Source organism: Methylocaldum sp. MU1018 (genome assembly GCF_053646775.1).
The window spans coordinates 3,538,794-3,596,464 of record NZ_CM132195.1 but is presented as its reverse complement, the minus strand read 5'-3'; the positions used below and the strand labels follow the sequence as shown (position 1 = coordinate 3,596,464).

Genomic DNA, 57,671 nt, shown 5'->3' with positions numbered 1-57,671 from the left:
TGATCGAGGCGCAAAACGAACAGGGAGAATTTTTCGGGGTCTCGCGATTGTGTAACCTCTTCTCCGCCGACCGTTCGGAATCGCCGGCAGCGACCATTCGAAAATTGTCGGACGAACTGCGAACCTTCTGCGGCAAGAGCGAGTTCGCCGACGACATTACCCTGGTGGTTTTGCAGATTCGCTGAGGCGGCCGATTTCGAGGGACATGTCCGGTCCGCTCGTTCGAGCGCAGCGGCGTCGAAACGCACAAATTCCGCCATTTCGCGCTATGCTCGGCGCGAACGGAATTTTCCGGCCTTCCTTAATCCAGCTTTTCTTTGTCGATTTCTTATGTTCATGGTGATAACTCGTTCGATTATTCCGTTTTTTTTCGTCCTGATCCTGGCCGGCTGCGCGGAATCCGAGACGAAAACTTCGATGCAGACGGCATCCCGGCCGCCGGATTACGTCCGCGGCAAGCATGTCTACAACGCTTTCTGCGCCGAATGCCACGATTCCGGCAGAGACGGGGCGCCCACGCTGGATGATCCCGATGTCTGGGAGGCGCGGGCTCTGGAATTGCCGTCGTTGCTGACGGATCATGCGACGAAGGGATTTTTGGGCATGCCGGAAAAAGGCGCCCATTCCGATCTGAGCGACGAAGCCGTTAGCGATGCGGTCCGCTACATGATCAGGCAGGTTGTCAGCGGCGAGTAGCGGCCAGATTCCGCGCCGGTTTTTCGGCGGCGGCGCGGCCGAATCGCCGGCCTGTTTATTCGAACGATGCGGGTTCGGCCGCTCGGGAATTCTTTCCTGACGCAAATCTGCCGGCGCGATGAAACTTCTCGCCTGCCTTTGCAGTCTTAGCGAAGTTTGTTGATTTAAGTAATTCTACCGACCGGGCAGGGATCGCTTTCAATAAGGGGTGTGCCCACATCGACAGATTCTTGTTGAACGGCTATGTCGTAGCGATACTCGGCACATCGGCCGTATCGCTCGTTCTGGCGTTTTTCGGTCCGGTTTTCGCGGGATCGCCGCCGCTGCTGCTGTTCCTGGTGGCGGTGATACCGTCGGCCTGGCGGGGAGGGCTCGGCGCAGGATTGTTTGCCACCGCATCGAGCACCTTGATCGGGATGTACTTCCTGGTCGAACCCGATCGTTCGCTATATGTGGCGGAAACCGCCGAAAGGCTGAGACTGCTTCTTCTTTTCAGCGTCGGGATACTGCTCAGCCTGGTCATCGGTCGGTCGAGAAAGGCGGAAGCCGATGCGCTGAGAGCGGCTCTCGACCGTGACAGGCAACTGAAGACGGAGATCATCGAGCATTGGGAGACCGAGCAAAAGCTCAAGGATGAAGAAACCTTCGCCCGCAAAGTGCTCATGTCCTCCCTGAACGGTCTTTACATCTACGACATAAAGGCCGGCACCGATACCTTCATCAATGCCCAGTACACGAGGCTGACCGGACATACCCTCGACGATCTCGCCGCCATGAGAGGGCCGGAGTTTTTCGCCTTGTTCCACCCGGAGGATCGGGCGCGGGTCGCCGCGCACATGGAACGTCTCACGCGCGCCGCGGACGGCGACGTGTCGGAGATCGAATACCGTTTCAGGACGGCGGACGGCCGCTGGATCTGGTGCCTGTCGCGCGACTCGATTTTTTCGCGGGACCCGGACGGGAACGTCAGCCAGTGCATCGGGGCGTTCCTGGATATCACCGAGCGCAAGCAAGCCGAAGAATCGCTTCGCGAATCCGACCGCCGCAAGGACGAATTTCTGGCGATGCTGGGGCACGAACTCCGCAATCCCTTGGCGCCGATCCGAAACGCCGTAAAGGTGATGAAGAAGGTCGGCCTGCCCGATTCCAGGCTGAAATGGGCGGGCGATGTGATCGACCGGCAGGTCAATCAACTGGCGCATTTGGTGGACGATCTTCTCGATGTGTCGCGCATCGTCCAAGGCAAGATCACCCTACATAAAACCGCGGTCGAGGTGGGCCAGGCGATCGAATTGGCGCTCGAGACCAGCCGGCCGCTGATCGATGCCCGCCGTCACGAACTCATCCTCTCGCTGTCCGAGGTTCCCTTGCGGTTGGACGGGGATGTCGTACGCCTGGCGCAGGTCGTGGGCAATCTGCTCACCAACGCCGCGAAGTACACGCCGGAAGGCGGGACGATTTGGCTGAGCATCGTGCACGAGAACGGTCAGGCGGCGATCTCGGTGCGCGATACCGGCGAAGGCATCCCGAAAAACCTGCTGCCCAAGCTCTTCAAGCTTTTCACCCAGGCCGAGCGCACCCTGGACCGGGCTCAAGGCGGCCTGGGGCTGGGCTTGACCATCGTCCAGCAGATCGTCGAATTGCACGGCGGCCGGGTTGAAGCCAGAAGCGAAGGACTCGGCAAGGGCAGCGAGTTCATCGTGCGCCTGCCGATCCACGAGTCGGCGATCGATGCCGCCTGCCGTGTTGAGCATTCATAACGCGCCCCAAAACTTCGCGTCCGCGCACGGGTCGTAAATTCATGGCCTGCCCGAATGTCCGGGCGCACCGCGGACCGTCGTCCGTATCGAAAACGCTTTAGGCTAAATCCGGCCGTCGGGAACGACCTGAAAAGCCCTAAACCCTCTCCCTGGCGCTCTCCCAAAGGGAGCGGGTGTTTTGAAGGTCGGGCGAAGGGCTGGGGTGAGGGCCGGCGCGGCCTGGCGGCCGTTTCGGCGATTCAACCGCGGTTTTTAGGTTTAGGCATGCCGTAATCCCGAAGGGAGGAGGGACGAATCGATGGATCGCATCGCGGGTTTCGGACCGATCGTTTGGGTTCTTGCCTTGGCTCTGCTCGGATGCGGCCGGCAAGATGCCGGTGCTGTCCGTCTGACCGGCTGGCTGGCGTCGCCGGTGGAAGAAAAGCTCACACTATCGTTCATCGATGCTTTCGAGCAGCGGCATCCCGGCGTTCCGGTCCGGTACGAGCCGATCACGGCCAATTACATGGACAAGCTGCTGCTCATGCTGGCCACCGGCACCGCGCCCGACGTGGTAATGCTGGAAGCCTTCTGGGTTCCGCTACTGGCGGGCTACGGCGTGTTGTTGCCGCTCGACGGTTTTCTCGCCCGCGATCCCGATTTTTTTCCGGACGACTTCGAGCCTGCGCTGCTCGATGCGTTCCGTTCCAACGGCACGCTCTACGGTCTGCCCAAGGATTATTCGACCCTGGCGCTCTACTTCGACCCGGAAATGTTCGCCGCGGCCGGACGCACGGAAGCCCCGAGGACCTGGGGCGAATTCGCCGCGTCCGCCCGGCGGCTCACCCGCGATACCGACGGCGACGGCGTCATCGACCAATACGGTTATTGCCATGCGGAAGCCTTCGAATACTCGCTGCCGTTCGTCTGGCAGAACCGGGGCGAATATTTCGACGCGGAGGGCCGCGCCGTTTTCGACGAGCCCGCCTTCGCAGAGGCGCTGAGTTTCCTTCAGAGCATGAAGAACGACGGCATCGCCGTGATGCCTTCCGACGTCGGCGCGGCCTGGAACATGGACGCCTTCGGCCGGCGCCGTGTCGCTATGGCGATCTCGGGATTCTGGGCGGCGAATTTCCTGAACGAGACCTATGCGCGCACGCCGTACCGGGTGGCGCCGCTGCCGGTCGGCAAACGGGCGGCTTCGGTCGCGTTCGTGGCCGGCTATGCCATTCCCAGGCGGACCCGAAACCCGGATCGGGCGTGGCGCTTGCTCCGCTATCTCACCGGGCGCGAAGGCGGGCGCATCTGGGGCAAATCCGACGTCGGGCTGCCGGCGCGGCGTTCGGTCGCGCAGGAATTGGCGATCGGGCGCGATCCCTTGAAGCGGGTTTTTCTGCAAAGCCTCGATCATGCCCGGATCTGGCAATTCCGGGTGAACCAGCGCGTCCTGGACGAAACCGAAAGCGCGCTACAGGCCATTTTTCTCACCGGCGCGGCGGTTCGGCCGACGCTGGACGATTTGAAGCGCCGGGTGGAGCGGGAGCGGCGGTTTCGGGTCGACGCCCGACGCGAATTGCCGAACCGCTCCGAGGCATCCCGCTGACATGCCGGAGCGTCGCCGCGAAGCCAGGGCCGCGTATCTCTTCCTGCTTCCGGCTTTGGTCGTTCTTGTCCTGTTCGTGTTCGGCCCGCTGGCGTTCATCTTCGTCACCGCCTTCTTCGACTGGAATCTTTTCCGGTCCGGGCAACATTTCCTCGGCTTGGCGAATTTCGTCGAACTGGCGGGCGACGAGCTGTTTTTTACCGCTCTGCGCAACACGGTGATCTATGTTCTGGGCGTAGTGCCGGCCCAGACGTTCCTGGCCCTGCTGCTGGCGCTCGCCGTCAACCGGGACATTCCCGCCCGGGGATTCTTTCGGGCGGCGTTTTACATTCCGGCCATCACCTCATCGGTGGTGACGTCCATCATCTTTCTGTGGATCTACTCGAAGCCGGGACTGCTCAATTACGCTCTGTCCCGGTTCGGCATCGCGGGTCCGGACTGGATCGGATCGCCCAGATACGCGCTCGGCGCCATCATGGCGCTCAACGTCTGGTCGACTTCGGGGTACTTCATGGTGGCGTTTCTCGCCGGGCTCCAGAGCATTCCGGCTTCGCTCTACGAAGCCGCCCGGATCGACGGCGCCGGTCTCTGGTCGCGCTTCCGGCACATCACGCTGCCCGGTATCAAGCCGACGCTGTTTTTCGTGGCGACCCTCGGGATCATCGGCAGCTTTCAAGTGTTCGATCAAATCTACATGATGAGCGCGGGCGGGCCGGTCAATGCCACCACCACGCTCAGCTATTTCATTTACAACAACGCCTTCCGATATTTCCGCTTCGGCTATGCCGCGGCGGCGGCCGTGGTGCTGTTCGCGATCATCCTGCTGGTCGCCCGCGTGCAGCGGAAGATCGTTCGCCCGGAAGCGCCATGATCGGGACCGCCGCCATTCGAAACACGATCCGGCGGTCGGCCGTTCTCGCGTTCTTGCTCGTGGCGACCGGCGTATTCACGCTGCCTTTTCTCTGGGCGCTGTCTCTCTCGTTTCAGCCGCCGGGCGACGTTTTCAGTTGGCCGATCGAGCTCATTCCGGACGAATTCACCTTGCAGAATTACCGGCGGCTGTGGACCGAAATGCCGTTCGCCCAGTGGCTCGGGAACAGCGCCGGCGTTGCGCTGGCGGTGACTCTGGCGAATCTTTTCTTCGACGCCCTCGCGGGCTATGCCTTCGCCCGCTTGCGCTTTCCGGGACGCAAGGTCCTTTTCGCTCTGCTGCTGGCGACGCTGATGGTGCCGGCCCATGTGACCCTGGTGCCCAAATTCATGCTCCTGAACGCCCTGGCGCTGGTGAATACCTATGCCGCGCTGATCGCGCCGTCCGTGGTTCAGGTGGTCGGCATCTTTCTGATGAAGCAGTTTTTCGAATCCATTCCGCCGCAGTTGGAAGAGGCGGCCCGCATTGACGGCTGCAACCGGTTCCAGGTGTTCTGGCGCGTGGTGTTGCCGGCTTCGCGGCCCGCGCTGGCGGCGCTGGGCATTTATACCTTCCAGGGCAACTGGAACGAATTCCTGTGGCCGCTGGTCGCAACTACGACCGGCGACCGGTTCACCCTCCCGGTGGGCCTTGCCATGTTCCGCTACGAATACCGGGTCGAGTGGACCCTGCTGATGGCGGGCGCGGTGCTCGTCGCCCTCCCGACGCTGCTGATATTCCTGGTTTTCCAACGGCTCTTCATCCAGGGCATCGCCGCGAGCGGATTGAAGGGATGAATATAAAAAACGGCGGCGGCCCGAATCGAGTGGCGCGTTTTTTCAGGACGGGGACTTCCGCCTGTGGGTCGAAACCTCCGAGCCCTCATCCAAACGGCTGTCCAAGAAACATCATCCCCGGCACCTGTCCACTACGGATTTGCACGCGCTGCTCGCGGAGTTGGGTATTGCCGCCTTGCCGGCCCACTTCGCGGAATGCGCGCTGGTGTTGCCCGGCCATGAGAATGCGCCTCTGGCCTGTCCGGAGCTTGCGCCGTATCTCGACATCGAAAATCCGGAGCAGGCCGAATTTACGGAATGGACCATTGCCTGCTGCCGGCTCGCTGAGCACCCCATCGGCCATCTGAACGAAATTCACTTCCAGTCGATTTTTCGTGTCCAGGAGTGGCTGCTCGGCGGCGATTTCCTGTTCTGGCACTGGTTTACTCAATCCCTGAAAGCGGTCCTGTTCAAGGATTCGTTCATCCCGTCGCTGCGCCTGCGCGAGACGAAAAAAGAGGTTTACGAGCTTTACGCGGGGTGGGAATTTCTCGCCGAATTCTACGAAAACCTGATCCGCGAGGCGGCGGAACGGATGCCGCCGAGCGCCGGCCCCGGCTACGAGGCCGAGAGCTTGCTTAGGCATTGCGCCGAGGTGCTGCTCCACCGGAGCATGGGCTGGACCCAGTCGACCCAGGCGCTGGCCAAGAAGATCCAGGGCTCCCTGGTCGAAATCGGCTTGCGCGGGGATGTGCGGAATCCCTGGCAGAAGACCAAAGACCTGACGCTGTATCGAGGTGGCTCAACTGGCGGCGAAGATTGGCCGGCGAACCGCGGCAAGCCGGCTTTCAACTCTGTCTTCAACTGCACGAAGCCGGCGATGCCGATCCCGACCGCTGGCGGCTCGAATTTCGCGCGGCGGCGTGCCGGGATTTTTCGCTGCAGTTGGCCCTCGAAGACTATTGGGCGATGAGCGGGGAGGCGCGGCAGGCCCTGGCGAATAGCTTCGGCGAGGATTTCGAGAAAAATCTGCTGCTGAGGCTGGGGCAGGCGGCGCGCATTTACCCGGCCTTGTGGAAGGGGTTCGAAACCGTCGAGCCCAGCGGCATGGACTTGACCCTGGAAGAAGCCTTCGCGTTTCTCAACGAAACGGCCTGGGTACTGGAGGATGCGGGATTCCGGGTGATCGTTCCCGCCTGGTGGACGCCGCAAGGACGCCGCCGTGCCAAGCTTCGGATGCGCGGGTCGGGGAGCGCCCGAAAACCCGCGGCCGGCACCGCGAAGAGCGGTCTGAGCCTGGACGAACTCCTTCAGTACCGCTACGAGCTCACGCTGGGCGGCGAAACCGTCAGCGCCGAGGAGTGGGAGCGGCTGGTCGACGCCAAGACGCCTTTGGCCCGGTTCCGCGGGCAATGGGTGGCGCTCGACCGCGAGCGGATGCGGGAAATGCTGGCGTTCTGGAAGGCGCGGGGAGAAACGGGGGAGACGCTGGACCTGCCCGAACTCCTGCGCCACAATGCCGAGGAAGCCGACCTGTTCGAGGCGGACCCGGAAGACGCGTGCGCCGCCATGCTGGCGAAGCTGCGCGATCACCGGCAGCTCGAGCCAGTCGAAGATCCGCCGCAGCTCAACGCCACCTTGCGCGAATATCAAAAACGCGGCGTCGCCTGGCTCCGCTTGCTGGAGCAACTGGGGCTCTGCGGCTGTCTGGCCGACGACATGGGACTCGGAAAGACCATACAGGTCATCGCCCGCCTGGTGCTCGAAACAGAGGAAAACGGCCGCGCGGGGCCGACCCTGCTGATCGCGCCGACCTCGGTGATCGGCAACTGGCGCAAGGAAATCGAGCGATTCGCCCCGCATCTGTCGACTCATATCCACCACGGCAGCGTACGGCACCAGGACGAACACCCTTTCAGGGAGGAATGCGCGCGCACCGATGTGGTCATCACGTCCTACACGCTGCTGCGCAAGGACGCCAAGCTGTTTTCCGCGATGCCGTGGCGGCGCGTGGTTCTGGACGAGGCGCAGAACATCAAGAACCCGGTCGCCGCCCAGACCAAGGCCATTTTGCAGCTCGATGCCGGGTACCGGCTCGCGCTGACCGGCACGCCGGTGGAAAACCGCCTGCTCGACCTCTGGCCGGTCTTCAATTTCCTCAACCCCGGCTATCTGGGCAAGCAGGCTCAGTTCCGCAAGAACTACGAACTGCCGATCCAGCGGGACAACGATCTCGCGAAATCGACGCTGCTCAAGAAACGGGTCGAGCCGTTCATTCTCCGCCGGGTCAAGACCGATCCCGCCATCATCAGGGACTTGCCGGCCAAGGTCGAAAACCGGCAATTCTGCAATCTGAGCCGGGAACAGGCGTCGCTGTACGAATCCCTGGTGCGCGATGTCGAGCGGCAATTGGAAGAGAGCGACGGCATCCGGCGCCAGGGCCTGATGCTGTCCACGCTCATGAAGCTCAAGCAGATTTGCAACCATCCCGCACAATTCCTGCAGGACGGCAGCCCGTTTACGGCGGAGCGCTCGCACAAGCTGGAGCGGCTGATCGACATGCTGGGCGAGGTGCTCGGCGAAGGCGAAAGCGCCCTGGTATTCACCCAGTTCACCGGAATCGGCGAAGCGCTGGAGCGCCAGCTCAAAGCCGCCTTGCAATGCCGGACCTATTATCTGCACGGCGGCACCTCGCGCAGCCGGCGCGAACGGATGATCGCGCACTTTCAGGACCCGGAGAGCCCGCCCGCGGTGTTCATCCTTTCGCTCAAGGCCGGCGGGGTTGGCATCACCCTGACCCGCGCCAATCACGTGTTTCACTTCGACCGCTGGTGGAACCCGGCGGTGGAAGATCAGGCGACCGACCGCGCTTTCCGCATCGGCCAGACGCGCAACGTATTCGTGCACAAGTTCATTACCCTCGGCACCCTGGAAGAACGCATCGACCGGATGATCGAGGACAAGAAACAGGTGGCCGGCGCCATCGTCGGCCGCGATGAATCCTGGCTTGCGAAGCTCGACAACGAGTCCTTCAAGCAGCTCATCGCTCTAAACAGGCAGGCACTATTGGATTGAACCTAGAAACGGCAGTTGAGCGCTTAGATGGAGTAGAAAAGCCTTATGAATTCTGACCGTCCCACCTTCTATCGATTTCACCACTTGGGTGAAGTCGCTACGCACCCGATTGCACGGCGGGCGAGTCGCCTGGCAGCGTTGCCCCTTCTTGCGGGAGACTACCCCGCGGCGGCGTCGCGCCTTGCCATCCAGCTCGCCCGCCGCACACTCGGATGCGTCCAACTGCCGTTTCTAGGTTAAACCATGAAAACCGTACGCACCTGGTGGGGGCGCAAATTCATCGAATCGCTTGAAGATTTCACCGATCCGGCGCGGTTGGCGCGCGGACGCGGTTATGCCGGCAGCGCCCGCATCCGGAGCCCTTGCCGATGACGCTGGCGGCGGACGACTTCTGGCGCCTCAAGAAGCGATTGCCGGAACAGATCGAACCCGCCATCCCGCCCGCCGTGCCGGCGCTGCTCATCAAAAAAGGCGACGATTTTCCCGAGTTCTGGACCAAGGACAATTCCTTCATTGAGGCCATGGAAGCGTGCTACGAGGCGATCAGAAAGCGCGGGAAAGCATGGTGAGCAAGGCAGGTCAGGGAGCGCGTTAGCCAGCGTAGCCCGGATGGAGTGCAACGAAATCCGGGATGATTCGAGGCATGGAGTCCCCGTATTCCGCTTGCGCTGCATACGGGCAAGGCTTCGCGTAACGCGTCGATGTTTTCGGTCAGCAAGCGGCGGCGACGTTCCGGCAGGGCGACCGTAAAGAAGTAGGGACCGCCGGGGATATAGGCTCGAATGTAATCGGGAAGGGCGAAAAGTTTGGTTGATGTCTCGCTTTCTCGGAAGGCGGGTTACGCTGCGCTAACCCGGCCTACAAAAGCTTCGCAAACTCTTTTTTATAAAGGTCGTGAATATTCGAAACCCCAGTCCCAAGACGTTAACGGTCCTTAAACGCGGGCTCTTCCTGATTTTGTTGATTCCGTTATTCAAATTGATCGGAAATGCCGTGCTCGATCAATTGGGCGCCAACCCCATCGAGAAAATCACCCGGACCACGGGTTACTGGACGCTGACCCTGCTGCTCGTCACGCTTTCCGTGACGCCGCTCCGGTGTGTTTCGGGCTGGCCCGGCATCGTCAAGGACATCGCCCAGCGGCCTTATATCACCGTGGGATTCACCGCGATCCTGCTACTGATTCCCCCTGGCGGTCACCTCGACCGACGGCATGATCCGTCGTCTCGGCGGGAAACGCTGGCGGCGGCTGCGCCGCCTGATTTATGCGATCGGCGTCGTGCATTTCTGGTGGCTGGTCAAGAAAGATATCGGTGCGCCGGCCGGCGATGCCGCGATTCTGGCCGTACTGCTGGAGTTTCGGGTAATTGCCGCGGCGTGGAAGCCGAGCTCCGGAGCAAGAGCGGAGACGAACGGAAAATCGCCGATCATCGGCGGATCGAATATCAATCGGAATCCGCCGCGTCGATCGGTTTTGAGCGGAAACACCCGCCCCGAGACTTCGCCGTAGCCTACTCGCCTTTACTGTCGAATCTCTCCGTTTCCGGTTTCTTCCTGCGCCCTGGATTTTTCTTCGCTTGACAGCGTCTTAGGGAAGCTCTGAATAAGTGCGTTTTATTGGTGGCTCCGATAAACCGGCCGGGGCTACCAGCCGAAAAAGGTCGTTTTTCCCTCCCCATTGGCGCCCGCTATCGGCGCTCTTTCCGCCCCTCGCCCCCGGTTTTCCGGGGCGATGCACGGATTGATCCCTAGGCCGCCCTCAACTCCTCCCGCACCTGGTAGAGATTGCTGAGGGCAAACAGCAGGTAGAGTTGCTGCCCGTTTTTGAAGAGTCCCCGGTACCGGACCTTGGTATAGCCGAATTGGCGTTTGACGATCCGGAAGGGGTGTTCGACCACCGCCCGCAGCGCGGCCAGCATGCGGTTGTGAAGCGCTTGTTCCGCAGGCAAGTCCTCGCCCTTCTTACGCTTGAAGGGAAACGCCCAGACCGGCTCGCCCTCCTGGCGTTCGACCTCCAGATTGCGGTCCTTGCGGGTATAGGCCCGATCGCCCAGGACGACCTGCTCCTCGCCGTGCAACAGGGCCTCGGTCATGACCCCGTCCGCCACCTTGGCGGTGGTGACTTCCATCGTATGCACCAAGCCTGAATCAGCATCCACGCCGATGTGCGCCTTCATGCCAAAGTGGTAATTGTTACCCTTCTTGGTCGAACTCATCTCGCCATCCCGCTTCCGCTCGCGGTTCTTCGTGGACGGCGGGGCGGCGATCAGGGTGGCATCCACGATGGTCCCTTGACGCAACAATAAGCCCTTTTCCGCCAATAGGGCCGCCGTTTCATCGAATAGGGTTTGCGCCATCTGATGGGTTTCCAACAGGCGCCGGAACTTGAGGATCGTGGTTTCATCCGGCATGGCGTCCTCGCCCGCATCCAGCCCGGCAAACTCGCGTAGCATCGGAATGTCATGCAGCGCCTCTTCCATCGCCGGATCGGAGTAGCCGAACCAGTGCTGCATCAGGTGGATGCGCAACATCGTCTCCAAAGGAAAGGGACGCCTGCCCCGGCCGGCCGTCGGGTAGTACGGCGCAATCCGGCTCGTCCACAACCCCCAAGGAATCACCTGCTCCATCTCCTGGAGAAATTTCTGACGCTTGGTCAGCTTTGGTTTCTTCACAAACACGGTGGCACTGAGTCCGAGTTGCTTCATCGGGGGTCGACCTGTCTAAAATTGGACGTTGGGCATTATTTTATCGGGGCCAGGGACTTGTTCAGAGTTTCCTTAGCAGGGACGCACTCTTGATTGAAAGGCTCGGCGCCTATTGCATTCCCCCCCTTTTTTCTCCGGAAAAACAAGTGTTACTTGAAATTTCCCTGTTCGCCATCGGCAAGGGCCGGCGCGCCTTCTCTCGGGAATCGGGAGCCGGGCGGTTCCGCGGCTTCGTTTCCGCGAACGCTTTCGATGCGAAGCGGACGGCGCACGCCGGGGCGAGAGGCGCGCGATGATACGGTTCGAGAAACAGCGCGCGCCGGTCGTCGACGCCGCCATCGTTTTCAGCCTGGTGGCGGCTTTCGTGAGCGAAACGCTGGTCCCGCGCGATGTCACGGTATGGGCCTTATACTTCGTCCCGGTCGCTCTCAGCTTCTACGTCTGGCAACCGCGAACGCCGATCTTCGTGGCTTTCGTTTCGACGGCGCTGATCATCGGCGGCCGGTTTCTCTCTCCTTCGCCCCTGGAGCCCTTGCCGACGATTCCGTGGCTGAACAGGAGCCTGGGCATACTGGCGATCTGGGTGGTGGCGGCGGTCGCCCGGCAGACCATCCAGGCGAAGATCGAGCTCCGGGAGGATGATTGGATCCGTTCCGGGCAGCGGGATCTGAGCATCCGCATGCAGGGAGAGCAGACACTTCAGGGGCTGTGCGACAACATCCTGCGCTTTTTCTGCGAATATCTCGATGTGCCCGTCGGCGTCATCTACGCGGCGGAGCGCGACGGCGGCGAACTCGTGCGCATGGCGTCGTACGCGGTCGGGCCGGATTTAGGTTGTCCCGAACGCATCGCGCCGGGCGACGGGCTTATCGGCCAGGCAGTCAAGGACCGGCGGGTCTTGCGCTTCAATGACGTTCCCGCCGGGTACCTCCGGATTTCGTCGGCGCTCGGCGGGGCCGGCCCAAGACATCTCGTCGTGATGCCGGCGATTATCGATAACAAGGTCAAGGCGGCGGTCGAGCTCGGGTTCATCCATCCGGTGGGCGTCTCGGACATGGATCTTCTCGGTACGATGGCCGAACCGGTGGCCAGCGCGATTCGGTCGTCTTTGTACCGCACCCGGCTCGAGGACCTCCTCAGGAAAACGCAGATTCAGGCCGACGAACTGCGAAGACAGCAGGAAGAATTGAAAGTAGCCAACGAGGAGCTCGAAAGCCAGAGCAAGGCGCTATCCGAGTCGGAGGCGCGTCTCGAGGCGCAGAACGAGGAATTGACGGAGATCAATATCCGGCTAGAGGAACAGCACGACGAGCTGGCGCGGGCTCAGCGTGAGCTGATAAAACGCTCGGACGATCTTGCCCGTGCCAACCAATATAAGTCGGAGTTCCTGGCGAACATGAGTCACGAGTTGCGCACCCCGCTCAACAGTACGCTCATCCTCGCCAAGCTCCTCGCCGACAACAAGGACGGCAATCTGACCCCGAACCAGGTCAAGTACGCCTCGATCATCTATTCGTCCGGCAACGACCTGCTCGAGCTGATCAACGATATTCTCGATCTCTCCCGAATCGAGGCGGGCCGTCTGGACATACGGGCCGAAACGGTCGAACTCGCGCCTTTGGTGGAGTCGCTCGAGCGGAGCTTCCAGCCGGTGGCGTCGCAAAAGAACCTCGCGTTCAAAGTGTCGATCGCGCCGGGGACGCCGGGGGCGATCACCAGCGATCCGCTCCGGTTGCAGCAGATCCTGAGAAACCTTCTGTCGAACGCCTGCAAGTTCACCGAGGCGGGCGAGGTCAGCCTGCGCGTGGTTCAGGCCGGGCCGGACCGAATCAGCTTTGCCGTCCGCGACACCGGCATCGGCATTCCGCCCGAGCAGCAGGACGTCATATTCGAAGCCTTCCGCCAAGCCGACGGGAGCACCCAACGCAGGCACGGCGGCACCGGGCTGGGCCTGGCCATTTCCAAGGAACTCGCGCATCGGCTGGGCGGCGAAATTTTGGTGGAGAGCGCGCACGGTAAAGGAAGTACCTTCACGCTCATCTTGCCTGTCGAATTCGCGGAGCCGGCCGGCCGGGAACCGCCTCCCGTAGCGAAAGAGGCCGTCCCGCCGAAGGCCCGCCCATCGGCCGGAATTCCCGCGCGGAGTCCGGAAAGGCGTGTGCGGGAGCCGGCTGACGAACCGGCCGGAGAGCCGGCGCCGGACGATCGTGAGCGCCTTGCGCCGGGCGATCGGAGTATTCTGATCATCGAGGACGATCCGCCTTTTGCGGGCATCTTGTGCGATCTCGCACGCGAAATGCGTTTCCGGTGCCTGATCGCGACCAGCGCCGGCGAGGGCCTCTCGCTCGCGGAGCAGTTCCTGCCCAGCGCGATCGTTCTCGACATCCATCTGCCGGACCATTCGGGACTCAGCGTGCTCGAGCATCTCAAGGGCCATGCCGCGACCCGCCATATTCCGGTACACGTCGTCTCGATTTCCGATTACACCCAGCAAGCCCTCCAAATGGGCGCGATCGGGTACGCGCTCAAGCCGGTCATGCGCGAGCAGCTCGTGAGCGCGTTCCGAAAACTGGAACAAAAACTCGAACAAAACGTCCGCCGCGTTTTGGTGGTCGAGGACGTCGTGGCTCAGCGCGAGAGCATCGAGCAGCTCCTTCGCACCGAGGGTGTCGAGGTTGTTTCGGTCGGCACCGGCCATGAGGCGCTGAAGCAACTGAAGGAAGCCACCTTCGACTGCGTGGTTCTCGACCTCAGTCTGCCGGATATCTCGGGTTACGACCTGCTCGACAAAATGGCTAAGGGCGAGGCGTTCTCGTTTCCGCCCGTCATCGTGTATACGGGGCGGACGCTGACGCGCGAGGAAGAAAGCCGTCTGCGCCGCTATGCCAGCACGATCATCGTCAAGGGCGCCCGCTCGCCGGAGCGCTTGCTGGACGAGGTGACGCTTTTTCTGCATCAGGTGGAAGCCCGGCTTCCCCGCGAGCACCAGCAGATCCTGCGCGAGCTGCGCAACCGCGAGGAAGCGCTCGAAGGCCGCAATATCCTGGTGGTCGAGGACGACGTACGCAATATCTTCGCGCTCTCCAGTCTGCTCGAGCCGAAAGGCGCCAGGGTGCGCATCGCCCGCAACGGCAAGGAAGCGCTGCAGGTCCTCGAGCGCGCCCTGCACGAGCCGGATGCCGCGGTGGATCTGGTTCTCATGGACGTCATGATGCCCGAGATGGACGGTCTCACCGCGACGCGGGAGATCCGCAAGCGTCCCGAATGGAAGAATCTGCCGATCATCGCGCTCACCGCCAAGGCGATGCCGGACGATCGCGCGATGTGTCTTCAGGCGGGCGCCAACGACTACATCGCCAAGCCCATCGATATCGACAAGCTGGTTTCGCTCATCAGAGTCTGGATGCCCAAGTAGAGGATGCTTTGCACGACGACACCTTCGAAACGGAACTCAAGCTGCTCCTCGAGGCGATCTACCTCAGGTTTCACTACGACTTTCGCCATTACGCGCCGGCCTCCCTGAAGCGACGGTTCGACCTCGCCATGAGCCGGTTCGGCTGCCGCTCGCTGTCGGGGCTCCAGGAGCGAGTCCTGCACGATGCCGGCGTTTTCCCGGAGCTTTTGTCGTTTCTCACTATCATGGTGAGCGAGATGTTTCGCGACCCTGCTTTCTACCGGGCTCTGCGCGAAAAAGTGGCGCCGTTTCTGCAGACTTACCCGTCCCTGAAGGTTTGGGTCGCGGGGTGCAGCACCGGCGAGGAGGTGTACTCCCTCGCCATCCTGCTGCAAGAAGAGGGGCTGCTCGATCGAAGCCTGATTTATGCGACGGACATCAATCCGGAAGCGCTGCGGAAGGCCAAAACGGGCATCTACGACCTGGATCGGATCGCCCGGTTCAGCGAAGCCTACCAGACCGCGGGCGGACGTGTGTCGCTGTCCGACTATTACACCGCAGCCTACGGCTCGGCCGTGTTCGACAAGGCCCTTCGCAGAAACGTTGTATTTTCCGACCACAGCCTTGCGACCGACAACGTTTTCGCCGAGGTCCAGCTCGTCACCTGCCGCAATGTCCTCATCTATTTCGACCGTGCATTGCAAAATCGGGCGATCGGGCTGTTTCGGGATTCGCTCTGCCGCAAGGGCTTTTTGGCCCTGGGCGCCAAGGAGACGCTGAAATTTTCGGATCATGCCGAGGATTTCAGCGTGTTCGCGGGTACCGAAAAGATTTACCAGAAGCTATGAGATTCGAGAGTCCACCAGCGGCAACCCCGGTCCGACCGGACGTGATCGTGGTGGGTGGCTCCGCCGGGGCCCTCGATGCGCTCTCGATCTTGCTCGCCGACCTGCCCGGCGAGTTCGCCGTGCCCATCGTCGTCGTCCTGCACCTGCCGCGCAACAGGCCGAGCGTGCTGTCCGAGGTCTTGGCGGCCAAGACGGGCCGGCCGGTGCGGGAACCACAGGATAAGGAACCGGCCTCACGCTCGATGATTTATGTCGCCCCGCCCGATTATCATCTGCTCATCGACCGAGGCTTGACGTTTGCTCTTTCGGTGGACGAGCCGGTGAATTTCAGTTTACCTTCCATCGATGTTCTGTTCGAATCTTCGGCCGATGCCGTCGGCACGCGGCTGATCGGGGTCCTGCTCTCCGGCGCCAACGCCGACGGCGCGCGCGGCCTCAAAGCCATCGAAGACGCCGGCGGGCTCGCCATCATCCAGGCCCCGGAAGATGCCTCGATCCCGGCAATGCCGAACGCCGCCATCGCCCTGTGCGAGCACGCTCGGGTCATGCCGGTCGGCGATATTCGCAAGTACCTGCTCCGGTTGGCGGGGTGCGACGGAGCAAACGAGCACCAAGGAGAGCCATGATCGCTAAGCCGAAAATCCTGCTGGTCGACGACCGCGAGGAGAACCTCGTTGCGCTGGCGGGCCTTTTGAGCGGGCATGAAGTCGATCTGCTGCGCGCGCGCTCCGGCGAGGAGGCGCTGGATCTTCTGCTCGCGCACGAGGTGGCGCTGGCGCTCGTCGACGTGCAGATGCCGGGCATGGACGGATTCGAACTGGCCGAATTGATGCGAGGAACCGAGCGCACCCGCGAGATCCCCATCATCTTCGTCACCGCCGGCATTCGCGATCAGACGCGGGTATTCAAAGGCTACGAATCGGGGGCGGTGGACTTTCTGTTCAAACCGCTGGACCCGCGCATCCTGTCCGGCAAGGTCGCCGTTTTCATGCAGCTCTACCGGCAAAAGCAGGAACTGGCCGAGCGCGTGTGCGAGCTGGAAGTCGCTCTCGCGGAGCGCCGGCAGATCGAAGATGCGTTGAAGGCGGCCGACCGCCGCAAGAATGAATTTTTGGCCATGCTCGGCCACGAGCTTCGGAATCCGCTGTCGCCGATCAAGAATGCCGCGCAAATCATGAAGAGAATGAACGTATCGGATCCCAAGCTCCAGATGGTTCAGCAGGTCATCGATCGACAAACCGACCATCTGGCCCGGCTGGTGGACGATCTCCTGGACATCTCGCGGATCGAGCGAGGCAAGATCGCGATCCGGAAGGAGGTCGTTGATCTGATCGCGGTGGTCGATCAATCGCTGGAAGTCAGCCGGCCTCTGATTCAGTCCCGTCAGCACGAATTGATCGTCTCGGTCCCGAATGCCCCCGTTCCGCTCGTCGGCGACGGCGAGCGTCTGGCCCAACTGATCTCCAATCTGCTCAACAACGCCGCCAAATACACGCCCGCGGGCGGCACCATTTGGCTGACCGTGACGCGGGAAGACGGCACCGCCCTGATCCGCGTGAAGGACACGGGAGAAGGCATTTCACAGGCGCTGCTGAGCCAGATTTTCGATGTTTTCGCGCAGGCGGAAAGAACCTTGGATCGCTCGCAAGGGGGGCTCGGGCTCGGCCTGGCCATCGCCAAAAAGCTGGTGGAACTGCACCAGGGGCGAATCGAGGCCCACAGCGAAGGACCGGGGAAGGGCAGCGAGTTCTCGGTGTGGCTGCCGGTAGCGGCTTGATGCCCCGCGCCGTGTGCCTCGCGGCGAAGGTTCAGATAAAGACTGAGAGAAGGCTCAAGACGAGTTCTGTCTAACGTCGAAACGTTGTTTCGGGTTATCGAGGAGGATCTGCGTCATGGCCGATACACGAATCCATTCCGCGCCGGAAAGTCAATCCGTCGCCTTGGTAACCGGCACGTCCACAAATGGGTCAAGCCGAGTTCCGCGACCCGCAACGAAGTCCTCGACTGCACCGTGGCCCTATCTGTCGACGTCAGGAAAGCCGTCGAGATCGCGGCGACCGTCGAAGCGAGGCTGACCCACAAGCCGGCCGAAGCGCCGCTTACGCCGGAAGCGCGGAACGCCCGCATCCGGGCCGAATGGAATGGGCGGAACGTGAGAGAGCTGATGAAGCGCCACGGCGTCAGCCGCAGCACGGTGTATCGGGTGGTTGGGAAGTAGGTGGGGCATCAAAACGCCGAAGCCTGATCCGTTTTCTCTGACTTATTGCCGTGCTCAATATCAAAGAAAGTGTCGAGATTTTTTACGTCTCTCGGCCTGCCTCTCACTATGCACAATAACATGCTGTTTTATCAATAACTTTACAATTTGGCTCGAATTTTGCTTAATAATTAATTAATGAGCAGACAGTTCGTGTTGGCCTAAGGAAGCTCTGATTAAGTCCTTCGACTTCGCTCAGGACAGGCTTGTCGAACCCTAAACGGAATCCACTTGTTCAGTGCTTCCCTAACTGGACACTCAGCTTTAATTGGGGCGCCTATGCCGAACAGCGGCTGATATTTCAATGGCTTGGGGGAGGTATGACGATGGAAATAACTATGGTATTTGCGCTCGGTGTGGTGGCGGTGCGTGTGGGCATGCTTGTGGCAGGGGTGCTGTTCTGCTGGTTCGGATACCGTCTTTTCGCGCAAACAAAATCTCACGGTAGTGCCGAAATCTCAGTCAAAGACGAATTAAAGCTCAACATCCAGCAGGTCGGTCCCGGCGTATTCTTCAGTTTGTTCGGCGCGGCCATTCTTGTGTACAACATTCACAAGGCGCCGACGCTCGATATTGATGGAAAGGGGATCGGCATAGGCATGCCGTCTGGACCGACGCGCGTCGTGCCGCAGTCAATACATATTTCAGGAGTACAGCCGTCGGATACCCAGATCCTGAACGATAAAGCCCGCCTCTTGCAGCTCCAAGAGCAGATCGCATTCACCAATCGGCTTGCCGCATCGGGCGCAGTATCGTCCAGCGATCAAATCGATCTCGCACGACTGACACGTGATATCAAGTTGTCGCTTATGCGATCGTTATGGAGCGCATCATGGGGTGATTACGCCGAGTTTGAAGCTTGGGCGCTAGATCCAGCGTCGCCCGCACCGAATGCGGACGCACTCAAGATTTTCGAACGTCAATCGCGTGTAGATCATGTCGTTGCGCAACTAGGGGAGCTTTCTACATTGCTCGACGACCGGGATCTTCAGGGGATGCAGATCGCCTGGGCAAAATCGCTCGCACCCGAAGACATCAGGCCGCGACATAGCCACGAACCGAGATTGAGGCCGACCGGAGACGACCTTGCTGCCACACAGCCTTGGACCGGCTTCTTTGCCGGCCAGGCGCAATTTGCAAGCGGTGGTCGCGCACCGCTGGAAGTGATAATGCGGGTGAACGGAGACGGCCCGCTGATTACAGGCGACGTGATGCTGGGCGGAATTCGAGGCCGCGTAGAAGGGCGTTATGAAAATGCAACGCGCGCAAACGCAACCTGGACGGTTGCGGGAGACACCTACCATTTGACGTTGGATACCGGCTCAACGCCTGGACATCTGAATGCGTCGTACCAGTCTACAGTTGATTCTGCAAAAGGCCGTTGGATACTTGAGAGGGCGTCGAGAGTTACCGGGAATTAAGAGAATGAAAGGGGCTAGTGTCTCAATCGGGCTGAATTGACGGATACAGCCGTTTGAGTTTGATCCGCGCATCGGCGGTGGTGAACCGCCACTCTACCGTGCGGTGAGCCGTATTCCGCTCGGCTTCCCACGCCGCAATTTCACGGGTCAGGATGGCCGAGTTGGGAATCCGGCGGTCCAGGCACTGAGTGGCCAGGGCGCTCAACTCAATCTCGGCCATGTTCAGCCAACTGCCATGCTTAGGGGGTAGTGTATTTCCCGGCGCTCCAGGAGCCGCCGGGCTTCATCGGGCGCAAACGCCTGATGGAGCGCGGCCGGCCGGTGCGTGTTCAGGTTGTCCATCACCAGGACGATCTTCTCCGCCTGAGGGTAGTGCACGTCTACCAGAGATCCCGAATCACCTCCGCGAAATCCACCGCCGTGCGCCGCTCAGTAACCTTGACATGGCGGTATCCCGCCAAAGGTTCGAAGAGCATGAACAGGTTGGCGGTGCCACACCGCTCGTATTCATAATCGTAACGCTCCACCTGGCCGGGTTCCGCGGGCAAAGGCTGGCGAGTTTCCGCGACGAGTTGCTTACCGCATTCGTCCAGACAGACTTTCGGCCGCTTCGGATCATAAGGCCGGGTATACACCTCGAGGACATCCTCCATCGCGCAGACAAACTCGGCATTGGCGCTGGGAGGAATCACCCATGGCTTGTTCAGCCAGGGCTTGAGCGTGTTTTTTCAGCGTGGTCCGGATGCATTCGGGGCGGATCGAGGGGACCACTTCGAGTGCTTCGAAGTGTTGAGCCAGCAGCTTCAACGTCCAACGGGCATGGCCCTCGGGCGCCGGGCCACAGGCTAGGGCGATCAAGCGTGCCGCCTGCGCCCCATCCAGTTTGTGAAACTGCCGCCCGGTCGGCTTTTTCCGAGAGAGCGCAGCGTCCAGGCTGGATTCCACGAACGCCTGCCGGACCCGATGAATCGTCGAGAGGCTCGTATCGAACGCTTCCACGATCTTGCCATCGCTCCACCTCGGTCCGTCTTTGCCCGGGTCCGCTTTCAATAGAATCCGCGCCCGTGTCAACATCGTCGCGGCATGGCGCCCCTTCGTCAGTAACTGCTCCAAGGTGTCGCGTTCGGCCTTGGTGAGCCGGACAAGATAGCGGACCATAACAGGGAACTCTCCAGAATGAACGAGGGCCACCGTCTTTCATTCCAGCCTTCACTCTGTCAACTGAGTACGGTTAGGGTACTAGTTCGGCGTATGGCACTGAACGCGATCCGCCACAATGACCCGTCGAAAGACAGCCTTCGCCGCCGAAAGCGCCGGGCTTCGCTCAATGACGACTACCGTTCTCAATTGATTTTCGGGAACCCTCGGACATAGCGCGATTACCCTGGGCGATGAGCCCAAGCGCCTTGTACTGCAAGGGCAATTGTTCTAATGTAGACTTTTGGCAAATTTCCCGAAAAAGGGCGGTTATGACCATTCGGAATGCATTTTATGCCCAATCCGGCGGTGTCACCGCCGTGATCAACGCATCGGCGTGCGGCCTGATCGAAGCCGCGCGGCGGCATCGCGACCGTATCGGCCATGTTTACGCGGGGCGGAACGGTATTATCGGCGCTTTGACCGAGGATCTCATCGACACCGGCCAGGAATCCGATCAAGCCATTGCCGGGTTGCGGTATACGCCGGGCGGCGCCTTCGGTTCCTGCCGCTACAAGTTGAAAGGGCTCGACGAGAGCAAGGCGCAATACGAGCGGCTGATCGAAGTTTTCAAGGCTCACGACATCGGCTATTTCTTCTATAACGGCGGCGGCGATTCGGCCGATACCTGCCTCAAGGTGTCGCAGCTTTCCGAAAAGATGGGCTATTCCTTGTGCGCCATCCATATTCCCAAGACCGTCGATAACGATCTGCCCGTTACCGACAACTGCCCCGGCTTCGGTTCCGTAGCCAAATACATCGCCGTATCCACCCGTGAAGCCAGTTTCGACGTGGCGTCGATGGCGGCCACCTCCACCAAGATATTCGTCATCGAGGTGATGGGCCGCCACGCCGGCTGGATCGCGGCGGCCGGAGGTCTGGCGGCCGACGAAAAGCGCGATATTCCTCTGGTCATCCTGTTTCCCGAAATTCCCTTCGACCAAGCCAAATTCCTGGCGGCGGTCGACGAAAAGGTCAAGCGCTACGGTTATTGCTCGATCGTGGTTTCCGAAGGCGTGAAAGATGCGGACGGCAAATTCCTGGCCGACGCCGGCGTCAAGGATGCTTTCGGCCACACCCAATTGGGCGGCGCCGCTCCCGTTATCGCCGCGCTCGTCAAGAATGCGCTGGGCTACAAATATCACTGGGCGCTGGCCGACTACCTGCAGCGCGCCGCCCGGCACATGGCTTCAAGAACCGATGTCGAACAGGCTTACGCTCTCGGCAAGGCCGCCGTCGATCTGGCCTTGGCGGGCCGGAATGCGGTCATGCCCGCCATCGTCCGCACGTCCGATTCGCCTTATCGATGGGAGATCGGCCACGCCAGCTTGTCCGACGTGGCCAACGTGGAAAAGAAAATGCCGCGGGAATTCATTTCTCCGGACGGCTTCGGCATCACCGATGTCTGCCGCGCCTATCTGCTGCCCTTGATCGAGGGTGAAGATTACCCGCCGTACGAAGACGGCTTGCCGGATTACGTCGTATTGAAAAATGCGCCGGTCCCCAAAAAGCTGACCACCTCATTCGCAATTTGATGTCCGAGTTCGTGGCCCATGTGATGTAAAAACAAAAAATCAGCAAAAAAGGAGGAGAAAATGGCCTATTTACTCGTCGCCCGCGCGCAGGAGGGCGTCCGGCAGGTGCTGAACGACCGCCGTTGTAAATTGATCGCCGGTCTGGGATTCATCGAGTTTCTATACATCGGTTTTTTTGTCGGCTGGGGCGCGGCTTTCGCGTTCACAGCCGCGGTTGCCGCCCTGATCTACGGAATCCTTTCCATTGCCTGGATCAATGCCCAGTCGCCGGGCAATGCGCGCATGGTGGAAATCGCCTCCGCCATTCAGCAAGGCGCCGAGGCGTACTTGAACCGGCAATACAAAACGATCGGCCTGGTCGGCGGCATTCTCTTCCTGCTCATCGGTTTTGCCCTCGGATGGGCCGTCGCCATCGGCTTTGCCGTCGGCGCGGTGCTGTCCGGCGTCGCCGGTTACATCGGCATGAACATCTCGGTGCGCTCCAATTCCCGGACCGCGCAGGCCGCTTATCAAGGCATGAACGCCGCGTTCACCGTCGCCTTTCGTGGCGGCGCCGTCACCGGCCTGTTGGTGGTCGGTTTGGGGCTGCTGGGCGTCGCCGGCTACTATGTGGTTCTGAAGGCAGCCGGCGTCGAAGATCCTTTGCACGCCTTGGTGGGGCTCGCCTTCGGCGGTTCCTTGATTTCCATTTTCGCTCGTCTGGGCGGCGGCATCTTCACCAAGGGCGCCGACGTCGGCGCGGACCTGGTGGGCAAGGTGGAGGCCGGGATTCCCGAGGACGATCCCCGGAATCCTGCCGTCATCGCCGACAACGTGGGCGACAATGTGGGCGATTGCGCCGGTATGGCCGCCGACTTGTTCGAAACCTACGCGGTGACCATCGTCGCCACCATGCTGCTGGCCAGCCTGTTGACCGCAGGGTCGGAGAAAGCCGTCGTTTATCCCCTGGTGCTCGGCGGAATTTCTATCATAGCGTCCATTATCGGCACTTCTTTCGTGGAGGTCTCCGAGGGGCGCAAGATCATGAGCGGCCTCTACAAAGGCGTCATCGTCTCCGGCGGCCTGTCCGCCCTGGCGTTCTATCCGGTCACTCTGGCATTGTTCGATGAGGGCGTTTCGTTTGCGGGCGCGTCGATTTCGGCGCACGGCATTTATTTCTCCGCCCTCATCGGTCTCGTGTTGACCGGCGTCATGGTCGCCATCACCGAATACTATACGGCGACGGAATTCAAACCCGTTCAGCATATCGCTTCGGCATCCACCACGGGACACGCCACCAATATCATCGCGGGCCTCGGCATCTCCATGAAGTCGACGGCGGGCCCGGTTCTCGCCGTATGCGCCAGCATCTGGGGCGCCTACGAACTGGCCGGTTTGTTCGGCATCGCCGTGGCGGCCACCGCCATGCTGTCCATGACCGGCATGATCGTTGCGCTGGATGCCTACGGCCCCATCACGGACAACGCCGGCGGCATTGCCGAGATGGCCGAACTGCCCGACGAAATCCGCAACATTACCGATCCTCTCGATGCCGTGGGCAACACCACGAAAGCGGTTACCAAGGGTTACGCCATCGGCTCCGCCGGACTTGCCGCGCTCGTGCTGTTCGCCGACTACACTCACAACCTGGGCGGCGGCGTCAGCTTCGATTTGTCGAGCCATATGGTGGTCATCGGGCTCTTCATCGGCGGCCTGGTGCCTTATCTGTTCGGCGCTCTGGCCATGGAAGCCGTGGGGCGGGCCGCGGGCGGAATCGTCAACGAGGTGCGGCGGCAGTTCCGGGAGATTCCCGGCATCATGGACCATACCGCCAAGCCCGACTATTCGAAGGCGGTGGACATGCTGACCGCGGCCGCGATCAGGGAGATGATCGTGCCGTCCCTGTTGCCCGTGGCGATACCCATTCTGGTGGGGTTGCTGCTCGGCAAGGAAGCCTTGGGCGGCGTACTGATCGGTTCGATCATTACCGGCTTGTTCGTGGCCATTTCCATGACCACCGGCGGCGGCGCCTGGGACAACGCGAAGAAGTACATCGAGGACGGCCATCACGGCGGCAAGGGGTCCGAAGCTCACAAGGCGGCGGTGACCGGCGATACCGTCGGCGATCCGTACAAGGACACGGCAGGTCCGGCCGTCAATCCGATGATCAAGATCATCAATATCGTGGCCCTTTTGATCATTCCGTTACTGTAAGTCATGCGATGACACCGCGATCGGGGCCGGCTTTTGCCGGCCTCTTTTGTTTCTTGCATTGGATGACCGATCCGGGCGGTTTTCGCGTGGCCATGTCCCTGAACGAACATTCACGATAATAGGTACGAGCATATGGCGCACAAGACGATTTTGAATGCCGCTCATAGGCAGGTGGGCGGACGCATGGTGGAGTTCGCGGGCTGGGAGCTGCCGTTGCATTACGGCTCGCAGGTGGAAGAGCACCATGCGGTGCGGCGCGATGCCGGCGTTTTCGACGTGTCGCACATGACCGTCACGGATCTCGAGGGCCCGGATTGCCGGGAGTTTCTGAGAAAGCTCCTGGCGAACGACGTCGATCGGTTGAGCGGTCCCGGCAAGGCTCTGTACGGCTGCCTGCTGAACGAGAACGGCGGTATCCTGGACGATGTGACCGTTTTCCGCAGGGCAGGGGACCGATTCCGGATGGTGAGCAACGCCGCTACCCGCGACAAGGTCACCGCCTGGATGCGGCAGCACGCTTCCGCATTCTCCTTGAGCATTCTGCCCCGGCAGGATCTCGCGATCATTGCGGCGCAAGGGCCAGAAGCCAGGCGCAAGGCCCATGCTTGCCTGCCCTCCGAATGGCATGAAGCCGTCACTGCCCTGGAGGCATTCGAATTTGCCGAGGCCGGCGATTGGTTCTTGTCGTGCAGCGGCTATACCGGCGAAGACGGTTTGGAAATCATCTTGCCCCATGCCGACGCTCTTCGTCTCTGGCCGGAGTTGATCGCCAACGGCTTTAGACCCTGCGGGCTGGGCGCGCGGGACACCTTGCGCCTGGAAGCCGGGATGCGGCTTTATGGATTGGATATGGACGAGACGGTAACCCCATTGGAGGCAGGGCTGGCTTGGACGGTCGCCTGGGAGCCCGCGGAGCGGCAGTTTGTCGGTCGCGAAACCCTGGAGTCGCAGCGGAAAAGCGGATCGCTGCGCCGCTTTGTCGGGCTGGTGCTGAAGGATAAGGGCGTGCTGCGCCACGGGCAGAAGGTCGTCGTTCCGGAAGTTGGCGAAGGCATCGTCACGAGCGGCATTTTCTCGCCTACGCTGAATCGGTCCATCGCCTTCGCTCGCCTTCCGCCCGGAAGCTACGAGTGCGGCTGGGTGGATATTCGCGGTCAATTGAAGGAGGTGCGGATTACGTTGCCTCGTTTTGTCAAACGGGGTCGCCCAGTTTTCGATCCGGATCGAATATAGCGGCTACTGGGCTAGTATTTAAGAGCGGTTGGCACAAGTTCGCCGGATTGTGTTTGAAGCGCGTCGCATAAACGAAAACCAATGTTCCGCCTTGGAGTGTGAGCGGCCACAGATGAATACCTTGATATTGGCAATCGGCATTATCAGTCTCGGCATGGCGGGTTGGCTCGGTGTCAAACTGATCGCCGCCAGAGGGCGCGCTGCCGGCTCCGATATTCAGGACTCTCCCGTTGCCGAATCCGAGAGGATCAGGACCGAGCCGGTTTCTCCCGAAATTCTCAGGCGTTTGGCGCCATTGGCGGGACTTGGCGAGGAAGAATTGATCGCCTTTGCGTCCGGACGTTCGATGGAGTTCTATCCGGCCGGCACGACGGTTTTCCGTGGCGGCGAGTCACCCGAGACGGCCTTCTTCCTGCTCAAGGGCACGGTTATGATCGGATCGGACCGTGGCGTCAGACTCAAGGTGGATTCGGACAGCGAGGCCGCGCGCTTCCCTCTCGACCGCGATGAGCCCGGCCCGACGGCGAACGCCTGGACGGACGTTTGGGTGCTGCGCGTTCCCGCGGCGATTTTGCAGCAGTATGCCGAGAAGTCGAAGGCTCGGTCGATAACGCCGCCCGATCTGGCCCGCTTGCCGGTTCCTCCTGCGCTCGGCGGAAGCAGTTTGTATTACGTCTTCTGTCACACCTTCCACAAAGGCGCGCTCGATCTGCCGGCTTTTCCGTCCGTCGCGTTCAAGCTGAGACAAGCCATGATGCGCAAGGACATCGACTTCGTACAGGCCGCCAAAATCGTGCAGATGGACCCGTCGCTGGCGACCAAGCTGGTCCAGGTGGCCAATTCCCCGCTGTATTTCACGGCCGATCCCGTCAAGACGTGTCAGAGCGCCATTGCCCGCCTGGGGCTGGTGACGACCCGCAATCTCATTTTCAGCATGGGCATGAAGGGGCTGTTCAGCGCCCGCAACCCGGAGATCAGAAAACTCATGCAGGACGTGTGGAAGAGCAGCGTTCATCTGTCGGCGGTCGCTTCCGTGCTGGCGGCGAAAACCGGCCGGGTCGATCCCGATAAAGCGCTGTTGGGCGGCTTGATCGTTCGCATCGGCGCCATTCCTTTTCTTTCCTTTGCCGAAAAATTTCGGTCTGAGTATCATGACTCCGCGGAGCTCGAGGCGGCATTGTCGATGGTCCAGGGACCGGTGGGGCGGTATTTGCTCACCCAATGGGAGTTTGCCGAGGAATACCTCGATCTTCCGGTCACGGCCGAGCAGTGGAGCTACTCGTCCGGCACGGAACGGCCGGATTTGGCCGATATCGTCCGCCTGGCGGCCTGGCACAGCCGCGTCGGGACGTCCAGGGCGGGAGCTTTGCCGCCGATTACCGAATTACCCGCCTATGCCAAGCTCAAGGATGCCGCTTTGACGCCGGGGCAATCGCTCAAGGTGTTGCACGACGCCAAGGAGCAGATTGCCGAAACGTTGAGCGTATTGAGTCAATAGTGTATGTAAGCGCTTTCGACGGCGCCCTGTGATAGATTTGAGAAATATGAGCAACCCATTACTCGATATGGAAGGTCTTCCGCCGTTTTCCCGCATCAGGGCCGAGCACGTCATGCCGGCGGTCCGGCGGCTCCTGGACGAGAATCGCGCGGCGATCGCGAAACTGCTTGAACCCAGCAAAGCATACGCCTGGGAAAACCTGGTGGAGCCGCTGGAAGATTTGGATGACCGGCTCAACAAGGCATGGTCGCCGGTGAGCCACATGAATGCCGTGGTGAACAGCGACGAACTTAGAGAGGCCTACAATGCCTGTCTGCCGCTGTTGAGCGAATACGCCACGGAAATCGGGCAGAACGAGGATTTGTACGCGGCCTACCGCAGCCTCGCCGAAGGCGCCGGCGCATCCGGGCTGGACACCGCGCAAAAGAAGATCGTTGAAAACGCTCTCAGGGATTTCCGTTTATCCGGGGTCGAGTTGCCGCCGGAAAAAAAATCCCGCTTCAAGGCAGTTGCGCAAGAACTCTCGAAGCTTTCCAGCCAGTTTCAGGACAACGTGCTCGACGCAACCCATGCCTGGAGCAAACTTATAGAAGACGAAAAACGGCTAAGCGGCTTGCCCGACTCAGCGATCGCGATGGCGCGTCAATCGGCGGCGGCGCAGGACAAGAGCGGTTGGCTGTTCACCCTGGAATTCCCGTCTTACATTGCGGTGATGACTTACGCGGACGATCGGGAGTTGCGCCGCGAGTTCTACGCTGCTTACAGCACTCGCGCCTCCGACCAGGGGCCTGATGGCGGACGCTGGGACAATTCCGAGATCATGGAAAAAATGCTGGCCTTGCGCCACGAGGAGGCGCAACTCCTCGGATTCCCGAACTACGCGGAGTTGTCGCTGGCCACCAAGATGGCGCCGTCGACCGACGAGGTGATGCATTTTCTGAACGATCTGGCGCGCCGCAGCTTGCCGCACGCCAAGAGCGATCTCGAAGATCTGAAAAATTTCGCCGGCCGGGAATACGGCCAGGAAACGCTGGAATCCTGGGATCTGGCTTATTATTCCGAGAAGCTGCGGCAGCACAAGTTCGCCCTGTCCGAAGAAGAGATTCGAACCTATTTTCCCGTGACCCGCGTGGTTCCCGGGATGTTCGGCGTGGTCGAGCGCTTGTACGGGCTTCGGATTCAGGAAAAAACCGGCGTGGATGTCTGGCATCCGGACGTGAAGTTCTACGAGATTCATGACCGCGCGGGCGAGTTGCAGGGCGGTTTCTATCTGGATCTTTATGCCCGTCCCAAAAAACGCGGCGGGGCCTGGATGGACGAATGCGTCACCCGGCGCAGAATCGGCCGGAAGATTCAGCGTCCGGTCGCGTATCTGACCTGCAATTTCACGCCTCCCACGAATGGCGAGCCCTCCCTGCTGCGGCACGACGAGGTCCTGACCCTGTTCCATGAATTCGGCCACGGGTTGCACCATATGCTGACCAAGGTCGACTATCTCGGCGTTTCCGGCATCCACGGCGTCGAATGGGACGCCGTGGAACTGCCGAGCCAGTTCATGGAGAACTTCTGCTGGGAGCCCGAGGCGCTGGGGCTCATATCGGGCCACTACCGGACCGGCGAGCCCTTGCCGAAAGACCTGCTGGACAAGATGATCGCCGCCCGCAATTTCCAGTCCGGCATGCAGATGGTCCGCCAGCTCGAATTCAGCCTTTTCGATTTTCGTATTCATTCGGAATACGATCCGAGTCGGGGCGGGCGGATTTACCCGATTCTCGACGATGTCAGAAAACAGGTGGCGGTATTGATTCCGCCGTCGTTCAACCGCTTCCCGCACAGTTTCTCGCACATCTTCGGCGGCGGCTACGCCGCCGGCTATTACAGCTACAAATGGGCGGAAGTCTTATCCAGCGACGCCTTCTCGCTGTTCGAGGAAAAAGGCATTTTCGCGCCCGACGTCGGCCGTTCGTTCCTGGAAAACATCCTCGAACGGGGCGGCAGCCGCAAGGCGATGGAGCTTTTCGTCGCGTTTCGCGGCCGCGAGCCGACGATCGATGCCTTGCTTCGGCACAACGGCATCGTCGAAGCGGCCTAGCGGATCGAGCGGGATAACGGCGAGCCCGCCGCGCCGCGCGGTCCGCTCGCCGTTTCTTCGGCCCGCCGATCCGTATTGTCGCCCGGATCGTCGAACCGGCTCGAGCGGAGATGCTCTCGAGTCGCGGTTTCTCGTAACGAAACTTAATCCATAACAACGACACCTATGCCATACCGGCCGATTGCCAGGGATTACGCTGTTCTCTGGTGTGTTCTCGTCTTCTCCGGACTCGCTCTCAGACCTCTTGCACCCGTCGATGAAACCCGAGCGGTCTCGGTGGCCTGGGAGATGTGGCTGCGGGGCGATTTTCTCGTGCCGCATCTGAACGGCGAACCGTATAGTCACAAACCGCCGCTTTTCCAATGGCTTATCCATCTCGGTTGGCTCATCTTCGGCGTCAATGACTGGACGCCGCGAATGATCGGCCCCTTGTTCGGCTTGGCCAATCTCGTTCTGACCGAGCGCCTGGCGCGTCGGCTCTGGCCCGATCGGGAACCGGTGTCCCGCCTGGCGCCTTTGACTCTGCTGGGCCTCGCGGTTTGGGGCCTGTGGACGACCCTCACCCTCTACGACATGCTGGTGACCTTTTTCGCCCTGCTGGGCGTGCTGGGCCTCTTGCGGGCGGCCCGGGAAGATTCCTATCTCGGCTGGCTGATGACGGCCGCCGGAATCGGCGGAGGCGTGTTGTCCAAGGGCCCCATAATCTTGCTGTTCATATTGCCGACGGCTTTGCTGGCGCCGTGGTGGATAGGGCGGAATCCGCGCTCGGGCTGGGCCGGATGGTACGCGAGCGTGCTGGCGGCCACCCTCTTGGGCGCGGTCGTGGCGCTGGCGTGGGCTATACCCGCCGGACTGTCGGGCGGCGAAGAATACCGCCGAGCCATTTTTTGGGGCCAATCGGTCGGCCGTATCGCCAACTCCTTTGCGCACAAGCGATCCTGGTGGTGGTATGCGGCCATCTTGCCGCTCTTCCTGTTTCCCTGGGTTCTCTGGCCGAAGCTCTGGTATAACGCGGCAAAGCTGAGAGCGGACCCGGGATTACGCTTCTGCGCGCTTCATATCGGAACCGTACTGATCCTGTTGACAGCCATCAGCGCCAAACAAATTCATTACCTGCTGCCTTCCTTGCCGGTTTGGGCGCTGATCTTCGCCCGCGTATTCGGCGATCCGTCGATTCGGCTCGGGCGCGTGGGCCTTAGGGCTTTCGGGACCGTCGTGCTCGGTTCGGGGCTGGTGCTGGCTCTGCTTCCCACCTTCGCGGGCGGCGTCGGCGGTACGGTCATGGAAGTCGCCGAAAAATCGCCGCTCGCTGCGAAAGTGCTGATTATCGGGCTGGGCGCCTTGCTATGGCTATGGCGGCCTGCCGGCCCGGCATCGATGGTGCGGGGCGTCGCGGGCGCGATGATCGGGGTCGCGCTGGCCGCGCATCTGATTTATGTCGAGGCGGGACGATCCCACCTCGACATGCGGCCTATGGGCGCGCGCCTCGCTCGATTGCAGGCGCAGGGAGCCGCGATCGCCCATTGGGAAAAATACAGCGGGGATTTTCAATTCGTCGGGCGGCTGCAAGCGCCGCTACAGGTGCTTGACGAGCGCACCGTGCTGTCCGGATGGCTGGCGGCGCATCCCGATGATTATGTCGTCATCGTCTATCGCGACCGCCAAAAAAACCTTGAAGCGAACGCCGAATTCGCCCAGCCTTACCGGGGCAGTCATCGCGTCGGACTCTGGAAGGCGTCCGTTTTGCTCGCGCGGCCGGACATATTGGGGAGCCTGATCGATTAGGCGCGGGATAGAGCAGAGCGGCCGTTGACAATGGCGTAGTTCTACGTGTGATATGTACTCCCCGATCCTTGCTCCCCCCGTTTCGAGACGCTCATGACCGTAAAATTGAAACCCGTAGTGCTGTTGATCCTGGCGGCGGTCTTAGTGGCCGGCTGCGCCACCCGGCAGCCGCCGAAGCCGTCGAAGAAAATCGGCAAGGCCGACGTCGTTCCCCCGCTCCGCCCGTCCCGGAATTCCGACGGGCGGACGATCGCGGTCGCGCCGCGCGCGTCCGCTTCGATCCGTAGCGGCCTATCGGCCGGCAGCCGTTACCGGGCATCCCGAATCACCGGAGATTACGCCGGCTACCCGGCGCTGCAACAGTTCATCGATCACATGATCAGCCGGCACGGATTTTCCCGCGAGTATCTGAACGGCGTTTTTTCGCAGGCCAAGCGCAAGCAGTGGACGCTCGATTATCTGGGCAAAGAATCCGGCACGGCCGGGCCGCCGCGTCCCGGCGCCTGGTCGCGTTACCGTTCCAAGTTTCTCACCGAGAAGCACATCTCCAGCGGGACCGCCTTCTGGCGCCGCTACGCCGCGGAGCTGGACCGCGCCAGCACGCTGTACGGCGTGCCGCCCGAGTACATCCTCGGAATCATGGGCGTCGAGACGATTTACGGCGCCAACGTAGGCAATCATCGGGTGATCGATGCGCTGACCACGTTGTCGTTCGACTATCCTCGCCGCGGCCAATATTTCCAAACCGAGTTGGAAAAGTTCCTGCTGATGACGCGGGACGAACGGGTCGACCCGTCCCAGCCGGTGGGATCTTATGCCGGCGCGATGGGGCTGGGGCAATTCATGCCCAGCAGTTTTCTGCAATGGGCGGTGGATTTCGACGGCGATAACCATCGCGATCTGTGGAACCCGGTCGACGCCATCGGCAGCATCGCCAACTATTTCGCGGCCCACGGCTGGCGGCCGGGCGAGCCGGTGGTAACCGCGGCCCGGGGCGGCGCCATGGCCAGGAATCTCGAATCCGGATTCGATACCCGCTATTCCTTGGCAGCCCTGAGCAACTACGGAATTCAACCCGTCGCCGCCTCGCTGGACAGCGATTCGACGGTGCGCCTGCTCCGCCTCAGCGCCGATTCCGGCGACGAATACTGGCTCGGGCATCAGAACTTCTACGTGATCACCCGCTACAACCACAGCACCCACTACGCCATGGCCGTGCACCAGCTCGCGCAGGCGATCAAGCGGCGCTATTTCGAGAGCGTGGCGTCATTGCAGTAACCGGAGACGGTATTTTCGGTTGCTCGAACGGGCTGGCCCGGCGGTAGAAAAAAGCCCGCGCGAAGCGGGCTTTTTCGCCGGAACCGATGGCGGCTAAAACGCGATCTTCCCGTACACCGTGGCATAGGGCGAATTGTCGCGCAGCCGTTTATAGGTGACTTGCGGATACCAGGTTCCGCTGGTGGCGGGCAGGGTCGTCAATACGTCGAAGCGCTGACCGGATGAAATGTCCACGCTGGTGACGGTTTTCGGGGTCGGCAGGGCGCGCCCATCCCGGACATAGACCGTGAAGGGCTTGAGCTTTCCGGCACCGTCCTTGATGGCGAAGGTGCCGTTGGTGGAATGTAGTCCGACGAGCCGCAGCGCGACTTTTTTCGAGGTCGCCGCCGCGAGCGATATCGCCGGCGCAGAAACGGTTTTGCCTTCCTTGCCGCTGATGAGGAAGTACTGCGGATTGTAGTCGCCGAATACGGTCGAGTCGCCGCTTGCGGTGTGATAGGCCGGGTCCGCCGTGCCGAGCACGTAGATCTGCGAGTAGTCGTAGGCGCTGGCCGGATTAGGCGTGATCCGGTTGAGCAGATTGCCGGCGGCATCCTTGGGCCGAACCACGATCGCGCCGTACATGCCCATTTCCAGATGTTTCACGGTGTGAACATGGCAATGGTACATGTAAGTGCCCTCATGTCCCGTTTGCGGCGTCCAGGTGTAGGTATCGCCGTTCACCGCATTGTTGTTGGTTTCCGGTACGCCGTCTTCGGAGGTCGGAACGTCGGCCCCGTGCAGGTGAATGGTGTGGCCGTTGTAGGGGGCGGCTTCCTGGGGCGTCATCATATTGATCATCAGCGACAGATTGAGTGTGTCGCCCGCGCCCAGCTCGATTGCAGGACCCGGCGACGACCCGCCGCCCATCATCCCGCCGCAGTCGCCGAAGCCCCAGAAGCGCACCGATTGACCGCTGAGCGATTTGCTCAGCGAGCTGACGCAAAAGCTGCGATTGATCGTGGCGGCCTCGGCATTCGCGCCCGGCCCCAGGAGGTCGACGCCGAGCAGCAAGGCCGTCGCGAGTTTTTTATAGCTTCCGATGGACATTAATCTCGGTCTCCGTCATCAGTGCATCATGATCATGGTGGCGACGCCGTTCAGATAAACGCCGTTTGCCGTTTCCATCTGAGCGGTGTGGTTGTGCATCGGATAATGTCCCGGCTGATTCAGATGGAACAGCACATCCGCGGTAGTCATGGGCGGCACGTTGATGGTGTCGAGCTCCTGATACGGGCTGGACTGACGCACGCCGTTGCTGGTCAAAACCTCGAAGTGGTTGGCATGTAAATGCAGGGACTGGCTGTATTGCCCGGCATTGACGATGCGCACCAGGGCGGTTTCGCCGACCATGCCGTCGATGGTCGTCACGGGGTCCATCATGCCTTCGAATCCGCCCAGGCCGTTGATTAAAAAGTAATTGGGTTTATAGACCGCAGTATCGACGATGCCGCCCGAACCCGCGACATCGTTCCAGCGCGGCTTGTCCATGTCGCTGGCCACCCAGGTGCGTTCGAAAGTGTAGGCGGGACCGTCGTCGGTCCAGGCCTGATTGCCGCCGTCCGCCGGGCGGACGATGAAGGCGCCGTACAAGCCCATTTCCCGGTTCACGCTGTTGTTGAGCGTGTCGGAATAAAGATAAGTGCCGGCGCCGGGTGCGGCGAACGAATAGGTTTTGCTGCCGCCGGGCGGGATGGCCGAAAGATCGGTGCTGACGCCCTGAATGACCAGGTTGTGGTCTATCGAATGGTTGTTGACGACGGTCAGGTTGACGACATCGCCTTCGTAGACGGTCAGGGCCGGACCCGGGATTGTCGGATTGGCGGCCCGTTCGCCGTAGCCCCAGACGTTGACGACCGCTCCGCCGGCGCCGTTGACGGGCCAGGTTCCGGGCGACACGTACAGGGTGAAGTTTTGCGTCGCCGCTTCGGCTTGTCCGAACAAAGCCGCGAGGCACCAGGGCGCCGCGTGTCTTAGTTTCAATCGTTTTAGTTTTTTCATGCTTTGACTCTTCTTGGGAAATGGCTGGCCAAGCGATGCGGGGCAGAGCGCTTTCCAATCGGATGCAGGGGCGACTCAGCTGCCCCTGCACGGCACACACTTCGTGCGGAATGCCTTTAACGCGAGATGAAAAGGCTTTAAAACCCGGTCGGATGAACCGCTTGGGCGAGCACGGAAACGATCCGTCAATCGAACGGGTCGAGTCGCGAATGCCGGCGGCTAAAGAGGGCAATTTGCAGGCCAACGTACAAAAACCTGATAAATGGAGGGTTTATGGTTCTGTTTTCGGATGCGCTGCGGCAGAAGACCCAGTGCGGGCGTATCGGGAGGTTTATGCCATCGGTCCCGGCCGTCCCGGACAGAGGGCCGAAATAAGCGATGCCGTCGTAGATCGGCGGTCTTTGCCGGCAACCGTGCCTGGGCGACAATAGCGTCGAATTGTCATCGCATGAGACGACAAGTGCCGAATTCATCCGACCGATTGGCCCGAATTCCCGAGCTGGCCGCGCGTTGGCGTTCCCGGGATTTGAGCGACGCCGCTTATGCGGCGCTGTATTTTCTTAACTGGCAGATCGCGGCGCACGGCCGGCGTTTCGCCTCCCGCAAGTCGAAAAACGATCCGCGGCCGGATGCTTCCGCCTGGCTGGCCGAATTCGACCGATCGGCCGGCAAGGAATTGGAGCGACGGCTGATCGACCGCGTGGAGCGCTATCACTTTCTCGGCATCATCCCGAACGTTTCGGTGGCGCTTTCCGCCTGGTTGCGCGGCGCATGGCCGCTAGTGCTGACCGAGCGCATTCCGGCGCCCGATGATGTGCTGCACATGCAGGCGGCGGGCCGGCGGCCGGTGACCGTCGTCGCCGATTATCCGCGGCTGCTGCGACCGGTTCTCAAGAAACCGAACGGCTTCGCTTTTTTCGTGCACGATCTCGAGCATGCCTTCAAGTTCTTCCACGACCGGGATCTCCATGAAGGCCAGAGGAAATTTTTCAGGTTGATTCTTCAGGCCGTCCGACAGAATTTTTTCAGCCTTTACCTGGGCGATAAGGTTTTCGCGGAAAAATTCGATTACCTCGTCAGCGACATGAATACCCATGTGATCCACAGCCTGCGCTTTCTGGGCGCGATTCTGGTCGAATGCGTCTTGCGTCGGGAAGGAAAGGCGCCGCACGAAACACTGTCGCCGGCGGCCGAGGACGAACTTGCCGGATTACTGCGAGCCTTGAGCCGTTGCTGGGAATTTCCCTCGCGTGCCGAGAAAGCGCTGCTGCGTCTGGTCGACGGCGGATTCGGAGAAGAGGATGCGGTCCTGCTCGAGCAGGCGGTTTCGGGAGTTTTGTAGATACCGTCTCGGCGATCACGATGCAAGCACATAATTGGAGCCTGTTATGAGCTTTTTTGAGGAGGGCGGTCATGAGTCGGTATGACCGAACTCAAACGCCGTTCTTATCCCAGTGATGTCTCCGACGAGGAATGGCGCTTTGTCGCCCCTTATCTCACGCTCGTTCGGGAAGATGCCCCGCAGCGTGAGCACGATCTGCGGGAGGTCTTCAATGCCCTGCGCCGGCTGGTCCGCACCGGCGCCCCTTGGCGCCTGCTGCCGCATGACCTGCCGCCGTGGGCGGCCGTCTACCAACAAACTCAGCGCTGGCTTCGCGCCGGCTGTTTCGAAGCCTTGGTCCATGACCTGCGCGTGCTTCTGCGGCTGGCTGCCGGGCGCGCCGGCCAACCCTCGGTCATGATCCTCGACGGCCGTACCCTCCAGTCGACGCCGGAGTGAGGTAAGCTGGAAAAAGTGGACACCAAAGTTTCCAATGATGAGACGGAGGTGTTGCATGCATGGGTGAACGCATGACGACGGCGCTGGTCAGCCAGTCTCTGTGGCGGGCGGTATCGATCCGGCGGCCCGCTCCGGGCCTGATCCACCATTCCGATCGGAGCCGCCAGTATGTCGCCTACGCCTATCGGGCGCTGCTGGAGCCGTTCGGTTTTCAGGCCTCCATGAGCCGGAAAGCCAACGGTGGGGATAATGCCCCTATGGAGAGCTTCTGGGGCACGTTGAAGAACGAGTTGCTCCATCACCGACGGTACGCTACCCGCCAAGAGGCCATTGCGGAGATCACCGAATGGATCGAAATCTTTTACAACCGCCAACGGCGCCAGGCTCGATTAGGCTATCTGTCGCCCGCGGCCTACGCCCAACCGTTCTATCGGAATCAGCGGGCGGCTTGATCTTTGGCGTCCACGATTGCCAACCGACCTCACCCGGCCATCAGCTAAAGCTGGCGGGCGGATTGGGCGCATTTTCAATACGGACATGGGGCGACTCGAGTCACCCCTATATAAAGTTCCGAACCCGAATCGATGGCATCCGCGCGCATCGGGAAAGGATTCCCGGCCTGCGCGGCGACGCGGTTCGTGGGGCGCGATTCCTTGCCGATGCCGCCGTCCGAATTCCGCATTCGGCGCTTTTAGTATTACCATCCCCCGAAACAAGATTCGAAACGGCCGTGTCGCTTACCGTCAGTCGGTAATGACCGAAACGGAATCCGGATTCGATCACAACACCGCGCAGGCAAGCCCTGCGCCATTTTCGGGCGGAATGGTTCATGTTGCGTGTCAGATTGGCGCTGGTCGTCGCCATCTCTCTGTGTTTTGTTTTCGTGCTCGGTTTCACCCTGTACTGGGGGTCTCACAAAATCGCTCTGTACTCGTCCCGCAGCCAGTCGGCCTACGAGGCTTTCGACCGTTATCAGCAACTGTATCGCGAGGCTTATCGTTACTTTAAGCAGCGTATGGATTTGCTCCTGGTCGACCGGCAGGGCACCGCGGCGGACGTGGAAATGTCTCGGCAGCGCCTGCACGACGCTCTCGAACGGCTGAGAAAGGCGGCGGCGACGGACATCGACGGTGCCGGCGACAGCGGCAGCGAAGCCTGGCAAGGCCGCCAGAGCGAGCTGGACAGCATCGCCCGGCTGAGCGCCTCGCTCGAAGTCGGCGTGCACCGCTTCGACCAGGTCGACCGCCTGCGCCACGAAGGCCGGCGCGACGCGGCATTGCTGCTGCTCTCGGAGGTGCTGGAGGAAGATATCGACCGTAAATTCGACCCGCTCATCGACGACGCCATCGACCGCGAGCGCGAGCGGGCGCTGGTGGCGAAAGAACGCTTGATGGGACTGGTCGGCCTGTCGAGCTGGATTTCCATCAGCACGGCGCTGATCTCGGTGATTTTCAGCATCGCCGCCGGCGTCCTGCTGTTCAGAAGCATCCGCAAGCCGATCGAGGCCCTGATGCGCGGCACCGACGAAATCGCTGCGGGCAATCTGATGTATCGCATCGCCGTCGACAGCCGCGACGAGTTCGGTTATCTCGCCAAGCATTTCAACCAAATGGCCCAGGAGCTGGAAGTCCAGCGGCGCAAGCTCGGCGAGGCGCGCGCCGTGCTGGAACAAAAAGTGGCCGAGCGGACGCTCGAACTGAACCACCTCAACGGCGAACTGCAACGCCTGGACCACGCGCGGCGGCAGTTCTTCGCCGACATCAGCCACGAGCTGCGCACGCCGATCACGGTGATCCGCGGCGAGGCGGAAGTCACCTTGCGCGGCCGAAACAAGGACGCCGAGGAGTACAAGGAATCGTTGCAGCGGGTTCTCGATCTGTCGCTGCAATTGGGCAAGCTGGTCAACGATCTGCTGTTCCTCGCCCGGGCCGAAACCGCGCACATGCAGTTCGAGTGGGAAACGCTCGATCTCGCCGAACTGGTCGTCAACACGGCCGAGGACATCCGCGTGCTGGCACAGGACAAATCGATCGAGGTGGCGCTGAACGTCGCCGAGGCGCCGATGTGGGTTCGCGGCGACAAGCAGCGGCTCCGACAGGTCATTTTCATTCTCGGGGACAATGCCTGCCGGTATTCGAGCGCCGGCGGGCGGATCGCCATAGACTTGGCGGCCGACGGAGGCGAAGCGACCTTGCGCGTCAACGATCGCGGCATCGGCATTCCCGCCCAGGATCTGGAGCTGATCTTCGACCGCTATTACCGCAGCCTGAACGCCCGCCGCTCCAGCGACGACGGCACCGGCCTCGGACTCCCGGTCGCCAAGGCCATCGTGTCCGCTCACGGCGGGGAGATTTCGGCGGACAGCGCCGAAACGTGCGGCACGACATTTGCTGTTACTTTGCCGCTGATCAAACGGAACGAGGACGTCCTCGAAGCGGGCGCCGACGCGTTCGACGGCGCCCCGGAGTACGCCCGGGAATCGGCCGCTTGATATTCAAGGGAATGATTTATTGCAGGACAAGCGCAAATATCTGAACCGAAAACGCTTTTTAGCCGAGGTAACAAGAGCTTGGACATTCTTTTGGTGGAAGACGACGAGCGCATCGTCGAGTTCGTCAGGCGGGGATTGAAAGCCGAAGGGTACAAGGTGGATGTCGCCCGTAGCGGACAAGAGGCGGCCGCGCTCGGTGCGGCGGCGGCTTACCGGCTGATCATACTGGACCGAAAGCTGCCCGATCTGACCGGTCTCGAAGTGTGCGAGCGGCTGCGCGCCGGCCGCATTGATACGCCCATACTCATGCTGACGGCCATGGATACTGTGCAGGACAAGGTGACCGGCCTCCGCTCCGGGGCGGACGACTACATGACCAAACCCTTCTCGTTCGAGGAACTGCTGGCGCGCATCGAAGCACTGATGCGCCGGCGCGGAGGAGGGCTCAAGGCCGAGCCCAAGGAACTCTGCATCGCCGATTTGGTGCTGAACCAGGAGACCCACGAGGTTCGGCGCGGCAACCAGTCGATCGATCTCACGCCCAAGGAATTCGCCTTGCTCGAGAGTTTCATGCGGGCGCCCGGCAAGGTCTTGAGCCGGACCCGAATTCTGGAGCAGGTCTGGGGCTATAGCGCCGACCCCATGACCAACGTGGTCGACGTCTACGTCCGCCAGTTGCGGCGCAAGATCGATGAAGGCTACGACCAGAAGCTTCTCAAAACCGTCCGCGGATACGGCTACAAGATGGACGCCTCGCAGGAATCGGATCTGATGGCCCGGGACGGCGCGGGGGCGTGAGCGAGATGCCGGGAGCGGCCTGCCCCGGCCTCGTCACGCTTGCGGCGCAGCCGCCGGGTTGACGGCGGGCGGTTCGGAATGCCGGAATGCGCCGAATTCCGGCGCGAATCGCATCCCTGCGCGTCCGTGGGCGCTCGGAGGGTTTTCCGTTTCATCCTCGCCAATGCCTTAACGGATGTAAACCATGTGCCAGGTCCATTTTGTAAAGGATCATACCGGTTTGTACCCGTTTGGCCCCTCGCCCTCCGGGAGCGGGGATGGGGTGAGGGCCTGCGGCGGCCGGCGTGGCCTGGCGGTCATTTCGGCGATTCGACGGCGGTTTTTAGGTTCATTCATCCCCGGATCACTTGCCCGTCTTGACGTCGATTCCCCCCGCGGGCGGCGGTTTGTCGAGATGAGTGTATTGGAAAGTACCGAAAGGCTGGATCTGCTCGTCGCTGGGCAATTGCTTGCGGTCCCAGCCCCCGCCGAGCGCTCGGACGAGCGCGACCGAGGCCCTCAGCAGGTCTGCCTTGATCTGTATCGCGTCGATGCGGGCCGTGAGCGTGGCCACCTGCGCGTAAATGAGCTCGAGGCTAGAAGCCAGGCCGCCCCGATAGAGCTCCGTGGTCAAATTCTGCGTTTTGAGCGTGGCCCCGACGGTGGCGTCCTGGCGTTCGGCCGCCGCGGTCAGCCGGTTCGTCAGGCTCAAACCGTTCTCCACCTCGCGAAAGGCATTGAGTACCGTCGAGCGGTATAAATCTTCCGTCTCGCGATAGGCCGCCCAGGATTGCTGCAATTGAGCCCGGCGAAAGCCCCCCTGGAAGATGGGCAGCGAAACGGCGGCGCCGTAGGACCAAAAACTGCTGGCCAGCTTGATGAGGTTGAAACCGTTATCCTCGAACCCGCCGTCGAACCGGAAAGATACATTCGGATAAAACGCGGCGCGGGCGATGCCGATCTCCCGATTCGCTTGCGCCATTCGGCGCTCCATCGCGGCGATGTCGGGGCGGCGTTCGAGCAGGGTGGACGGAATTTTCGAAGGAATCCTGAAATTCGCCGGCGGGAGGGCATCGACCGGCTCGATCTTGAAGTTTGTCGGCACCTGGTTGACGAGGATGGCGATGGCGTGCTCCGCCACTTCGCGCTGGCCTTGGACCTGAGCCAATTTGGACTCCGTGCTGAACAGCAGGGATTCGACGCGGGCCACGTCGAGCGCCGAGGCGATCGCGCCGGCGAACTGGGATTTGACGAGGTCCAGCGATTGTTTGTAAAGGGCGATCGATTGCTCATAGATCGCGGCCTGCACATCGTAGGCGCGCAGCGTGAAGTAATCCGTCGCGATTTCCGCCTGTAGGCCGAGGCGCGCGAGTCCGAAATCGGCGGCGCGTTCTTCGGCGCGGTAGATCTCGGCGCGGGTCGCATTGCGGATTGCCGACCAAAAGTCCGGTTCCCAAGAGGCGAGCCCCCCGCCGATGACGGTCGAGTCATTGATTCGAGAGCCCGGCGCGTGGAAAAGGCTGTTTTCGGATTGCCTGTTGTTCGATGCGCCGAATTCGATGCCGGCTTGCGGGATGAGGCCGGAACGAACCTTCATCATCTCATCGCGGGCCTGTACGAAGCGCTCGGCGGCGGCTTGCAGCTCCGGGTTGGCCGCCATGGCCTGCGCTTCCAGCCGGTTCAGTACCGGATCGTTGAAGAGTTTCCACCAGTCCGGGCGCAATTCGCCGTCCGACGGTTTCGCCTCGACGAAGGGGCTCGAACCGTGCCATGAGGCGGGGGTCACGAATTGGGCCGGCTCATAGGCGGGCGCCAGATCGACCGCCGGACCTCTCAGGCAAGCCGACAAGCCGACCGGCAGCAGTAACATGCCGCCGCGCCGTACGCAGGTGCGAAAGAAACGTGACATTTCGGATTTCACAGGTAAAGGCATGCCCGTCATGGGGACGGGGAATGCTCTGTTGCAGAGAGTTTTTCCGGCTCGGCCGCTTCTTGAGCGAGGTCGTAGCCGGGCGCCGGCTTGACGATGCGGACCTGATCTCCCTCGAGCAGAGCGGCGCTGGGGTTGTTCACGATGCGATCGGTTTTGGAGATGCCCTCGGTCACCTCGATCGCCGAGTCCAGGATTCTGCCGATAGCGATCGGCTTGAAGTGAACGCGGTTCTCGCCGGATATCACGGCCACTTCCGCCCCGCGCTCCTGGAACACCATCGCGCTGGAAGGAATGACCAGCACGCCGCGGTCGACGGGCGCCGTCAGGCGAACCGTAGCGTACGAGCCGGGCCACAGCGCTTTATCCTCGTTATCGATGGTGAATTCGGTGACCGCGGTGCGGGTGTTCTGATCGAAGCCGCGGGCGACGGTCAGGAATTTGGCCGTGAAATGACGATCGGGCAGTTGCGGCACCGTCACGTCGGCCGTCAGTCCCGGTTGGAGGAAAACTCCGAAGGACTCCGGCACATTGACGAAGAGCCGCATGGTGTGGATGTCGGCCACGGTAAAGAGATTGCTGATGGCGCCCGGGGTGCTGATCGTGCCTTCCTTGTTGACATAGTCCCCGACGTTGATGTTGCGCACGGTCACCACGCCGTCGTAGGGCGCAACGATGGTTTTGAAGCGAATCAGCGCCTCGAAATTCCTGACGTTCTGCTCCGCCGCCCTGACCTTCGCCGCCTGGGCTTTCGCCTCCGCGACCTGCACCGAGATCGACTGCTCCGAGACCGCATGGTTGGTGCGGAGCGCCAGATAGCGTTTCGCGGTCAATTCGGCCAGAGCGTATTTGGCGCGCTCCGATTCCAGGTCCGCCTTGGCCTGCTCGTATTGGGCGTCGAGCGCCGGAGCATTGATCTCCGCGAGAACGTCGCCCTTTTGCACCTCGGCGCCGTAATCCTTGTCCCACGTCTTCACATAGCCCGAGACCTGCGCGTAGATCGGCGCCTCGAACCAGGCCTGAATATTGCCTGGGAGCGTGATGGTCTCGGCCGGCGCCGCCGTTTTGGCATAGATGACCGACACCGTCGGTACGGCCGCTTCGAGCGTTTCCTCGCGCAGCACGGCGGCGCCGAGCTGGCTCTCGTAGACCCGATAGCCCAGATACAGCACGCAAACCAGGATCGAGGTGAAAGCCAGTCCTCTACCTCGCAGGAACCTCTCACGTACGGCTTTCATATGAGTCATTCTCCTGTTGGCGGACCGTGCGCCGGTTATAGACGATGGCGTACACGCACGGCACGAAAAAAACGGTGAATACGGTGGCTACCGCCAGACCGCCCATGACGGCGCGCCCGAGCGGAGCGTTTTGGGAGTTTCCCAGCGACATCGGCAGCATGCCGATGATCATGGCCGCGGCAGTCATGAGTACCGGGCGGAGGCGGGCGGTTCCGGCTTCGATCGCGGCCTTGAGCGCATCGCCGTGCAGTTCGAGACGCTCGCGAGCGTAGGCCACGACCAGGATCGAATTGGCGGTCGCCGTGCCCATGGTCATGATGGCGCCGGTCAGCGCCGGCGTGGAAATATTCGTGTGGGTCAGGAACAAACACCATGCGATGCCCGCCAAGGCGCCGGGCAAGGCCGAAATGATGATGAAGGGATCGAGCCAGGACTGAAAGTTGATGACGATCAGGAGATAAACCAGCACGATCGCGGCGACGAGACCGCCGATCATCTCGACGTAGGTATGGCGCATGGTTTCCGCTTGACCGCGAATGGCCAGCTCCGCGCTGCGCGGCATTTCCTTCTCTATGCTGTGCGCCGCTTTTTCCACATCTGCCAACACCGCGCCGAGGTCGCGCCCTTCGGCGGAGACATAAATGTCGAACAGCGGCATGATGTTGCCGTGCGTGATCACGCCCGGCGTTCCGACCGCCGACAATCGGGCCACATTGCCGAGCAGTTTCGGGTCCGGATCCGTTTCCGACGAGTCGCCGCCGTCGCGATCGACCGGGACGGTCAACAGATCGTTCAGGCTCGTCAGTTGGGATTGCGGCGTGTAGACGTTGATCCGGTAGGACATGCCGGTCTTGCGATCGAGCCAATATTGCTGATCGACCTGCTGGCTGCCGGCGGTCGTCATGAGCAGATTGTCGCCGAAATCCTTCTGGGTGAGGTTGACGCCCAGCCCGAACGAGCGGTTGGCATCGACCAGCAGGGTGGGGGTGCGCATGGTCTGCTGAATCACCACGTCGGCAGCGCCGGGAATGCGGCGCAGTTTGCCCGCCAGCTTGCGGGCGAACTCATAGTTGTCGTCGACATCCGGGCCGTTGATCTGCACGTCGATCGGGGCGGGCGAGCCGAAGTTGAGGATCTTCGCGGTCAGATCGGAGGGCTGGAAGGTGAATTCGGTGCCCGGATAGCGCTCCTTCAGGCCTTTGCGAAGAATGCGCCGATAGTCCCATACCGGCGACTTTTCATCCTTCAAGGAGATGGTCATGTCGCAGTCCTGCGAACCGATCGTCGGCGTCGGAATGAAGGCGAGGTTATGCGGTCCGACCGGAAGGCCGCAATTGCTGATGACGCCTTCGACCTGACCGGGCAGTAACTGCGCGATATCCTTGGCGACGAGGGAGGCGATCCGCCCCGAAACCTCGATGCGCGTGCCGAGTGGCGCCCGCATGTGCATCTGCAAGGTCCCCGACTTGATCTCGGGGAAGAAGTCGCGCCCGTTGAAATAAAACAGAACCAGGGAACCCAGCGCCAGCGTCAGGGCGATTTTGACGAAAGCCGCGCGCCGGGCGATCGCCCGTTCGAGCCATGCCCGGTAGCGATCGCGAAACCGGTTGAAGCCGCGTTCGAACCGCTGCTGGATGCGGCCGAAGAAACTTCGCGCCCGCCCGGCCTCGTGCTCGGGGTCCGGCACCGGTACGGCGAAATGAGTGCCGCCGATGTTGGCCAGCGCTTCTTCCTCGGACTCCCGGTTGGTCAACTCATAGATCGCCTCGGCAGATTCGTCGATTTCGGGATGCCCGGGATGCGGATGCGCCTCGGGCGCGTTGTGGTCGACCAGAAGATACTTCGCCATGGTCGGCAGCAGCGTGAACGACAGGGCGAAGGAGGCCAGCATCGCGAAGATGATGGCTTCCGCCATCGGCATGAACAGCCAGCCGGATACTCCGCTGAGCTCGAACAGCGGGAACCAGACGATCGCGATGGCCAGGGTGGCGACGAAGGTCGGGAGTACGATCTGATTGGCGGCATCGATGATGGCGGTTTCGAGCGGCTTGCCCATGGCCATGTGAGTGTCGATGTTCTCGATCATCACGGTGGCGTTGTCGACGAGAACGCCCACGGCCAGCGCCAGCCCGCCCAAGGTCATGACGTTGATCGATTGGCCTATCTCGTGCAGGACGATGACCGAGATCAGAATGGAGAGCGGAATCGTGGTGGCGATGATCAGCGTCGGCCGCCAGGAGCCGAGCATCAGCAGCACGATGAGACCCACCAGCGCGGCGGCGGTCAGCATTTCGTGCACGACGTCCGAAATCGAATCCTTGACGAAGGTCGAGGCATCGTTGATGAGTTTGACTTTCACGCCTTCGGGCATGACCTTTTCGATGCGCGGGATCATCTCCTTGATGCCGTCGACCACCTCTAGAGTCGACGCTTCGCTGCTCTTCATGACGACGATCATGACCGACTGTTTGCCGTCCACCAGCACCGAATTCGTTTGCACCCGGCCCGCCAGACGCACGTCGGCGACGTCGCGCAAATAGATGAAGGCGTTTCCCTCTCGCTTGATCGGGATGTTGTTGAACTCTTCGAGTTGCAGCGCGGAGGCGTTGGTCAGGACGATCCAGTCGGTGGACTTGATTTTCATGTCGCCGCCCGGCAGCACGAGGTTCTGCTGACTGAGGGCCTTGTGCACGTCGGCCGGGGTGAGATGCCGGGCCAAGAGTTTCTGCTGGTCGAGATTGACCATGATCTGCATGTCCTGCCCGCCGTAGGGATGCGGCAGGATCGCCCCCGGCACGGTGACCAGCAGCGGACGGATGCGCATGATGGAAAGGTTGAAGAGCTCCGCCGGCGTCAGCGTGTCGGACGTGACTTGCAGCGTCGCGACCGGCACCGAGGAGGGGGCGAGCTTCATGATCATGGGCGGGGAGATATCCGGCGGCAACGCTTTGACCACCGTTTGTGCGATCGCCGCGATATCGGCCTCGGCGCCGCCGGTCTCGATTCCGTCCTGCAAGAAGATGTTGATGATGCTGCTGCCGAAGTAAGAATGGCTCTGGATGTATTTGATGCCCTCCACCGTCGAGGTCAGGAAGCGCTCGAATATATAGGTGATGCGCCCCTCGACATCCTTCGGCAACAGGCCGTCATAGGCCCAGACTACGGAGGTGACGGGAATCTTGATATTCGGAAAGACATCGGTGGGCGCTTGCAGCGCCGATTTGATTCCGAACAACACGATCAATATCGAAAGAACGACGAAGGTATAAGGCCTTCGCAGGGCAATGACGACAAGCTTGTTCATACGCGAAGTCCGCCGAGAGCGATTCGTTTTTCAGCCATTCGAGCACGGCTTTCCGGCGGGAGAGCTTTTGTTTTTACTTTAATGCCAGCAAAAACAGCTCCTTTGACCAGTGCCGGATATACCGCCTCGCCGACGGCGATCGTTAAGCAAAAAACCATTCATACCTCGATCTAGCGGCCGTGATGCGTCATAAAGTCCTGCTTTTGAATACCTTTTCGAATGACGACGCATGGCGGGCATGAAAATCCGTTTGCGATCAGTACGGCCTTCGACTCATGGGTTGTGCCGGTATCCGTAATTACGGTCGATCCCGTGCTCGGGCAAGAGTTCTTCATCCTAAAAACCGCGGTTGAATCGCCGGAATGACCGCCAGGCCGCGCCGGCCGCCGCAGGCCCTCACCCCATCCCCGCTCCCGGAGGGCGAGGGGCCAAACGCCCTTCGTCCTCTCATATCTGGCCGGCCACAAAGTGGTGGCGCCGCTGATCTCCCGGAGGGAGAGGGGGCAAATTCCCTTCGCCCTCCGGGAGAAGGGCCGGGGATGAGGGCTTAGGGCTTTCAGGTCGTTTCCGTCGGCCGGATTAGGTTAGGGCGCCTCGAAAAACCGTGCACTTCGCCCCGCTCGGTGCGAACGGTTCCCATCGGATCGATCGGTTCCGTTCATGCCGAACCTGTCGAAGCCTGAACGGGATCGGTTTTTCGAGGTGCCCGCCAATATGCGGTAAGCAGCATTGATGCCATGTTTTTTTGTAAATGGAATCAATGCGTTGTGATGGGGTGAGATCAATGCCGGTTGATATCAACCTCGATGTGCCGGGGGGTGGCTGAAAACCACCGCCTAAAAATAAAGCTTTATCGCAATAACAGGCCCCGGCCCGCGATCGAACCCGCTCCCGCACCAAGGCCATTCGCAATCTATCCTGGCCGGCGAATAGATACCGTTCCGAAATCCCTCATCTCAAAAATAATCCGATCCTCATCCGATTTTAATTTTTCCCTCGGCCGTTCACTCATCTTGCTCCCGTAGGCTAATCCTCGAAGGCTGCTTCCGCTCCCATGCGCAAGGACGCGCACAGGAAGCAGCCCTTCTCGATGTCGCGAGGAATAACAAGAGGTTCACGAACATGCCACTCGGTTTTGGAAGCGTATTCAGGGGACTTTACAAGCAGTATGGCCACACGGTGATCGTGCTGCTGAGGGTGCTCGACGTCGCGATGCTGCTGGCCGCCGCCTGGGTCGCTTTTTATTTCTGGCATCAAAAGTCCGTCGTCGATCAGGATCACCGGGTCGTGATCGCGCTCGGCATTCTGGGCGCCATCATCTTTTTCGAGATCGGGCAGATTTATCGTCCCTGGCGGAACGACGCGATGCGGGGGGAGGTCGTCCGCATCCTGCGCGCCTGGGTTTTGACCTTGGTTTCGGTCGTGTCGATCGTCGCCCTGGTCCGGCTGCATGTCTGGCTCGGTTCCAGCTATCGCTGGATCGCGACCTGGGGCGTGCTGGGCTTTCTCTTCGTGGTGCTCTCGCGGGCGGTGCTTTCGCGGGCGGTGCTTTCGCGGGTGCTGCGGGTGTTGCGCGCCCGCGGCTGGCAGCAAGGCCGGATCGTGATGGTCGGGCTGAATCGGATGGCGGTCGCCGCCAGCCGGCAGTTGAACGATTCGCCGTGGGCCGGTTTGCAGGTGATCGGTTATGTCGACGACCGCGCCAAGCCCAGGGACATGACCGGAGAGGTTTCGTTACCGCGGCTGGGCGGATTGAAGGATTTGGCCGCTCTCGTGGCTAGGGAGGCCGTCGACGAAGTGTGGGTGGCGTTTCCGTTCAAGGGCGAGGCGCGCGCGGAGCAGGTGCTGCACGAGTTGCGCCATTTGCCGGTCAGCATTCGGCTGGTGATCGACTGCCTCGCCTTCAAGATGAGCAAGTTCCTCAACCTGAACGATGTCGCCGGCATTCCGACGCTGGATATTTCGGTGTCGCCGCTGCACGGCATCAATCGCTACATCAAGGAAATCGAAGACCGTCTGTTGGCGCTGATCCTGTTGATCCTGGCGAGCCCTCTGATGCTGCTGATCGCCGCCGGGGTAAAGCTCGGTTCGCCGGGGCCGGTGTTCTACCGGCAGGTGCGGGTGGGTTGGAACAATCGTTCCTTCGTCATGCTGAAGTTCCGTTCCATGCCGGTGAACGCGGAGGCGAAGACCGGTCCGGTCTGGGCCAAGCCCGGCGAAAACCGCGCCACGCCGTTCGGGGCCTTCCTGCGCAAGACCAGCCTCGACGAACTGCCGCAGCTCATCAATGTGCTCAAGGGCGACATGTCGCTGGTGGGGCCGAGGCCGGAGCGCCCGGATTTCGTGGAAGTGTTCAAGGATCGGGTGCCGAATTACATGAAGAAGCACATGGTGAAAGCCGGCATCACCGGCTGGGCCCAGGTGAACGGCTGGCGCGGCGACACCGATCTCGCCAAGCGTATCGAGCACGATCTGTATTACATCCAGAACTGGTCGGTGTGGTTCGATCTGGAGATTGCCATGAGAACGGTCGTGTCCGGCTTCGTCAACAAGAATGCTTATTGATGCAGGTCTTGCGGGAGGGGGTAAGAGATGAACGCATCGTCAACCTTGGGTTCGCGGGTCGGAAAGCCGGGCGCCGCGGTCGTGGCTCTGTGGCTGGCCGTTTTTCTCCCCGGCTGCTCGCTGACGCCGGGCATGGACATGAAGCGGGGCGGCGAGCTTTCGGACGCGACCGTGCCGGTCATGAAGGACGGCAAGCTGGTCAAGGAAAAGGTAACGGTCGTTCCGATCACCGCCGATCTGATCATCGAGCGGGAAAACGCGCGGCTGCAAGACGCCAACAGTCTCGTTCTGCCGAATGCGGAGGCGAAACCGTACCGGGTCGGGCCGCACGACCGCTTGCAGATCACGTTTTGGGACCATCCCGAACTCAACGATCCGGGCGGCGAGGATATTCCTCCCGAACTGGCCGGCAAGGTGGTTCAGGACGACGGCACGATTTTTTATCCCTACGTCGGCACCGTTCACGTGGCGGATAAAACCGTGACCGAGATCAGGGACCTGCTGAGCCAGGGGCTTTCCAAATATTTCAAGCGGGTCAAGCTCGACGTCCGCGTGCTCGCGTTCCAGGCCCACAGGGTCAACGTGGTCGGCGAAGTAAAGAGTCCCGGCGTCCTGCCGATGGAAGAGACGCCGCTCACCGTCGCCGAAGCCATCAGCCGCGCGGGCGGGGTGACGCTGGAGGCGGATTTGAGCCACGTGACCCTGGCGCGCGGCGACAAGCTCTATCCGATCAATCTCCAGGCGCTTTACGAACAGGGCAACAACGGCCAGAACCTGCTGCTGATGGACGGCGACGTGCTCAACGTGCCCGACCGCTACGACAGCAAGGTATTCGTCACGGGTGAAGTGGGCCGGCAGCAGGCGCTGCAAATCCACAAGGGCAAGCTGACGCTCGCCCAGGCCATTTCGGAGGCCAACGGGGTCGACTTCAACACCTCCAATACGGAGGAGATTTACGTGATCCGGGCCGGACAGGCCAAGCCGGAAATTTTCCAGCTCAACGGGGAATCGCCCGACGCCTTGATCCTGGCCGAGCAATTTTCGTTGCAGCCGCACGACATCGTTTTCGTGGGCACGGCGGGCGTCACCCAATGGTCTAGGGTGCTCAACCAGTTGCTGCCGTCGTCCTTCAGCCAGGTCATGACGCGCGGAGCGTTCTATGGGTTCTGACGGATTTTTGGGTAGGCCGGAAAAGCACGTAGGATGCGGTGACGAAGGAACCGCATCAATCGCGAACGATGCGGTTCATGCCGGACATCCCTGTCCGGCACCCTATGGGCGGCTTTGCCGTGCAAACCGTCTGTCCTGCCGGTTTGTCACTTCGTTCAGCCCATCCTACTGCCTTGAGCGACTTCGAAAGTGCGAACGGATTTGCGACTCTTTTAACCGAATCGATACCTGGATTGAGTCATGAATATGCACGGTCAACACGAGATCAGCCTGCTTCCGCCGCCGAATCTGCCGCGGCTCGAGGAACCGGGCGTCAGCATCAGGGACTATGTCGATCTGTTGCTCGAAGGCAGGAAAACCATCTTGTTGACGCTCGCGTCGGTGTTGCTGGTGACGGCGGTCTATCTGGTCTTCGCGCCTCGCACCTACAAGGCGGACGCCTTGTTGCGGATCGACAAGAACAAGGCGCTGCTCACCGCCCCGCTACGCAGCGAGGCCAACCAGTCACCGGCCGAGGCGGAAAGCCCGAGGGCGCAGCGCGAGGTCGAAATTCTGAGATCCCGCTCGGTGCTCGGCAAAGTCGTGGACGGCCTGAACCTGACGGTGGAAGCCTCGCCCCGTTATTTGCCGCTGATCGGCGAGACGCTGGCGCGCTGGCACGATCCCCACGACGGCGTGGCCGGCGCCTGGTGGGGCTTCGGCCGCTGGGCTTTCGGCGGCGAGAAGCTCGGCATCGCCGACTTCGGCGTTCCGGATCGCTATCTGGGGAAGGATTTCACCCTGATCGCTCTCGACGGGGCGCGCTTTCGGCTGCTCGGACCCAAGGGCGAACGACTGGCCGAGGGACAGGTGGGCGATGCCGTCGAAATCGGCTTGGGTGAAGAGAAACCCGTCATCATCAAGGTCTCCGAACTCAAGGCCCATCCCGGCACCCATTTCAACCTGCGCCGGGAGAGCCGGCTGACGGCCATCGAAAAACTGAAGAAGGCGTTCTCCGTCAAGGAAGCGTCCAAGGATACCGATATCCTCAACGTCGAACTCAAGGGCCGCGACCCGCAGCAGCTCGCCAAGTCAGTCAACGACATCGCCACCACCTACGTGAATGCGACGGTGAACTGGGAGTCGGCGGAAGCCGGGCAAAAATTGGCCTTTCTCGAAAGCCAGTTGCCGATCGTGAAGGAGCGACTGGAACGCGCGGAGCAGGCGTTGAGCGCTTACCGCCAGCAGCATGGCGCGATCGACATTTCCGCCGAAGCCGAGGTGCTGCTGAAGCAGGCAGCGGAAATGGAAACCCTGGGCATCCAGCTCAAACAGAAATACGAGGAACAGAACCAGCGTCTCGAGGATGCGCACCCCGACATGATCGCCACCAAGGCCCAGATCGGCCGGGTCGAGCGCAAGCTGGCGGATTTGAACAAGCGGATCAAGGAACTGCCGCGCACGCAGCAAAACATGGTGGGGCTGTCCCGCGACGTTCAGGTCAACACCGAGCTGTATACCTCGCTGTTGAACAGCGCCCAGGAGCAGCGGATTGCCGCGGCCGGGTCGATCGGCAATTCCCGCATCGTCGATTTTGCGGTGGCGCCGGAAAAACCGTACTGGCCCAAGCCGATGCTCCTGCTGGCCATCGCCGGCGTGCTGGGCGTGACCGCGGGTTCGGCGATCGTGTTCCTGCGGAACTCGCTGCAGCGCCACGACAATTACCCCGCGCTGCTGGAATATCGGGTCGGGATTCCGCTTTACGCCGCCATCCCGCACAGCAAGAAGCAGAAGCGCCTGGCGCGATCGGTCGAGCAGCGTCAGGACCGCCCCGCCGTGCTGGCGAGCCGGGACCCGCACGACATCTCGGTCGAATCGCTGCGCGGCCTTAGGACGACTTTGGAAGCCACTCTGGCGAGCGACGAAAGCAAGGTCATCATGATCAGCAGTCCCGCGCCGGGCATGGGCAAGTCGTTCGTCAGCTCCAATCTGGCGGCGCTCTTGGCGAGCATCCGGAAGCGGGTGCTGATCATCGACGCCGACCTTCGCAACGGCCGGCTGCACGAGGCTTTCTCGGTCGACAAGGAAATGGGGCTGTCCGAACTCCTCAGCGGGTCGGCTTCGCTGGCCGAGGCGATCACCAGCCTTCCCGACGTAGGCGTGGACTTCATTTCGAGAGGACGGAACGTTTCCAATCCGGCGGAATTGCTGGTGCTCGGCGGCCTGGACGCCATCCTGGAGGACCTCAAGGCCTTCTACAACCATATCGTGATCGATTCGCCGCCGATCCTCGGCGCCACCGACGCCGCCGTCATCGGGAAGCATGCCGACGCCACCTTCCTGGTGGTCAAGGAAGGGCGCTACACCGCGCAGGAACTGGAAGTCAGCTTCCGCCGCTTCCAGCACGTGGGCATCAAGCCGAACGGCTTCATCATGAACGACATGAAGGAAGGTTCGTCGTATTACCCGTATTACGGGTATGCGTATCCGAAGGCGGTTTAGAAGGAGTTTGACGCAATGTTGAAAGAAGGAGATGTTCGCCTTCGGCGGGGATTTGTTTTAAAGCGGGGTGCCGCCCCGCACGCGGGCTACTCCGGCCGAAAGTTCCGGTGCTCGGCGCGGCAAACGGGACAATTACTTACTTACGTAAGCGGAGAGCGTTTTACATTCATCCCGTATGGCGCGCCCGAGCATTGCTGTCTGGAGCCGGATCGGCCCGTGAGGGGCGCGGCAGGAAGCCGCGCGGCGACAACGGCACAGGGACGTGCCTTTTGTCGCCTTCGGTTCCGGATGGCGACGCGCAGGGTCAGCGCGCCATCCGGGTGCCCTTTCTTTTGGTTCCTTTTCTTTGGGCAAGCAAAGAAAAGGAACTCGTCTGCGGGGCGAAACCCGCATTTAAAACCACCGCCGCGTTAGCGGCACCTTATAGAGATTGGCACTGCAACTGCCAAAAACGTTTTAACCGATGAAAATCCGACTCGAAAAAGACCTGCCCGTACTCCTGATCGCTCTGGTAAGCGTATCGGCGCTCGCGTCGCTGCCTCAGGTCGAATCGGCGTGGAACGGGGTCAAGGAGGTTTACGGGGAGCAGGATTTCGGGTTGCGCATCTTGCGCGAAGTGATGCTGGTGATCGTGATCGCCTATGCGGCGCTGGAGCGGCGGTTCTGGAACGGCGCGGCGACGGGCTCGATGTTCGCTTTTCTTGCGGTGGTCGCGAGCTATGCGCTGTTCGAGGTCGCCTACGCGCTGTTTCTGGATTTGCCGCTGGTGGTGCCGCTGGCCGGGCTCCGGGTGTTCGAATACCTGCCGCTGGCGCTGATCGGCTTCATGACGGCGAGGCTGGGCGCGGGCGAACACGTGGTTCGGAAATTCACGGCCTATCTGCGTTATTACATCGTCCTGCAAGGCGTCTTGGCCATCGCTCAGGCGCTGTGGTCGCCGCCTCTGGTCGGTGTGTCGATTCTGGGCGGCGGACGTCCGTTCGGCACCTTCGTCAGTCCCAATCTGTTCGGCGCGACGATGTCGACCTGCACGCTTTTCTTTGCCCTGGCCAAAGCGCCGAAGGTCCGGAAATGGATGTATGCGACCACCTTCCTGGCCTTGCTGAGCGGGTCGCGGACGGCCTTGCTCGGTTCTTTCCTGGTGCTTTTCTTCCAGTTCTATTCGGCGGTGCGCCCCCGCGACCGCTGGGCGCTGATCCTGCCCGCTCCGGCGCTCGCGGTCGGCGCGCTGCTGCTGGCGTCGAGCCCTTTGCTGAGCGGCCGCGACGATGCCGATCCCACCCAGGACGGCCGCATCACGCTGTGGCAAAGAATGCTGAGCAACAACATCAACGACCTGCCGGATCTTCTGTTCGGCTGGGGGCTAGGGCTCGGTTCCAACACCATCAACGTCCTGTTCGGCGCCGAGCATTTTCCGGGCCAGTTCGATTCGGACAGTCTGTACCTGTTTTTGCTCAACGGTTACGGGCTGATCGGCCTGTTGGCTTATCTGGCGTTCGCCTGGGTGTCGGCCAGGATGTCCGGCTATCCGCAAAAAGGATTGGTGATGACCTTCATTTTCGTGGCGGGCTTGCCGTTCAATCTTTGGGAGTATTTTCCGCAGAATGCGATGCTGATGTTTCTCTGGGGCGCGCTGCTGGGAACCGCGCGCGCGCCGGGTTTACGGCCGTCTATTGCGGCGCGCCCTGAATTCGACGCGCTCTCCCTCACCCCCGGCCCTTCTGTCAGGGGGAGAGGGGAGTTCAAGTCCCCCTCCCGTTGGGAGAGCGATTTAGGGTAAGGGCATGCGGAAGAGCGCAAAAGCCATGTCCGGCCGTACCGGCGCGACGGCGAGCAGATCCGCCGAGACCGGCGCTGGCCGGCGGATTTTCGGGGACGCCTCCTGGGCCTTGTTCGGCCAGGTCGGGTCGGGTCTCGTGCTTCTGCTCGGCACCCGGATCATTACCGAATTGGTTTCGCCCGAGGTATACGGGCAGGTCGCCTTGCTGACCGGCATCGTGGCGCTCGGCGTCGGCATTTTTGCCTATCCTTTCATCTGCGCGGGCATGCGCTTGCTGCCGGAGTGTCCGGACCAGGGACAGCGGGCGGCGTTGTACCGGGTCGTGCGCGGCCTGGCCGCGCGTTCAAGTTTAGTTGCCGTGTTGTTTCTGGCGTTTGGAGGGGCGGCGTACAGCCGAATGACCGGGTTCGATCCCGGGCTATTCGGGGTCGCTGCCCTGCTTTTTTTAGCCACCGTGCGCCGGGAAACGGGATTCCAGTTGTTGATCGGCGAGCGCCGGCAACGCGAAGCCAGCCTTTGGCAGACCAGCGACAGCATTCTGCGGCCGCTGCTGGCCATTCTGCTGGTATGGCTGTGGGGCGCGAACGCCGCCTGGGTGTTGCTCGGCTATGCTTTGGCCAGCATCGCCGCAAATACGGTGTGGTCATTCATTCACAGGCCGAAACCGAACGAACGGGCTCGGTATCGTCCGGCGCTTCTGCGGCGCTTCGGGCGGGATGCCTGGGCTTACGCACTGCCTTTGATTCCGATGGAATTCTTGTCCTGGGTCAGCGGCCTGGGCGACCGCTATATCGTCGGCTATCTGATGAGCGCGGCGGACGTGGGCGTCTACGCGGCCGCCTACACCCTGACCAACGAGGCCTTCAACCGGAGCGCCATCGTGCTGTTGCGCACTTTCCAGCCGGTCTATTTCCAGCATTTTTCGGCGGGCCGAACCGGGCAGGCGTTCAGGATCTTCGGAATCTGGCTGGGCTGCGTGGCCGCCCTGGGCGTCGCGGGCGTCGCCGCCCTGTTCGTACTGAAGGACTGGGTGGCCGCCTTGCTGCTGGCGGAGGCCTATCGTTCGGCGGCCGTCCTGATGCCGATCATCGGCGCCGGCTGCGCGCTGCAAGCCCTGGGAACGGTGGCGGCGCAACCGCTCCTGGCGGTCAAGCGGACCCGGCCCCTGCTGGCGGGCCGCTTGTGCGGAGCCGTCGCCGCGGCCGTCGCCATTCCTCTCATGGTCCAGGCGCACGGACTGATCGGCGCGGCCCTGGCCGCACCCGTTTATTTCGGCGTCGAGGCGTTGGTCATGACCGTGCTGGCGAGACCGTGGCGGAAGATCGGTACGGTTCGGCGGGAGGAGACGTGCGTAGTACGAAAATCCCCTCTCCCTCTGGGAGAGGGCTAGGGTGAGGAGGGAGAGCTTCGTAGGATGGGCAAAGCGTAGCGTGCCCATCGAATCCCGAGATGACGGGCACGGCCTAAGGGCCTTTGCCCATCCTACGCACCACAAGCCGTTGACCGGAACGATGATCCCCGCTCGCAAGCGTCGCATTTCGAAAATGAATTCAATTCATTCCGCAGGAGTTCGGTAAATGCCCATACCTCTGTATTTTTTCTCTGAAGCGGCCTGGGGCGAGAGCGATGCGGGACCGGCGCCGGCGAGCTCCGCCGTTTACGGGGAACTTCTGCGCGAGTGTGTGGCTTGCGGCGGCGGAAATCTCCGCTTCTGGCGCACGAAACGCTACCAGTACACCCGGAACGGCAGCGCCGAAGCGTTTCGGATCTGGCGCTGTTCCGAGTGCGGCACGGGCTTTTTGAACCGGCCGCCGCACGCGGATTGGCTGAAAACCATCTACCAGTACTCGGGACAGGCGCTCGCCGGGCCGGTGACGGCCGCCGACATCCTTGCGCGCGAAGCGAGGTTCCCGAACATCACGCTGGACGCCGCGCGCATGGCGCGCGAGGCCGACCGGCATAACGGTTCGGAAAACAAAAGAGCCCTGGATATCGGTTCGGGTTTCGGGTTTTACACGCAGGCGCTCAGAAAACAGGGTTATCGCACCGTCAGCATCAATCCAGGCCAATATGAAAATACCGTTTTCAAAGAGCTCAACGGAGACGAGCCGATACCCCTTATGTTCGAGTCTTTCGAGGATTCGGAACCTTATGGCGTTGTCATGATGTCGCAGGTGCTGGAACACCTTTTGGAACCGGAACGGGCGGTCAGAAAAGTATCCGGGCTGTTGGCGCCGGGCGGGGTTTTGGCTTGCGCCGTGCCCAATTTCGAATCGTTCGCGGTGAAGTTGCTCGGCACTCGGGACAATGCCTGCTTATGGGTGCCGGAGCACGTCAATTACTTTACTGAAAACGGTTTGAGACTATTACTGGAACATCATGGATTTAAGGTAATGAAAATGGAACAGACCACCCGGATTCAACCGAACGCGCTGTCGAAACGCATAAAAGCCGGAAAACGATTGTCGTCCTTCCTGGAATCCCTGGTGACGAACCTGCAACAGCCGTTTGCCCGCGTTATCAATGCGCTGGGAATGGGCTCGTACATCAGCACGTATGCCATCAAATCGTAGCCGGTTCAACGGAAGAAATGATATGAACGATCGTATGCTGACCGTGGTTATCTTGACCAGAAACGAGGAGGACAATATCCCCCGTTGCCTGGACGGAATACCCGAACGATATCCCATTGTCGTCGTGGATTCCGGAAGTACGGACAGGACTATCGAAATCGCCGAACGGCACGGCTGCACGATTTACGAAAATCCCTGGCCGGGATTTGCGGAGCAGCGCAACTTCGCGCTCCGGCACTGCAATATCCCAAGCCGCTGGGTATTGTTTATCGATGCGGACGAGATTTATCCGGCGAAATTCTATAACTGGTTCGAGTCGCACATCGCCGCCTCGGACTCGACCGACGTCGTCATGGTGCCGTCGATTCTTTATCTGCGCGGAAAGCGGCTGAATCATGCTCCCGGTTACCCGATTTATCATCCGAGACTGGTGCGCCGGGATACCGCAAAATTCGTCACCAATCATACCGGCCACGGCGAAGCCGTGCTCGATACCTGCCGAATTTCGTATTCGCCCATTCCCTACGACCATTATTTCTATCACGGCGAAATCGTCGAATGGATGCACAAGCATGTCGGCAAGGCGGCGCAGGAGGTGCGCCTGCATCCTACTGCAGGTGCGGCGATGACGGCGCGCGGCCGCCTGAGCGTGCGGCTCGGGCGCTCGGCGTTCAGGATTTTCGCCAGATTCCTGTATCACTACGTTTTGCGGCGCGGGTTTCTGGACGGCGCCGCGGGGCTGGAGTTCGCGCTGATGTTCGCCTGGTACGAAGCCACGATATACCTGCAAGCGAAGGCGGGGCGCGAATCGGAGGCGGGTTTTTTCGGAAACGCGAAACCTTGCTCGACGGTAATCCCTGAATAAGGGAGGAGGTATTTACCATGAAATGTTCGCTGATTCTGGCGACTCTGGGAAGGGACGCAGAGCTGATCCATTTTCTGAATTCTCTACGACATCAGACTTATCGGGATTTCGAGCTGATCGTCATCGACCAAAACGAGGACGGAAAGATAGATTCCATCCTCTCGCCGTATAAAATCCGGTTTCAGGTCAGGCATGTAAAAGTGGATTTCCAGGGAAATTCGAAGGCAAGAGATTACGGTATCCGCTTCGTTCGAGGAGATATCGTCGCTTTTCCGGACGACGATTGCGTTTACGAAAAAGACGTGCTGGAAAAGGTGGTCGAAAAATTCCGAAGCAAACCGGATGTCGCCATCCTGTCGGCCGGTTCTTACGATTTCTCGGAAACCCGGTTCAGCATAGGCGTTAATTCGAAATCGCCCAGATACTTTTCGCAGTTCTACAT

General features: G+C 61.2%; 43 protein-coding genes and 3 pseudogenes (2 of these 46 cut by a window edge). 38 read left to right on the top strand and 8 right to left on the bottom strand.

Going from position 1 to position 57,671, the window contains the following annotated elements; all coding sequences use genetic code 11:
• From ACWJKU_RS16455 to ACWJKU_RS16405, 11 genes are all read left to right on the top strand, one after another.
• Positions 1–185: the 3' end of a PAS domain S-box protein gene (locus ACWJKU_RS16455; RefSeq protein WP_454143990.1), read on the top strand. 2,413 nt of this gene lie to the left of the window's left edge; the window shows 185 of its 2,598 coding nt (coding positions 2,414–2,598); its start codon lies off the left edge, out of view; the stop codon is at positions 183–185.
• Positions 186–417: 232 nt separating this feature from the next.
• Positions 418–696, top strand: a complete 279-nt coding sequence (locus tag ACWJKU_RS16450; protein ID WP_454143988.1) for a c-type cytochrome — start codon at positions 418–420, stop codon at positions 694–696.
• 230 nt (positions 697–926) lie between these two features.
• Complete coding sequence (locus ACWJKU_RS16445) at positions 927–2,456, top strand: PAS domain-containing sensor histidine kinase (protein WP_454143986.1); 1,530 nt, start codon at positions 927–929, stop codon at positions 2,454–2,456.
• A 298-nt stretch (positions 2,457–2,754) separates the two neighbouring features.
• Complete coding sequence (locus ACWJKU_RS16440; protein WP_454143984.1) at positions 2,755–4,038, top strand: ABC transporter substrate-binding protein; 1,284 nt, start codon at positions 2,755–2,757, stop codon at positions 4,036–4,038.
• A gap of 1 nt (position 4,039) precedes the next feature.
• A complete protein-coding gene (locus ACWJKU_RS16435) occupies positions 4,040–4,909 on the top strand; it encodes a carbohydrate ABC transporter permease (RefSeq protein ID WP_454143982.1) in 870 nt (289 codons plus the stop codon).
• On the top strand, positions 4,906–5,745 hold the full coding sequence (locus tag ACWJKU_RS16430) for a carbohydrate ABC transporter permease (protein WP_454143980.1): 840 nt from the start codon (positions 4,906–4,908) through the stop codon (positions 5,743–5,745). The genes ACWJKU_RS16435 and ACWJKU_RS16430 overlap by 4 nt, the downstream gene beginning before the upstream one ends.
• A 139-nt stretch (positions 5,746–5,884) precedes the next feature.
• Entirely contained in the window at positions 5,885–6,697 is an 813-nt protein-coding gene (locus ACWJKU_RS16425; protein ID WP_454143978.1) for a hypothetical protein, read from the top strand.
• A complete protein-coding gene (locus tag ACWJKU_RS16420) occupies positions 6,694–8,799 on the top strand; it encodes a DEAD/DEAH box helicase (RefSeq protein WP_454148167.1) in 2,106 nt (701 codons plus the stop codon). Before ACWJKU_RS16425 ends, ACWJKU_RS16420 begins: the two co-directional genes overlap by 4 nt.
• Before the next feature lie 243 nt (positions 8,800–9,042).
• Positions 9,043–9,171 (top strand): hypothetical protein, encoded by a 129-nt coding sequence (locus ACWJKU_RS16415; RefSeq protein ID WP_454143976.1) that lies wholly within the window; start codon positions 9,043–9,045, stop codon positions 9,169–9,171.
• Positions 9,168–9,368: a hypothetical protein gene (locus tag ACWJKU_RS16410; protein WP_454143974.1), complete on the top strand. Its 201-nt coding sequence runs from the start codon at positions 9,168–9,170 to the stop codon at positions 9,366–9,368. Before ACWJKU_RS16415 ends, ACWJKU_RS16410 begins: the two co-directional genes overlap by 4 nt.
• Positions 9,369–9,792: 424 nt before the next feature.
• Positions 9,793–10,380, top strand: a complete 588-nt coding sequence (locus ACWJKU_RS16405; protein WP_454143973.1) for a hypothetical protein — start codon at positions 9,793–9,795, stop codon at positions 10,378–10,380.
• A gap of 167 nt (positions 10,381–10,547) precedes the next feature.
• Here ACWJKU_RS16405 and ACWJKU_RS16400 read toward each other — a convergent pair whose 3' ends face one another.
• Positions 10,548–11,504: an IS5 family transposase gene (locus tag ACWJKU_RS16400; protein WP_454143176.1), complete on the bottom strand. Its 957-nt coding sequence runs from the start codon at positions 11,502–11,504 to the stop codon at positions 10,548–10,550.
• 146 nt (positions 11,505–11,650) lie between these two features.
• Between ACWJKU_RS16400 and ACWJKU_RS16395 the strand changes: the two genes are divergently transcribed.
• The 7 genes from ACWJKU_RS16395 (at position 11,651) to ACWJKU_RS16365 (ending at position 19,424) form a co-directional block, all read left to right on the top strand.
• The gene (locus ACWJKU_RS16395) at positions 11,651–11,800 is read left to right on the top strand and encodes a hypothetical protein (protein ID WP_454143971.1); all 150 of its coding nucleotides are present in this window, start codon (positions 11,651–11,653) and stop codon (positions 11,798–11,800) included.
• Positions 11,797–14,919, top strand: a complete 3,123-nt coding sequence (locus tag ACWJKU_RS16390) for a response regulator (protein ID WP_454143969.1) — start codon at positions 11,797–11,799, stop codon at positions 14,917–14,919. The genes ACWJKU_RS16395 and ACWJKU_RS16390 overlap by 4 nt, the downstream gene beginning before the upstream one ends.
• An 8-nt stretch (positions 14,920–14,927) precedes the next feature.
• Positions 14,928–15,746, top strand: a complete 819-nt coding sequence (locus ACWJKU_RS16385; RefSeq protein ID WP_454143967.1) for a CheR family methyltransferase — start codon at positions 14,928–14,930, stop codon at positions 15,744–15,746.
• The gene (locus tag ACWJKU_RS16380; protein ID WP_454143965.1) at positions 15,743–16,372 is read left to right on the top strand and encodes a chemotaxis protein CheB; all 630 of its coding nucleotides are present in this window, start codon (positions 15,743–15,745) and stop codon (positions 16,370–16,372) included. The genes ACWJKU_RS16385 and ACWJKU_RS16380 overlap by 4 nt, the downstream gene beginning before the upstream one ends.
• Positions 16,369–17,523: a sensor histidine kinase gene (locus ACWJKU_RS16375; RefSeq protein ID WP_454143963.1), complete on the top strand. Its 1,155-nt coding sequence runs from the start codon at positions 16,369–16,371 to the stop codon at positions 17,521–17,523. The genes ACWJKU_RS16380 and ACWJKU_RS16375 overlap by 4 nt, the downstream gene beginning before the upstream one ends.
• Before the next feature lie 234 nt (positions 17,524–17,757).
• Positions 17,758–17,964 carry a Mor transcription activator family protein gene (locus ACWJKU_RS16370; RefSeq protein ID WP_454143961.1) on the top strand — a complete coding sequence of 69 codons (207 nt, stop codon included), beginning with the start codon at positions 17,758–17,760 and terminating at the stop codon, positions 17,962–17,964.
• Positions 17,965–18,323: 359 nt separating this feature from the next.
• The gene (locus ACWJKU_RS16365; protein WP_454143959.1) at positions 18,324–19,424 is read left to right on the top strand and encodes a hypothetical protein; all 1,101 of its coding nucleotides are present in this window, start codon (positions 18,324–18,326) and stop codon (positions 19,422–19,424) included.
• A 22-nt stretch (positions 19,425–19,446) separates the two neighbouring features.
• On the opposite strand, the pseudogene ACWJKU_RS16360 reads toward ACWJKU_RS16365, so the two are convergent.
• Positions 19,447–20,582, bottom strand: a pseudogene (locus ACWJKU_RS16360) (IS630 family transposase).
• A gap of 311 nt (positions 20,583–20,893) precedes the next feature.
• Here ACWJKU_RS16360 and ACWJKU_RS16355 point away from each other — a divergent pair.
• The 7 genes from ACWJKU_RS16355 to mltB all read left to right on the top strand — a co-directional run bounded on the left by ACWJKU_RS16355 (position 20,894) and on the right by mltB (position 32,235).
• The gene (locus ACWJKU_RS16355) at positions 20,894–22,156 is read left to right on the top strand and encodes a 6-phosphofructokinase (protein ID WP_454143957.1); all 1,263 of its coding nucleotides are present in this window, start codon (positions 20,894–20,896) and stop codon (positions 22,154–22,156) included.
• A 60-nt stretch (positions 22,157–22,216) separates the two neighbouring features.
• A complete protein-coding gene (locus ACWJKU_RS16350; RefSeq protein WP_454143955.1) occupies positions 22,217–24,349 on the top strand; it encodes a sodium-translocating pyrophosphatase in 2,133 nt (710 codons plus the stop codon).
• A 132-nt stretch (positions 24,350–24,481) separates the two neighbouring features.
• Entirely contained in the window at positions 24,482–25,582 is a 1,101-nt protein-coding gene (gene gcvT, locus ACWJKU_RS16345; RefSeq protein ID WP_454143953.1) for a glycine cleavage system aminomethyltransferase GcvT, read from the top strand.
• Positions 25,583–25,694: 112 nt separating this feature from the next.
• Positions 25,695–27,080 (top strand): HDOD domain-containing protein, encoded by a 1,386-nt coding sequence (locus tag ACWJKU_RS16340; protein WP_454143951.1) that lies wholly within the window; start codon positions 25,695–25,697, stop codon positions 27,078–27,080.
• A 46-nt stretch (positions 27,081–27,126) separates the two neighbouring features.
• Positions 27,127–29,172, top strand: coding sequence for an oligopeptidase A (prlC, locus tag ACWJKU_RS16335; RefSeq protein ID WP_454143949.1), 2,046 nt, complete (start codon positions 27,127–27,129; stop codon positions 29,170–29,172).
• Positions 29,173–29,448: 276 nt separating this feature from the next.
• Entirely contained in the window at positions 29,449–30,957 is a 1,509-nt protein-coding gene (locus ACWJKU_RS16330; protein WP_454143947.1) for an ArnT family glycosyltransferase, read from the top strand.
• Positions 30,958–31,050: 93 nt separating this feature from the next.
• Positions 31,051–32,235, top strand: a complete 1,185-nt coding sequence (gene mltB / locus ACWJKU_RS16325) for a lytic murein transglycosylase B (protein ID WP_454143945.1) — start codon at positions 31,051–31,053, stop codon at positions 32,233–32,235.
• 93 nt (positions 32,236–32,328) lie between these two features.
• Here the strand turns inward: mltB and ACWJKU_RS16320 are convergent, their stop codons facing one another.
• Positions 32,329–33,324 (bottom strand): multicopper oxidase domain-containing protein, encoded by a 996-nt coding sequence (locus ACWJKU_RS16320; protein WP_454143943.1) that lies wholly within the window; start codon positions 33,322–33,324, stop codon positions 32,329–32,331.
• Between the two features lie 18 nt (positions 33,325–33,342).
• Positions 33,343–34,275: a multicopper oxidase domain-containing protein gene (locus ACWJKU_RS16315; protein WP_454143941.1), complete on the bottom strand. Its 933-nt coding sequence runs from the start codon at positions 34,273–34,275 to the stop codon at positions 33,343–33,345.
• A gap of 448 nt (positions 34,276–34,723) precedes the next feature.
• On the opposite strand from ACWJKU_RS16315, the gene ACWJKU_RS16310 reads away from it, so the two are divergent.
• From ACWJKU_RS16310 to ACWJKU_RS16290, 5 genes and pseudogenes are all read left to right on the top strand, one after another.
• Positions 34,724–35,617: a hypothetical protein gene (locus tag ACWJKU_RS16310; protein WP_454143939.1), complete on the top strand. Its 894-nt coding sequence runs from the start codon at positions 34,724–34,726 to the stop codon at positions 35,615–35,617.
• An 81-nt stretch (positions 35,618–35,698) separates the two neighbouring features.
• Positions 35,699–36,052 (top strand): annotated as a pseudogene (locus ACWJKU_RS16305) (transposase); the annotation flags it as partial.
• 62 nt (positions 36,053–36,114) lie between these two features.
• Positions 36,115–36,507 (top strand): annotated as a pseudogene (locus ACWJKU_RS16300) (IS3 family transposase); the annotation flags it as partial.
• Between the two features lie 377 nt (positions 36,508–36,884).
• Positions 36,885–38,546: an ATP-binding protein gene (locus ACWJKU_RS16295; RefSeq protein WP_454143937.1), complete on the top strand. Its 1,662-nt coding sequence runs from the start codon at positions 36,885–36,887 to the stop codon at positions 38,544–38,546.
• 78 nt (positions 38,547–38,624) lie between these two features.
• Positions 38,625–39,344: a response regulator transcription factor gene (locus tag ACWJKU_RS16290; RefSeq protein WP_454143935.1), complete on the top strand. Its 720-nt coding sequence runs from the start codon at positions 38,625–38,627 to the stop codon at positions 39,342–39,344.
• Positions 39,345–39,687: 343 nt separating this feature from the next.
• Here the strand turns inward: ACWJKU_RS16290 and ACWJKU_RS16285 are convergent, their stop codons facing one another.
• Genes ACWJKU_RS16285 through ACWJKU_RS16270 form a run of 4 tightly spaced genes read right to left on the bottom strand, consistent with a single transcriptional unit; the run spans position 39,688 to position 45,953 of the window.
• Complete coding sequence (locus ACWJKU_RS16285) at positions 39,688–41,232, bottom strand: efflux transporter outer membrane subunit (protein ID WP_454143933.1); 1,545 nt, start codon at positions 41,230–41,232, stop codon at positions 39,688–39,690.
• 29 nt (positions 41,233–41,261) lie between these two features.
• A complete protein-coding gene (locus ACWJKU_RS16280; protein WP_454143931.1) occupies positions 41,262–42,491 on the bottom strand; it encodes an efflux RND transporter periplasmic adaptor subunit in 1,230 nt (409 codons plus the stop codon).
• Entirely contained in the window at positions 42,475–45,795 is a 3,321-nt protein-coding gene (locus ACWJKU_RS16275) for an efflux RND transporter permease subunit (protein ID WP_454143929.1), read from the bottom strand. The genes ACWJKU_RS16280 and ACWJKU_RS16275 overlap by 17 nt, the downstream gene beginning before the upstream one ends.
• Positions 45,792–45,953, bottom strand: a complete 162-nt coding sequence (locus ACWJKU_RS16270) for a hypothetical protein (RefSeq protein WP_454143927.1) — start codon at positions 45,951–45,953, stop codon at positions 45,792–45,794. Before ACWJKU_RS16270 ends, ACWJKU_RS16275 begins: the two co-directional genes overlap by 4 nt.
• Positions 45,954–46,917: 964 nt before the next feature.
• Between ACWJKU_RS16270 and ACWJKU_RS16265 the strand changes: the two genes are divergently transcribed.
• From ACWJKU_RS16265 to ACWJKU_RS16230, 8 genes are all read left to right on the top strand, one after another.
• On the top strand, positions 46,918–48,360 hold the full coding sequence (locus ACWJKU_RS16265; RefSeq protein WP_454143925.1) for an undecaprenyl-phosphate glucose phosphotransferase: 1,443 nt from the start codon (positions 46,918–46,920) through the stop codon (positions 48,358–48,360).
• 27 nt (positions 48,361–48,387) lie between these two features.
• Positions 48,388–49,530, top strand: a complete 1,143-nt coding sequence (locus ACWJKU_RS16260) for a polysaccharide biosynthesis/export family protein (protein WP_454143923.1) — start codon at positions 48,388–48,390, stop codon at positions 49,528–49,530.
• A 240-nt stretch (positions 49,531–49,770) separates the two neighbouring features.
• Complete coding sequence (locus tag ACWJKU_RS16255; RefSeq protein WP_454143921.1) at positions 49,771–52,011, top strand: polysaccharide biosynthesis tyrosine autokinase; 2,241 nt, start codon at positions 49,771–49,773, stop codon at positions 52,009–52,011.
• A gap of 463 nt (positions 52,012–52,474) precedes the next feature.
• Positions 52,475–53,791, top strand: coding sequence for an O-antigen ligase family protein (locus tag ACWJKU_RS16250; protein ID WP_454143919.1), 1,317 nt, complete (start codon positions 52,475–52,477; stop codon positions 53,789–53,791).
• 4 nt (positions 53,792–53,795) lie between these two features.
• On the top strand, positions 53,796–55,181 hold the full coding sequence (locus ACWJKU_RS16245) for a lipopolysaccharide biosynthesis protein (protein ID WP_454143917.1): 1,386 nt from the start codon (positions 53,796–53,798) through the stop codon (positions 55,179–55,181).
• 187 nt (positions 55,182–55,368) lie between these two features.
• Positions 55,369–56,364: a methyltransferase domain-containing protein gene (locus ACWJKU_RS16240; protein WP_454143915.1), complete on the top strand. Its 996-nt coding sequence runs from the start codon at positions 55,369–55,371 to the stop codon at positions 56,362–56,364.
• A 22-nt stretch (positions 56,365–56,386) separates the two neighbouring features.
• Positions 56,387–57,229 carry a glycosyltransferase family 2 protein gene (locus tag ACWJKU_RS16235; RefSeq protein ID WP_454143913.1) on the top strand — a complete coding sequence of 281 codons (843 nt, stop codon included), beginning with the start codon at positions 56,387–56,389 and terminating at the stop codon, positions 57,227–57,229.
• Positions 57,230–57,246: 17 nt separating this feature from the next.
• On the top strand, positions 57,247–57,671 hold the 5' portion of the coding sequence (locus ACWJKU_RS16230) for a glycosyltransferase (protein ID WP_454143911.1). Its footprint extends 430 nt past the window's final position; only the first 425 of its 855 coding nucleotides appear in the window; it begins with the start codon at positions 57,247–57,249; the stop codon falls past the right edge of the window.

Coding starts and splice junctions, on each gene's coding strand:
- ACWJKU_RS16450 (WP_454143988.1), top strand. CDS start 418: ATGCAGACGGCATCCCGGCCGCCGGATTACGTCCGCGGCAAGCATGTC.
- ACWJKU_RS16440 (WP_454143984.1), top strand. CDS start 2,755: ATGGATCGCATCGCGGGTTTCGGACCGATCGTTTGGGTTCTTGCCTTG.
- ACWJKU_RS16435 (WP_454143982.1), top strand. CDS start 4,040: ATGCCGGAGCGTCGCCGCGAAGCCAGGGCCGCGTATCTCTTCCTGCTT.
- ACWJKU_RS16430 (WP_454143980.1), top strand. CDS start 4,906: ATGATCGGGACCGCCGCCATTCGAAACACGATCCGGCGGTCGGCCGTT.
- ACWJKU_RS16420 (WP_454148167.1), top strand. CDS start 6,694: ATGAGCGGGGAGGCGCGGCAGGCCCTGGCGAATAGCTTCGGCGAGGAT.
- ACWJKU_RS16415 (WP_454143976.1), top strand. CDS start 9,043: ATGAAAACCGTACGCACCTGGTGGGGGCGCAAATTCATCGAATCGCTT.
- ACWJKU_RS16410 (WP_454143974.1), top strand. CDS start 9,168: ATGACGCTGGCGGCGGACGACTTCTGGCGCCTCAAGAAGCGATTGCCG.
- ACWJKU_RS16400 (WP_454143176.1), bottom strand. CDS start 11,504: ATGAAGCAACTCGGACTCAGTGCCACCGTGTTTGTGAAGAAACCAAAG.
- ACWJKU_RS16390 (WP_454143969.1), top strand. CDS start 11,797: ATGATACGGTTCGAGAAACAGCGCGCGCCGGTCGTCGACGCCGCCATC.
- ACWJKU_RS16380 (WP_454143965.1), top strand. CDS start 15,743: ATGAGATTCGAGAGTCCACCAGCGGCAACCCCGGTCCGACCGGACGTG.
- ACWJKU_RS16375 (WP_454143963.1), top strand. CDS start 16,369: ATGATCGCTAAGCCGAAAATCCTGCTGGTCGACGACCGCGAGGAGAAC.
- ACWJKU_RS16365 (WP_454143959.1), top strand. CDS start 18,324: ATGACGATGGAAATAACTATGGTATTTGCGCTCGGTGTGGTGGCGGTG.
- ACWJKU_RS16355 (WP_454143957.1), top strand. CDS start 20,894: ATGACCATTCGGAATGCATTTTATGCCCAATCCGGCGGTGTCACCGCC.
- ACWJKU_RS16350 (WP_454143955.1), top strand. CDS start 22,217: ATGGCCTATTTACTCGTCGCCCGCGCGCAGGAGGGCGTCCGGCAGGTG.
- gcvT (WP_454143953.1), top strand. CDS start 24,482: ATGGCGCACAAGACGATTTTGAATGCCGCTCATAGGCAGGTGGGCGGA.
- ACWJKU_RS16340 (WP_454143951.1), top strand. CDS start 25,695: ATGAATACCTTGATATTGGCAATCGGCATTATCAGTCTCGGCATGGCG.
- prlC (WP_454143949.1), top strand. CDS start 27,127: ATGAGCAACCCATTACTCGATATGGAAGGTCTTCCGCCGTTTTCCCGC.
- mltB (WP_454143945.1), top strand. CDS start 31,051: ATGACCGTAAAATTGAAACCCGTAGTGCTGTTGATCCTGGCGGCGGTC.
- ACWJKU_RS16320 (WP_454143943.1), bottom strand. CDS start 33,324: ATGTCCATCGGAAGCTATAAAAAACTCGCGACGGCCTTGCTGCTCGGC.
- ACWJKU_RS16315 (WP_454143941.1), bottom strand. CDS start 34,275: ATGAAAAAACTAAAACGATTGAAACTAAGACACGCGGCGCCCTGGTGC.
- ACWJKU_RS16310 (WP_454143939.1), top strand. CDS start 34,724: ATGAGACGACAAGTGCCGAATTCATCCGACCGATTGGCCCGAATTCCC.
- ACWJKU_RS16295 (WP_454143937.1), top strand. CDS start 36,885: ATGTTGCGTGTCAGATTGGCGCTGGTCGTCGCCATCTCTCTGTGTTTT.
- ACWJKU_RS16285 (WP_454143933.1), bottom strand. CDS start 41,232: ATGTCACGTTTCTTTCGCACCTGCGTACGGCGCGGCGGCATGTTACTG.
- ACWJKU_RS16280 (WP_454143931.1), bottom strand. CDS start 42,491: ATGAAAGCCGTACGTGAGAGGTTCCTGCGAGGTAGAGGACTGGCTTTC.
- ACWJKU_RS16275 (WP_454143929.1), bottom strand. CDS start 45,795: ATGAACAAGCTTGTCGTCATTGCCCTGCGAAGGCCTTATACCTTCGTC.
- ACWJKU_RS16270 (WP_454143927.1), bottom strand. CDS start 45,953: ATGGTTTTTTGCTTAACGATCGCCGTCGGCGAGGCGGTATATCCGGCA.
- ACWJKU_RS16265 (WP_454143925.1), top strand. CDS start 46,918: ATGCCACTCGGTTTTGGAAGCGTATTCAGGGGACTTTACAAGCAGTAT.
- ACWJKU_RS16260 (WP_454143923.1), top strand. CDS start 48,388: ATGAACGCATCGTCAACCTTGGGTTCGCGGGTCGGAAAGCCGGGCGCC.
- ACWJKU_RS16255 (WP_454143921.1), top strand. CDS start 49,771: ATGAATATGCACGGTCAACACGAGATCAGCCTGCTTCCGCCGCCGAAT.
- ACWJKU_RS16250 (WP_454143919.1), top strand. CDS start 52,475: ATGAAAATCCGACTCGAAAAAGACCTGCCCGTACTCCTGATCGCTCTG.
- ACWJKU_RS16245 (WP_454143917.1), top strand. CDS start 53,796: ATGCGGAAGAGCGCAAAAGCCATGTCCGGCCGTACCGGCGCGACGGCG.
- ACWJKU_RS16240 (WP_454143915.1), top strand. CDS start 55,369: ATGCCCATACCTCTGTATTTTTTCTCTGAAGCGGCCTGGGGCGAGAGC.
- ACWJKU_RS16235 (WP_454143913.1), top strand. CDS start 56,387: ATGAACGATCGTATGCTGACCGTGGTTATCTTGACCAGAAACGAGGAG.